This window comes from Bradyrhizobium sp. CIR48 (assembly GCF_014198315.1).
Classification (GTDB): Bacteria; Pseudomonadota; Alphaproteobacteria; order Rhizobiales; family Xanthobacteraceae; genus Bradyrhizobium.
In genome coordinates this window covers 57,046-114,716 of sequence record NZ_JACIHG010000002.1, presented here as the reverse complement: position 1 = coordinate 114,716, position 57,671 = coordinate 57,046, and the positions used below count along the sequence as shown (strand labels likewise).

Here is a 57,671-nt window from a genome sequence, read left to right as displayed (position 1 = left end):
CGCAGGATGTAGCCGATGCCCCGCATGCTGCGGATCTCGACGTCGCCGCCGAGTTCGGTCAGTTTCTTTCTCAGGCGCGAGACCTGCGCTTCGAGCGTGTTGGACTCGATCTCGTCGTCGAAGCCGTAGATCTCTTCGATCAGGGCGGCGCGGGTGATGACGCGGTCCCGCCGCATCAGCAGCGCTCCGAGAATCAGCGCCTCGCGCCGCCGCAGCAGGATCCTGGTATCGGCGACCACCGCCTCGTTGCTGCCGAGATGCAGTTCGACATTGCCGAGCGACAGCACCGAGGGGGCGAGCAGCCGCGGTCGCCGCAGCACCGCGCGCACCCGTGCAAGCAGCTCCTGCGGCTCGAACGGCTTGCCGAGATAGTCGTCGGCGCCGCCGTTGAGGCCGTCGACGACGTCCTCCTTGGCATCCCTGGACGTCAGCATGATGATCGCAGGGCGGTCGGGCAATTGGCTCAGCGCCGTGACGACCTGGAGCGCATCTCCGTCGGGCAGCATCCGGTCGACGATCGCGAGATCATATTTGAAATTGTCGAGCGCTTGGCGGGCATCGGCGATCGAGCCGACGATGTCGACGATTCCGTGTAATTGTCCGAGCAGACGGCTGACATAGGCGCCGATCTGCGGTTCGTCTTCGATCACGAGGGAACGCACGCGGGTCGTCCTTGACTCTGCTGGGCAACACAGCCCCGAGCGTGTCGCTCCCTGGCCGAAATCTGGCGTTTCGGCTCGTTGCAGGGTTCCCATAAAGGCAGCGAGCTTGGCGAATAAAAGGCAGATGCGAGTGGGGTGAGCGGCAGTGCCGGCCAAAGTTTGGGCGCGTGAGCGCCTCCCGGCAATGTTCGGGCAATGTTGGTTCGGCGATGCCGTGCCCGGCGGATACCGGCAACGGATTGGCCGGCGGTTTTCGCCTTGCAATCTTGGGGCAATTTTGCCGGACCACATGCTGGAGCTCCAACCACACGAGTCGACCAGGCCAGGACGGCCGGTCCGGGGCCCTGTAATGAAGCATTTTGACGACGCCGCTCTTCGCCTCACGGTGAATGTGCGGCTCACGACCACCTTGCTCGCCGGCGCGATCATGGCGATCCCTCAATCCGCATCGGCGCAGACCGCGTTCACGCTGCCGGCGCCGCCGTTCGAGCTGCCGATGCTGCCTTCGCCCTCCGGCAACTGGACGGTCATGGTCGGCATCGGTGGTGAGTACACACCGAATTTCGTCGGATCGAAGAACGGCAAGCTCATGCCGATCCCGATCTTCTCCATCCGCCGCGCCGGATCGATCGACCAGTTTCGGGGCCCGCGCGACAGCGCCAGCATCGCGCTGCTCGACGTCGGCAATTTTCGCGCAGGGCCTGCGTTCAAATACGTCACCTCGCGCAAGGCCGACAAATATGCCGAGCTGACAGGCCTTGGCGACGTCAAGGCCGCCTACGAGCTTGGCGGCTTCGTCGAATATTATCCGGTCGACTGGCTGCGCCTGCGCAGCGAATTGCGCCAGGGCGTGGGTGGCCATACCGGCACCGTCGCCGACATCTCCGCGGACGTCATCGTGCCGCTGATTCAAAGGCTGACGATCTCGGCCGGCCCGCGCTTCACCTGGAAGAGCACCAACGCGACCGCGCCGTATTTCGGCGTCGATGCCGCGCAGGCACTGGTGTCGGGATTGCCGACGTACAATCCCAAAGGCGGTGCGCACTCGGTCGGGTTCGGCAGCCAGGTCTCCTATCGCATCAATCCGCAATGGGAGGTCCACGCCTATGTCGAATACGAGAAGCTGCTCGGCGACGCCGCGGACAGTCCGCTGGTGAAGCTGCGGGGGTCGTCGAACCAGACCACCGTCGGCCTCGGCGCATCCTATTCGTTCGATTTCAGGATTCGATGAGCCGGCATGCGACGCATTGCTTTTCTATGGATTGGCCTCGCAGCCGCTTGCATCGCCCTCGGCGCCGCCGCGGCGTTCGAGACCCGCGCGAGCCGGCTCCAGGCGATCAAGACGGTCGGCATCGTCTCCGCCATCGGCGAGGAGATGAGCCTTTCACAGACAGGCCTTACCAAGCTCGGCTCCACCGGGCAAAGCGCCTCGATCAGTGCATGGGGACTGGACGAGCTGATCGTCCAGCAGGCGACCAGGCTGCTGGGCGCACGCTATCGCGTTCAGGCCGTCAACTACACCCGCGCCGCGTTCGCCGAGATCCGGGATTCGGCGGTTACGCCCGTCAATCTGCTGCGGAGCGATCCGTTCAAGGAGCTGGTTCGCACCGATGTCACGCCCCAGGGACTCGATGCGTACATCGTCATCACCCGCGCGAGATCGAAACTCGGAAATGGCCGCAACATCGAGGGTGTCGGGATCGCCGAATACCGGACGCTGCTTGCAGACTACGGCCTGATCCACGCGCTGTATGAGGTCCGCGTCATCGACGGCAAGACGTTCGATGTGATCGAAAAGCGGGCGGCCGCGCCGCTCGACAACACCGGGACCCTGAGGATCGCAGGCCCCAGCGGGCCGATCGACGGGACATTTGACGGTCCGGCTTCGAGCGAACGGCTCCGCGCGGCGATTGCGGATCTCATCACGCGCAGCCTGCCTGTCACGCTCGATGACATGCACCTGATCGGTGGTCAGTGAAGCCGGCTGGCGGCCTCAGGTCACCGGCGCGGGATTGAACAGCGTCAGATCGTTGTGGATGCCCCAGCGGTCCGACCACGGCTTCGTCCGGCCGCTGGCAACATCGAGGATCAGGCGAAACAGGTCCCAACCGGTCTCCTCGATGGTCTTCTCGCCGGTGGCGATGCGGCCTGCGTCGAAGTCGATCAGGTCCTTCCAGCGGCGGGCAAGCTCGCTGCGGGTCGCGACCTTGATCACGGGTGCGGCCGCAAGGCCGTAGGGCGTGCCGCGGCCGGTGGTGAACACCTGCAGCGTCATGCCGGAGGCGAGCTGGAGCGTGCCGCAGATGAAGTCGGAGGCCGGCGTTGCCGCGAACAGCATGCCCTTCTGCGTCGCCTTCTCGCCGGGCGAGAGCACGCCGGTGATGGCGCTTGATCCGGACTTGACGATCGAGCCGAGTGACTTCTCGACGATGTTGGCGAGGCCGCCCTTCTTGTTGCCGGGCGTGGTGTTGGCGCTGCGATCGGCGCCGCCGCGCGCGAGATAGGAATCGTACCAGGCCATCTCCCGCACCAGCGCGCGGCCGACGTCCGCGTTGATGGCACGGCGGGTGAGCAGCTGGATGGCATCGCGCACCTCGGTCACTTCCGAGAACATCACGGTGGCGCCGGCGCGCACCAGGAGGTCCGCGGCGAATCCGACGGCGGGGTTCGCGGTGACGCCGGAGAAGGCGTCGCTGCCGCCGCATTGCAGGCCGATCACCAGATCCGACGCCGGGCACGTCTCGCGGGTGCGCGTGTTGAGGATTTTCAGCCGCGCCTCCGCCTGGGTCATGATCGCGTCGACGATCGCACCGAAACCGTCGAAGGCTTCGTCCTGCATGCGCACGATGGCATCGCTGACGCCTTCCGGCACCAGCCGCTCCGGTGCGAGCTTCTCGCAACCAAGGCCGACGACCAGGATCTCGCCGCCGAAATTCGGGTTCAGCGCGATGTTCTGCAGCGTGCGGATCGGCACCACCGCGTCGGGTGCGGTGATCGCGACGCCGCAGCCATAGGCGTGCGTCAGCGGCACGACGTCGTCGACGTTGGGGTATTTCGGCAGCAGCTCGGCGCGGATGCGCTTCACCGCGTATTCCATCGTGCCCTTGACGCATTGCACGGAGGAGGAGATGCCGAGGATGTTCTTGGTGCCGACCGATCCGTCCGGATTGCGATAACCTTCGAACGTAAAGCCTTCGAGCGGCGGCAGCGGCGCGGGGACGGCGGTCGAGATTTCGAGCTTGTCGAGGTCGGGGGCATCCGGCATGCGAATGCGCGCCTCGTCGACCCATTCGCCGGCCAGGATCGGCGAGAGCGCGTAGCCGATCACCTCGCCATAGCGGACGATCGGCTGATCTTGCGCGATGTCGACCAGCGCCGTCTTGTGCCCCTGCGGCACGAAGGCGCGCAGCGTCAGGCCGCTGGCAAAGCGGGAGCCGGCGGGAAGCCCGAAATCATTGACCACGATCGCGACATTGTCGCGCTCGTTGAGCTTGATGTAGCGGGGCTGCTCTTTCGCTGCGACGTCCTGGTCCATGGGAGGACTCCGTCTTGTAGGGCGGGTTAGCCGAAGGCGTAACCCGCCACTTCTTTCGATGCTGAAGATAGGAGGCGGGTTACGCTTTGCTAACCCGCCCTACGATCGTGCATCAACCCGGGAACGTATAAGCCGTCTTCACCGTGGTGTAGAACTCGCGCGCGTAGGAGCCCTGCTCGCGGGCGCCGTAGCTCGAGCCCTTCCGGCCGCCGAACGGCACGTGATAGTCGACGCCGGCGGTCGGCAGATTGACCATCACCATGCCGGACTCGCTGTTGCGCTTGTAGTGCGAGGCGTATTTCAGGCTGGTGGTGCAGATGCCCGAAGCAAGGCCGAACTCGGTGTCGTTGGAGATCGCCAGCGCTTCCTCGTAGTTCTTGGCGCGGATGACGGCGGCGACCGGGCCAAAAATCTCCTCACGCGCGATGCGCATGTTGTTGTTGGCTTCGGTGAACAGCGCCGGCTGCAGGTAGTGGCCGGGCGTCTCGCGCTTGAGCAGCTCGCCGCCGAACGACAGCTTGGCGCCCTCGTCCTGGCCGATCTTGATGTAGCGCAGGTCCTGGTCGAGCTGGCTCTGGTCCACGACAGGGCCGATATGCACGCCGGCCTTGAGCGCGTCGTCGACCGACAGCCCGTTCAGGCGCTCGGCCACCGCCGCGACGAAGCGGTCGTGGATGCCTTCGGTGACGATCAGGCGGGAGGAGGCGGTGCAGCGCTGGCCGGTGGAGAAATAGGCGCCGTTGACGGCGACTTCGACGGCAGTCTTGAGGTCGGCGTCGTCGAGCACGACCAGCGGATTCTTGCCGCCCATCTCGAGCTGGAATTTCTTCATCGGGTTCGAGAGCACGCAGGCCTGCGCGATCTTGCGTCCGGTCTGCACCGAACCGGTGAAGGAGATCGCGGCCACATCGGGGTGGTCGAGCAGGGTCTGGCCGACGACGGAGCCGGAGCCGACCACGAGGTTGAACACGCCGGCGGGAATGCCGGAGCGGGTGATGATTTCCGCCAGCGCGTGACCCGAGCCCGGCACCAGCTCGGCCGGCTTGAACACCACCGTGTTGCCGTAGCAGAGCGCAGGCGCGATCTTCCAGGCCGGGATCGCGATCGGGAAATTCCAGGGCGTGATCATGCCGACGACGCCGACCGGCTCACGGGTGAGCTCGACGTCGAGGCCGGGACGCACGGAGGCGCCCTTTTCGCCGATCAGGCGCAGCGCCTCGCCGGCGAAGAACGCAAAGATCTGGCCGGCACGCGCGACCTCGCCGATGCCCTCAGGCAGCGTCTTGCCTTCCTCGCGCGCGAGCAGGCGGCCGAGCTCTTCCTTGCGGGCGAGGATCTCGAGGGAAATCTTGTTCAGCGCGTCATAGCGAACCTGCGGCGTCGACTGCGCCCAGGCGGGGAAGGCGGCCTTGGCGGCGGCGATCGCCTTCTCGGTCTGCGCCTTATCGGCCTTGGCGTATTCGCCGACGACGTCGTTGGTGTTGGAGGGGTTGATGTTCTTGGTGACGCCGGAGCCATCGACCCATTCGCCGCCGATGAAGTTCTTCAGGATCGCAGTCATCTTTTCCTCCGAGGAAGTATTTTAACGCACGAGGCACGGACGCTTGTCGTCAAAGGTCCAGCCGGGGATCAGGTCCTGCATGGCAATAGCGTCATCGCGGGCACCGAGTCCATGCTGCTTGTAGAGGTCATGCGCCGCGTCGATAGCGGCCCTGTCGATTTCGATACCCAGGCCCGGGCTATCAGGGACGGCAATCTCGCCGCCCTTGATCTGGAGCGGCTCCCTGGTGAGCGCTTGGCCGTCCTGCCAGATCCAATGGGTATCGATCGCGGTGACCTTGCCGGGGGCGGCGGCGCCGACATGGGTGAACATGGCCAGCGAAATGTCAAAATGGTTGTTGGAATGCGAGCCCCAGGTCAGGCCGTTGTCGCGACAGGTCTGGGCCACCCGCACCGAGCCCTGCATGGTCCAGAAATGGGGATCGGCGAGCGGAATGTCCACCGCGCCCAGACGCAGCGCGTGGGAGAGCTGCCGCCAGTCGGTGGCGATCATGTTGGTCGCGGTCGGCAGGCCGGTGGCGCGGCGGAACTCGGCCATGATCTCGCGGCCGGAAAAGCCGGCCTCGGCGCCGCAGGGGTCCTCGGCATAGGCGAGGATGCCGTGCATGTCCTTGCAGAGCCTGATCGCCTCGTCGAGCGACCAGGCGCCGTTGGGATCGAGCGTCACGCGCGCGTTCGGAAAACGCTTTGCGATGGCGGTGACGGCCTCGATCTCCTGCTCGCCGCGCAGCACGCCACCTTTCAACTTGAAGTCGGCGAAGCCGTAATGGTCGTGGGTGGCTTCCGCGAGCCGCACCACGGTCTCCGGCGTCATCGCTTCCTGATGGCGAAGGTCGAACCATTCCGCCTTGCCGGTTCCGCCGCTGACGTAGTCGAGCCTGGACTTGCGGCGATCGCCGACGAAGAAGAGATAGCCGAGCGTCTCGACGCTGTTGCGTTGCTGGCCTTCGCCGAGCAGCGCGGCGACCGGCAGGTTGAGATGCTGGCCAAGCAGATCGAGCAGCGCGGATTCGATCGCGGTGACCGCATGGATCATGACGCGAAGATCGAAAGTCTGCTTGCCGCGGCCGCCGGCGTCGCGGTCGGCGAAGGCGGTGCGGACGTCGGCGAGGATGTTGTTGAGCGCGCCGACGGTCTTGCCGATCACGAGATCGCGGGCATCCTGGAGCGTCTGCCAGATCTTCTGCCCGCCCGGCACCTCGCCGACGCCGGTGTGGCCGGCATTGTCGGTGAGGATGACGATGTTGCGGGTAAAGAACGGCGCATGTGCGCCGCTCAGGTTGAGGAGCATGCTGTCGCGGCCCGCGACCGGGATCACCTGCATCGCCGTGACGACAGGCGCACCGGAGATTTCAATCTGGGCCATCGCACGCTCCTCGCTGTTGTCGTCCTATTCTGCCGCCTGTTGTGTCGATCGGATGGCGGGCAGATTCTTCACCAGCGCGGTCACTTCGGCGATCTCCTGCTCGGTGAGGTCGGTGAGCGGCGGGCGGACCGGGCCGGAGTCGCGGCCGATCACCTTCATGCCGGCCTTGATGATCGAGACGGCATAGCCCTTCTTGCGGTTGCGGATCGCGATCAGCGGCAGGATGAAGTCCTTCAGCCCGGCCTGGATCGTGGCATGGTCGCGCTTGCGTACCGCGGCGTAGAAGTTGGTGGCGAATTCCGGCACAAAATTGAACACGGCCGAGGAATAGGTCGTCACGCCCATGTCGAGATAGGGCAGCGCGAAGGTCTCGGCGGTCGGCAGGCCGCCGACATAGGTGAGACGATCGCCGAGCTTGGTGTAGACGCGGGTCATCAGCTCGATGTCGCCGATGCCGTCCTTGTAGCCGACGAGGTTCGGGCAGCGCTCGGCGAGGCGCGCCAGCGTGTCGGGCTGCAGGATCGCGTTGTCGCGGTTGTAGACGATGACGCCGATCTTCACGGCGGCGCAGACTGCCTCGACATGGGCGGCAAGGCCCTCCTGCTCGGAGTGGGTGAGGTAGGGCGGCAGCAGCAGCAGGCCGTCCGCGCCGGCCTTCTCCGCGCCGATTGCGATCTCGCGGGCGATCGCGGTGCCATAGCCGGTGCCGGCGAGCACGGGCACGCGGCCCTTGGTCTCGTCGACGGCGACCTTGACGACTTCAGGGACCTCGGTCGGCGTCAGCGAGAAGAATTCGCCGGTGCCGCCGGCGGCGAACAGGCCTGCGACATCATAGCCGCACAGCCAGTCCATGTTGGCGCGATAGGTCGCCTCGTCGAAGGAGTAGTCAGCCTTGAAGGGCGTGACGGGGAAAGACAGGAGGCCAGATCCGATCTTCTGGGCCATTTCCTGCGGGGTCATCTTGCTCATGGGCGCGGCTCCCTCATTGCGTGTTGTGGAGGACGCAAGCAGAAGGCTGCGCGTCCATGCGCCGTGGTTTAGGAGACCGTTCGATGCGGGTCCAAGCCAAAGCCTATATCGACCGATGCGAAATCAGCATCAATCTTCCACGGGCTCCGCAGAGGCCAGTTCGCCGGCGATTTTGACCAGCGCCGACAGCAGCGGATTCTCGTCGTCGCGGCGCCAGACCATGAACAGCTCGACGGGGACGCGCGTGCGCAGCTTCAGCGGGCGCAGGCGCACGTCGGAAATCTTCAGGCTGGCCGCCGCCGCCGGCACGATGGCAAGGCCGAGGCCGGCGCGCACCATGGCGAGGATCGAGTGGATCTGGCTGAGATGCTGGACGTAGCGCGGCAGCACGTCGGCACGGGTGAACAGCGCCACCAGGAGATCGTGGAAGTAGCGGCTCTCATAGGGCGAATACATCACGAAGGGCTGGTCGTCGAAATCCTTGATGGTGATGCTGTCGGCATTCGCCAGCGGATGCTTCTTCGGGATCGCGGCGAGCAGGGGCTCGGCGACGACGCGGCGGCTGGTGAGCTCGGGCCGCGCGATCGGCGGCCTCAGCAGGCCGGCGTCGATCTGGCCCGACGTCAGCGCCTCGAACTGGTCGCCCGACACCATCTCCTTCAGCGAGAAGTCGACCTCGGGCAGTTTTGCGCGGCAGGCCGCGACCAGTTCCGGCAGGAAGCCATAGGCCGCGGCCGCGGTGAAGCCGATCTTCAGCGAGCCGGTCTTGCCGAGCGCGATGCGGCGGGCGACTTGCGAGGCGCTTTCGGCGAGCTTGAGGATGCGCCGCGCCTCCGGCAGGAAGCTACGCCCGGCCGGCGTCAGGCGCACCGAGCGGCTGGTGCGCTCGAGCAGCGGCGCATCGATGATGTGCTCGAGCACCTGGATCTGCCGGGACAGCGGCGGCTGGGTCATGTTCAGCCGCGTCGCGGCGCGGCCGAAATGCAGTTCCTCCGCCACCGTGACGAAACAGCGGAGCTGGTTGAGGTCGAACATCGATACATGCCTTAGATGGATAAGGCGTTTCCCCGGTACTTCTAGCATCGATCATCCCCAAAACAAAGACGGCGGCTTTTTGGGCCGCCGTTGAGTTGCCTGGTCAAGCTCCCATCGGGAGCCCTCAGGAGGAACGTTTGAGCGTCACCCGCTCGATCTTGCCGACGATGACGAGATAGGCGAACGCCGCCACCAACGCGTTGAGGCCCACGAACACCAGCGCGCCGTTGAACGAGCCGGTCGCGGCGAGGATGTAGCCGATCACGATCGGCGTGGTGATCGAGGACAAATTGCCGAAGGTGTTGAACAGGCCGCCGGAGACGCCGCCGGCTTCCCTCGGCGAGGTGTCGGAGACGACCGCCCAGCCGAGCGCACCGATGCCCTTGCCGAAGAAGGCGAGCGCCATGAAGCCGACCACCAGCGCCTGTCCGTCGACATAGTTGCAGGCGATGATCGACATCGACAGCAGCATGCCGCCGACGATCGGGATCTTGCGCGCCATGGTCAGCGAGCCGGTCCGGCGCAGGATCGCATCGGAAATGATGCCGCCGAGCACGCCGCCGATGAAGCCGCACAGCGCCGGCAGCGTCGCGACGAAGCCGGCTTGCAGGATCGACAGGCCGCGCTCCTTGACCAGGTAGACCGGGAACCAGGTTAGGAAGAAATAGGTCAGCGTGTTGATGCAATACTGGCCGAGATAGACGCCGAGCATCATGCGGTTGGAGAGCAGCTGGCGGATGTGGTCCCAGCCGGAGCCGGCCTCTTGCGCACGCGCGCGCAGCTGATCGTTCTTGGGTGCGTCGAGATCGACCAGCGCGCCGCCTTCCTTGATGTAGTCGAACTCGGCATCGTTGATCGAAGGATGCTCCTTCGGGCCGTAAATGGTCTTGAGCCAGACGAAGCCCATGACGATGCCGAGCGCGCCCATCACGAAGAACACGAAGCGCCAGCCATAGGCATGCGCGATCCAGCCCATCAGCGGCGCGAAGATCACGGTGGCGAAATACTGTCCCGAGTTGAAGAAGGCCGACGCGGTGCCGCGCTCGTTGCCCGGAAACCACGCCGCGACGATGCGGGCGTTGGCGGGGAAGGAGGGCGCTTCCGCGACGCCGACAAGGAGGCGGAGCGCGAACAGCACGACAACAGCCGTGCCGGCGCTGAGGAAGCCAACCCAGCCCTGCATCAGCGTGAACAGCGACCAGACGATGATGCTGAAGGCATAGACGAGGCGCGAGCCATAGCGGTCGAGCAGCCAGCCGCCCGGGACCTGCGCCGCGACATAGGACCAGCCGAACGCCGAGAAGATCCAGCCCATGGCGACGGGATCGAGATGCAGCTCCTTGGACAGCGCGGGGCCTGCGATCGACAGCGTGGCGCGGTCGGCATAATTGACGGTGGTGACCAGGAACAACATGGTCACGATGAACAGCCTGACGCGGGACCTTCTCACGTCCGCTGCGGACACCACTGCGCTCATCAGGCGCCTCCTCAAGTCGAAATGTTTCCTCGATCCGACTCCTAGAGGCGCGCGCGGCAAAGTGTCCAAGCTCAAGGGGGTATCGATCGATACCGTTTTTGGATTGATGAAACGGCAAGTAGCGGGGAACGATGCTGGCGCGGAGTGAATGTGCGAGCGATGGCGATGTGCGAGCACCAAGCACTCCGCTGTCGTTCCGCGCGAAGGCGGGGAATCCAGTACGCCGCAGCCTCGATTCAAGACTGCCGTCGCGGCGTACTGGATCGCCCGGTCAAGCCGGGCTGCGACACCGAGGTGCGAGGACGTTGCGCGTAGCCCGCATGAGCGAAGCGATATGCGGGGAGATGGCTCCGGATGTCGCTGCGCTCATCCGGGCTACGACTCGCAAAAGGAGTCTTCGCGCGCGCTACTGCTTTGCGCTCGGCAACAGCTGCGGCAGAAATCCCCGCGTCACGCCCGGCGGCACCGCGTCCAGTCCAAGCACCGCGCTCGCGGCCGGCAGCGCCGCATCCGCCATCGCCGCATGCCCTTCTGCGCTCGGATGCACCGCGCCGCCATAGACGGCGGAGAGCACGCCCCAGGTGGCGTCGTGAATGTCGGTCGGCTGGCTCGCCGCCGGCAATCCCTGCGGATAGGTCATCGCGGCAAAATAGCTGTCATTGGCATCGCGGATCCAGCGCGCGCGGGGTAAATAGGCGCGGTATTCCGAGGCGCCGCGGCCGCACAGCATCGGCTGGCTCGCCGCGCTCACGATGTCTGGATTGAAGCTCTGGCCGTTCTCGGCAAAGCAGCTGCGGTCGAATTCGGGGTCGTTGCCGGAATGGGCGCAGAAGCCGTGATCGGCGAACGCCGCCTGATGCGCATCGACGAAGGTCATGCGGTCGGCTTCGGGATCGCGGCACAGCGCGCCGCGGGTGCAGGTGGCGAGCCCCTTCAGCTGCGGCAAGAACTCGGTGTCGACGAAGGTCGAGACGCGGGCAAGGCGCTGCGGATCGGCGTTGAAGGCCGGATGGATGTCGAAGCCGGCCCGGCCGCCGCGGCAGGGCACGCCGCCGTCGGCGAGCGCGGGGTTGGCGTAGGAGACATAGACGACATGCGAGAGGTCGCCGCCGACCAGCGGCTTGAGCGCCTCGCGCAGCTTGACGAAATTCTGCGGCAGTTCGCGCGCCAACGCATCGCGGGAATCGTCGACGCTCGCCATCACGCCGGAGCGGCGGAACAGCGCGCGCTCGGTCGCGGTCTCGACGATCACGTCGGCAACGAGACCGGAGAAATAGACGTCGTTGGCGCCGACCGAGAGCAGCACGAGGTCGAGCGTGCGGTCGGGCTGGCGCTTCTTCGCCGCGGTGAGCGCCTCGCGCAATTCGGCGACTTGCGCGTTCACGCTGGTGTTGCAGACACCGGTCTTGCCGGGCGGGCATTCGCGGGCGCGCTGCGAGCCGAGCAGCCCATCGCCGATGCTGGCACCGGTGCAGGCGAGCGGCAGGTAGGTCACTGCGATGTGGGTGTAGCGCACCGCGAGTGCGAGGGCGGTGCGCGTCTGGTAGCTGTAGAGCGAGCGGTGGCAGGGCGAGTTGAACCAGAGCGCGCTGTAGCGCTGCCAGTTGGCGAGCGTGTCCGGCGCCTCGCAGGCGCGGCCGCCTTTGAAGCCGTGGCGGCTCGGCCGGTAGTACTGCGCGCCGGCGGTGCCCAGATAGGAGCGGAAGCAAAACCCTTCGTCCGACAGCGCCAGCGGCCGGTCCGGATTGCCTTCGCCGGAGGCGATGCTGTCCCCGAGGCCGGCGACGAAGATGTCGCGGACCTGGATCTCGGTCTGGACGCGCTGGGTCGGATCGGAGCCGGACGAGACGTCGACGGTCGCGACCGTCTGCTTGCCGTAGCGGACGCGCAAATTGATCGGCTCGGCGCAGTCGAAGGTCGATTGTTGCGGCCCGTCGCCGTCGTCGAACGACCAGGCGCAGGTGGCGCCGACCGGCACCGCGCCAACGAGGCGGACGGTGACGGGGTGATCGATCGGGGTGAGGTAGTTTTCCTTGGTGTTGTCGCGGGTGCAGGGCTGGTTGACCCGGCCCTGGAGGTCGATGCAGAGCCGGTTGACCATGTTGCGGGCCCAGCCGCGGCCCTCGCTCTGGAGCTCCAGCGATTGCTCGGCGGCCAGGATGCTGCGGTTGCGGGCGTTCTCGACATGGAGCAGGAAGTCGCGCTCCTCGCGGAACAGCCGGAAGCGGTTACGCACCTCCCAATTGATCTGCAGGGCGCCGGTGTCCTGAGCGCTAGCGCGCTCGGGCGGCATGGCCGTCAGAATCCCGGCAAGCAACAGGGCGCCTGCGGAAAGGGTACGAAGGAATACAGGGATCATGGCCCGCGTCTTCAACGGCAAAGTTGAGGCGGAAATAAGAGAGCATTGCTCCGCCGCCCGCAACCCCGCCGGGTCCAGATCGTGGCCTACCGCTTGTTGGCCTGGCGCAGTATCCGCTCGCGCTCCATCGGCGTCACCTGCTTGGGCAGATTGGCCTGCGCGCAGGCCTCCGCCAGCCGCCGCCGCTCCTGCCAGGGCTCGACCACGTTCATCCAGAGCTCGCGCGTGCCCATGATCGAGATGGCGAGGCCGAACGGGATCACGAAATAGAGAAGGCGGAACACCAGCAGCGTCGCCAGAAGTTGCTCGCGGCCGAATTCGGGTAGCGCCAGCAGCATGGCGGCATCGAACACGCCGATCGAGCCGGGGGCATGGCTGGCGAAGCCGAGCAGCGTCGCCAGGATGAACACCACCGCCAGCGACATGAAGTCGATCGGCGGATTGGCCGGCATCAGCAGGTACATCGCCGTGGCGCAGAAGCCGAGATCGACCACCCCGATCAGGATCTGGACCAGCGTCAGCGGCGCCGACGGCAGCACCACCTTCCAGCCCTTCTGGCCGAGCTCGCGCCGCTTCTCGCCCATGCAGAGCCAGACCAGATAGGCACCGATCGAGGCGAGGCCGCCGAGCGCGATCAGCCGATTGATCGAGGAGGGGAGCTGATCCATCGAGGACGCCGCATCCGGATGGATCGCCATGCCGATCGAGAGCACGAAGATGTTACCGAGCCAGAAGGTCAGGCCCGACAGGAAGCAGATCTTGGCGACGTCGATCGCGTTCAGCCCGTAGTCCGAATAGATCCGGAAGCGGATCGCGCCGCCGGTGAAGACCGTGGCGCCGATGTTGTGGCCGATCGAATAGGACGTGAAGCTGGAGAGCGCCGCAATGCGGTACGGCACGTGCTTCTTGCCGATCGTTCGCAGTGCAAAAAAATCGTAGAAGGTCAGCGTACAGAACGCAAAGAACACGCAGATCGCCGCCAGCCCGATGCTCCCGCGGGGAATCTCGGTTAACGCGGTCAGGATGACCCCGGTATCGATGCCCTTGAGGGTCCGCACCAGCGAGGTGATCGCGAAGGCGATGATGAAGACGCTCGCGGCTACTCCGAGCCGTCGCCAGCCGATCCATCTCTTGAAGCCGCGTTGCAGCGCGGGCAGCAGTCCGTGCATTCATCCTCCCGGCGGGGGGCAAGACCGACCAGGCCAGACATTGGCCAGTCGGGTACGATCACGGCCAAAAGCAGGCATCGATCGCGGGGCATGATCCAGCTCATTTAAGGCAAAAACACCGGCTTGTGCAGCCCTTGACAACAATTGGTTCTGCGTCGGACCGGTCACTTTTGTCATACGCGGTTCACATCGGCGGCGCGTTAAGCATATGAGTCGTGAAACCGACTCGGCCCGCGCGTTTCGTATGCCGACACCATTTCAGATGCCGCTGCCGTCCGCATTGTTCCAGCGCAAGCCATCCGGGTCTTTTTGGAACGTCGATGCCGCGTGTCCGTTGGGCCCCATCAGCAACCGAACATGGCGGAATAAGCGGCTTTTCGTGCAAGCCGCTGCCTTCGTGTTCCACAAAACCGAAGAGGACGGAACGATGGGACTGTTCACAAAAGACATCAAGACCATGAACGACCTGTTCGTGCACCAGCTCCAGGACATCTATTACGCCGAGCAGCAGCTGACCAAGGCGCTGCCGAAGATGGCCAGTAAGGCCACCGATCCGCAGCTGAAGCAGGGCTTTTTGACGCACCTTGAAGAAACCAAGCAGCACGTCGCGCGGCTCGAAGAAGTGTTCAAGATGCACGGCGTCCCCGTGAAGGCGGTCGATTGTCCGGCGATCGACGGCATCATCGAGGAGGCCGACGAGACCGCCGGCGAGGTCGCCGACAAGGCGGTGCTCGATGCCGCCCTGATCAACGCGGCGCAGGCCGCCGAACATTACGAGATCGTACGCTACGGCAGCTTGATCGCCTGGGCCAAGCAGCTCGGCCGCAATGACTGCGCGACCGTGCTCGCCAAGACGCTTGAGGAGGAGAAGGCGACCGACAAAAAGCTGACCACGCTCGCCGAGAGCAAGGTCAATCTGCGCGCGGCGAGCTGATGAAGGTAAAGCGACGGGCGCGCCGCGCGGCTATCCGTGCGGCGCTCTCGCCACATATGCTCTGTCATCGCCCGCCTAGTGCGCGATTGCGCACAGGGGCGGGCGATCCAGTATTCCAGAGACAATAATGGGATACGGAGAAGCCGCGGCGTACTGGAATCCCCGCATGCGCCGGGCACGACACCGCTTGTAAGGCGAGTGCCCGCAGCATCCATCCTTCGTCCATTATCGAAACATGACTGCGCAATGAGAGCGTATATTTCGCATGGGGCTGCAATCGAGGTGCAGCATGCGAGCCACCACCATCAAACATGAAATCTTTCAGGACAGGACCGGCGCGTCGCGCGCCGGTTCGCCTCTTGCGACCTCGCTCACGCTGGCCGCGATGAGCCTTGGCTACGGCGTGGTGCAGCTCGACGTCACCATCGTCAACACCGCGCTCGATGCGATGGGCCGGACGCTCGGCGGCGGTGTCGCCGAACTGCAATGGGTGGTCAGCGCCTACACCATCGCGTTTGCCGCCTTCATCCTGACGGCAGGCGCGCTCGGCGACCGCATCGGCGCCAAGCGCGTCTTCATGGCGGGGTTCGCCATCTTCACCGCGGCTTCGTTCGCCTGCGCGCTGTCTCCCAATGCGACCGTGCTGATCGTAGCGCGGTTGGTGCAGGGGCTGGCGGCGGCGATTCTGGTGCCGAATTCCCTCGCGCTGCTCAATCATGCCTATCCGGACGAGCGAGCGCGCGGCCGTGCCGTCGCGGTCTGGGCTGCTGGCGCGAGCCTCGCGCTCACCGCGGGCCCCTTCGTCGGCGGCGCGCTGATCACGCTGGTCGGCTGGCGCGCGATTTTCCTGGTCAATCTGCCGATCGGGCTCGCCGGCCTGTGGCTGAGCTGGCGCTACGCCAGCGAAACCACGCGGGCCCGCTCGCGCGAGATCGATCTGCCCGGCCAGCTTGCCGCGATCGGCGCATTGGGGGCACTGGCGGGCGCCATCATCGAAGGCGGTGCGCTCGGGTGGGATCATCCGGCCGTGATCGCAGCCTTCGTCGGTGCCGCAGGTCTCGCCGCGCTCTTCATCTGGCGCGAGAGCCGCGCGGCGCAGCCGATGCTGCCGCTGTCGCTGTTCGGCCAGAGGCTGTTCGCGCTGACCTCGCTGGTCGGCCTGCTCGTCAATATCGCGATCTACGGCCTCATCTTCGTGCTCAGCCTGTACTTCCAGCGGATCAACGGGCTGTCGGCGTGGTGGACCGGGCTCGCCTTCATGCCGATGATGGCGGCGGTGCTGCCGGTCAATCTGCTGGCGCCGCACCTCGCCGAGCGCATCGGCCCGTGCCCGACCATCGTGGTCGGTGCCAGCGTGTCGGCGCTCGGCTGTCTCGGTTTGCTGTGGATCGCGGCTGATACGAGCTATTGGGCGATCTTCGCGCAGATGATCGCGATCAGCGGCGGACTTGGGCTGCTGGTTCCGCCGCTGACCTCGACCTTGCTGGGCAGTGTCGACAAGGCGCGCTCCGGCATCGCGGCCGGCGTCCTGAACGCGACGCGGCAAACCGGCAGCGTCCTCGGCGTCGCGCTGTTCGGCTCGCTGGTGGCCGCGGAGGGGGCGTTCATGGCGGGGCTGCATCTGTCGCTGGTCGTGTCCGCATCCGTCCTGCTGCTCGCTGCCGTCGCGATCGGCCTCGGTGCGCCGGCGCGAGGATGAACAATCCGAGCGAATGGGCACATCTTCCGTTCACCATTGCCGCAACAGGCGCGTAGCCAGTTACCACCTGTCCACCTCTGTTGGTTCAACTGCGGGTCCATAGGGGCTCGCGATGTATCAAGTTCTCTACTGTCTCACCGAAGAGCACGATTGGCGGCTCGTCGCGCTAGGCGGCGCGGTGTGTCTGCTCGCCAGCGCGGCGGCGATCAGCCTGTTCCACCGGGCGCGCGCGACCAACGGTGTCGGACGCCTGGCCTGGCTCGGCCTCGACGCCGCCGTCAGCGGCTGCGGCATCTGGGCGACGCATTTCATCGCAATGCTCGCCTACGGGCCGGGCGGCGCCGGCGCCTACAACATCCCGGTGACGATCCTGTCGTTGATCTTTGCGATCTCCGTGACCTTCGTGGGGCTGAGCATCGCCGTATCGTCCTCGCGGGCGGTGTGGATCGCCCTCGGCGGCGCCATCGTCGGCACCGGGGTCGCGGCGATGCATTACACCGGCATGGCGGCGCTGGAGCTACCGGCGCGGGTCAATTGGATCGGAAGCACGGTCGCCGTTTCGGTGCTATCAGGAATCGTCTTTGCGGCACTTGCACTGTTCGTGGCCGCGCGGCGCGACGACCTCTTCCATGCGCTGACCGCGACGGTCCTGCTGACCGTCGCCATCGTCGCGCATCATTTCACCGCTATGGGCGCGGTGCTGCTGACGCCTGATCCGACGCTCGCGATCGGCGGCCTGTCGATCCCGCCGGCCTCGCTGTCCTTCCTCACGGCCAGCGCCGCGGTCGCGATCATCGCGATCGCGCTGGTGGCTGCGCTGCTCGACCGCCGCGCCAAGGGCGAACTGGGCGCCCAGCAAATGGTGCTGGATACGGCGCTCGAGAACATGTCGCAGGGTCTGTGCATGTTCGATGCAGACGGCAAGATCATGCTGTTCAACGAGCGCTATGCCGCCATGCTCCGTCGCACCGACATCGCGCTGACCGGCCGCCTGCTGGTCGACGTGCTCAGGGAGGAGCAGGCCAAGGGCCAGTGGCAGGGCGATGCGGATCAATTCTTCGCCCGCCTCGTCGCCGACGCGCGCGAGGGGCGCACCACGACCGACATCGTCAGCCGGTTCGGCCGCTCCATCCGGGTGGTCAACCAGCCGATGCAGGGCGGCGGCTGGGTCGCGACCTTCGAGGACATCACCGAATGGCTCGAGGCGCAGGCCAAGATCTCGCACATGGCGCGCCATGATGCGCTAACCAGCCTGCCGAACCGCGTGCTGTTCCACGAGCAGCTCGAGCAGGGACTGCGGCGGACCAGGTCGGGCGATCAGCTCGCGGTGCTTTGTCTCGATCTCGATCACTTCAAGGACATCAACGACTCGCTCGGTCATCCCATCGGTGATGCGCTGCTGAAGGAGGTCGGCCGCAGGCTGACGGCCGCCGTCGGCGAGAGCGACACGGTGGCGCGACTGGGCGGCGACGAGTTCGCCGTGGTCCAGATCGGTCGTTCCGAGGAAACCGCTGCGAGATCGCTTGCCGGCCGCCTCGTCGAGGTCATCTCGGCGCCCTACGAGATCGACGACCATCAGATCGTGATCGGCGTCTCGATCGGCATCTCGCTGTCGCCGCAGGACGGCAGCGATCCGAGCGAATTGTTGAAGAACGCCGACCTCGCGCTCTACCGCGCCAAGGCGGACGGCCGCGGCACCTACCGCTTCTTCGAGACCGGCATGGATGCACGCGCGCAGGCGCGGCGCCTCCTGGAAATGGACCTGCGCGCGGCGGTGCAGCGCGACGAGTTCGAGGTGTATTATCAGCCGATCCGTGACGTCGCCAGCGGTCGCGTCGTCGCCTTCGAGGCGCTGCTGCGCTGGAACCATCCGCAGCGTGGCCTGATCGCACCCATCGACTTCATCCCGCTGGCCGAGGAGACCGGTCTGATCGTCCAGCTCGGTGAATTCGTGCTGCGCTCGGCCTGCATCGATGCGGCGAGCTGGCCTGATGATGTCGACCTCGCCGTCAACCTGTCGCCGGTGCAGTTCAAGAATCCGAACCTGATCGCATCCGTGATCGCGGCCCTGGCTGCCTCGGGACTCGACGCGCGCCGTCTCGAGCTCGAGATCACCGAATCCGTGCTGCTGCAGAACAGCGAGGCGACGCTGACCACGCTGCATGAGCTGCGCGCCATGGGCGTGCGCATCTCGCTGGACGATTTCGGCACCGGCTATTCGTCGCTGAGCTATCTGCGCAGCTTTCCGTTCGACAAGATCAAGATCGACCGCTCCTTCGTGTCGGAGCTGGCGACGCGCGAGGATTCCATGGCGATCATCCGCGCCGTGACCGGGCTCGGCCGCAGCCTCGGGATCGTCACCACCGCGGAAGGCGTCGAGAACGACACGCAGCTCGAGCTGCTCAGGCGCGAGGGCTGCACCCAGGCGCAGGGCTATCTGTTCAGCAAGCCGCGGCCCGCCTCCGACGTGGCGGTGATGCTCAACCGCCCGCGGCTGCTGGCCTCGGCTTGAGGGAGACTATTGTTTGAGCATGATCTATTCGGAAAACCGCTTCGCACTTTTCCGGATCATGCTCTAGCCTCGGCGCAATGCGAAATGCGCGCCGCAAAATGCCATGACGGCGCCGAGGCACAGCGCGGCGAGTCCGGCCAGCACGCCCGCGACGGTCGGGATCGGGCTCGGCGCCGAGGCCACCTGGCCCGCACCCGCGAGCAGCAGGACGCCGACCGCGATCAGGAACTGCCGCATCCGTTGCGGGATCTGGCCGGAGACGGCGCTCTGCATCAACGTTGCCGTGAAATAGCCGCCGGAGAAGCCGACGGTCGCGATCAGCCACCACGCGATCGCCGCGCCCGCCGGGATGAACTCATGCGTGTTGGAGCGCCAGAGACCGCCGAGGTCGAGCCCATAGCGCGCCCCCAGCATGTGCACCGCGAGCGCGAGCAGCACGCCTGATATCACGGCGGCGCCGAGAATCAGGCGGCGCGGAAAAAAGGTCGTCTCAGCCATGCCTCGCTTGTAGGATGGGCGAGGGCGATCGCGCAAGCGGATCGCGGCCGGGATGGGGCGGATAGGATTGATTGAGGGGATGCAGGGGTCGGAAGCTGAGGCCACGCCGGTCACGAGCTATGCCTACAAGGCGTCGCTGATCGGCTCGGCGCATCGCTTCGAGCTGACGGAGCAGGGGCTGTCCTGGCACATCGGCGGCCGCTCCTCGCTGTGGCCTTATGACGAGATCAGCGCGATCCGGCTGTCGTTCCGCCCGGTGTCGATGCAGCAGCACCGCTTTCGCGCCGACGTCACTCACAGCAGCGGCCGCCGCATCGCGATCCTGTCGACGAGCTGGCAGACCGCGGCGCTGATGGCGCCGCAGGACAACGGCTTTCGCGCGTTCATCCTCGCGCTGCACGCGCGGATGGCGAAGGCGGGCAGCCGCGCGGTGCTGACGGCAGGGCTCGGCCGCACCGCCTATGCCGCGGTGCTGGCATTCCTGGCGGTGCTGACGGTGGCGATGGCGGGCCTGTTGATCCGCGCCCTCGTGAGCGGCGAGTTCGCCGGCGCGCTGTTCATCCTCGGCTTTGCCACGCTGTTCGCCTGGCAGGTCGGCGGCTTCGTGCGGCGCAACCAGCCGCAGCGATACAGCTTCGATCAGGTGCCGAAGGCCCTGCTGCCCTAGACCGAGGGCTACGACCAATCGCTACTCAGTCGAGTCGAAATCCTCTTCCTTGGTGCCGAGCAGCGAGACGATCGTGCGCAGGCCGGAATCGAGCTGCTCGAAGGTGGGCGGCGCGAGCGCGAGGCGCACCGCGTTCGGTGCATGGCCGTGGGCGATCGCGAAGGTGGAGGAGGGCGTCAGCGCGATGCCGCGCCGGGCCGCGGCGGCGACGAAGGTCTGCGAGCGCCAGTGCGACGGCAGCGTCAGCCAGAGATGGTAGGAGCGCGGATCGGCGGCGTGCTGGTAGCCGGCGAGCAGCCTTGCCGCGGTCTGCTGCCGGCGCGCCGCGTCGATGCGTTTCAGCCGCGTCAATTCCGCGACGGTGCCGTCAGCCATCAGCCGCTGGCCGGCCGCCAGCGCATGGCCCGAGGCGATCCAGCCGCCGGTGCGGACCGCACTCATCACGCTTTCGCGCAAGTGCGGCGGCGCCACCAGGATGCCGAGCGCAAGGCCCGGCGCGACCTTCTTGGACAGGCTGTCGAGCACGATGCAGCGGTCCGGCCCGAGCGCGGCGAGCGGCGTGTCGTCGGCGAGGAAGCCGTAGACGGCGTCCTCGATGATGGTGAGGTCGAGCTTCTCGGCGACGCGCATGATGTCGGCGCGTCGCGTCGCGTTCATGGTGACGCCGAGCGGGTTCTGGATGATCGGCTGGAGATACAGCGCCGACAGGTGCGCTTCGCGATGCGCTTTCTGGATCGCATCGGGACGTACGCCGAATTCGTCCATGGGAATCGGTACCAGCGTGATGCCGAGCCGCGCCGCGATGCTCTTGACGTAAGGGTAGGTCAGCGCCTCGACGCCGCAGCGGCCGCCGGTGGGCACCAGCGCCGCGAGCGCGGCTGCGAGCGATTGCTTGCCGTTGGCGGTGAAGACGATCTGCTCGGCCTGCGGCGCGAAATCCTTGCGCGCGAGATAGGCGGCGGCAGCATTGCGCGCGCTCTTGGTGCCGGTGCTGGTCGAGACGCGCAGCGCGGATTCGAGCGCGTCGACGCGCTCCAGCCCCGCAAGGCTCTTGGCGATCATCGCCCATTGCTGCGGCAATAGCGGATAATTGACCTCGAAATCGATCCGCGCATCGCGCGGCTCGCTCAATGCCTCGACCTCGCGCCTGATGTCGCCGGAGATGAAGGTGCCGCGGCCGACCTCGCCGACGACGAGCCCGCGGCGGAGCAACTCCGTATAAACCCGGCTCGCGGTCGAGACCGCAATGCCGCGGTCATAGGCAAAATTGCGCTGGGGCGGCAGCCGATCGCCGGGCCTTAACGTGCCGTTAGAGATATCCGAGGCAATGGCATCGGCAAGCTTCACGTACTCGAACTTGGACATTATTGCACCGAGAGCAATGTTTTACTTGCTCCGAGCAGTGTACTGGAGCATTTAAGTTCCATCAAGTTCCACGATTGAGCCGAGGAGAGCGAGAGCAATCCGACGGCAAATGAGGTGCAGGCGCCCACAAGCGTCGGCGCCAACGGCACCTGCTTCGCCGCGCGGGACACCAGGCCGGAGAAGAAAAATGACCACGATCTCGCAAACTGCCGGGCAGAGTTTACGCCCATCCTCCTCGAGCGGATTTTTTGCAACGCTCGCCCAAGGCGCCTATGCGCTGTTCAACCGCCTGGAGCGACGCTCGGCGGTCAAGACCTTGAACGAGCTCGACGACCGCGCCCTGCGCGACATCGGGATCACGCGCAGCCAGATCGAGGACGCCGTCTACGGGCAGGTCAAGGCCGAGCTGACGCGGTATCTGTAAGCCTCTCGTGTCCCGGCCGCGCCGCAACGCGCAAGCGTTGCTGCGCGGAGCCGGGACCCAGGAAGCCGCGCAGTCGCTGATACATGGGCCCCGGCTCTGCAGCGCACCGTCGAAGCTGCGCTGCGCTGCGTCCGGGGCACGAGAGCGGTGTTTGGCGAACAGTTCTAACTCAAGCCATCCCGACTCTTTCCGCATCGACACTATCTGTCCCGTCATCCTGAGGTGCGAGGCATGCGATGCGAACGCATCGCATGCTGAGCCTCGAAGGATGAGTGGCCGAGATGCAGCCGGGCCGTCGCCCTTCGAGGCTTGCACTGCGACGCTGTCGCGCCGCAGTGCGCGCACCTCCAGCGACAACGGCTTCGCCGTTGCGCGGGGGTGACGGGGATGGCTTGGTGCTCGCGGCATGTATCGATTCATTTTCGAACAACAGACACAGCTTCGCATCCTCGCGGCTCATTTCGCCCGAGCTTTGCTTCGTCGCTTCACCCTCGATTGAAAGAGGGCGCAGGGAAGACCGGGCGCCGGCTGGCACCCGCGGTCCACTGTGCGAAACCTGCGTAACAAGAAGCTGCACAGCGGCATACAGGTGTAGCCAGGACATCCCGGCCTTCCCTGCGCAGTGGTTTTACGGCTTATGTCGTGCTCTCCCCGGGGAGCGTTGCACTATTGCCCCCGTCGCCTTGCGGCTGGCTGACGGATGCGTCCGGTTGGACGACACCCATCACCGCAACACTTGACGCACAGACCCCGGGCGTCAGGACCACACGATTTTGCCGTACGCGGATCACATCGGTCGTGTGCGCGAGGTCTTCGCTCACGGTTACCCGCCCTGCGAAGGCTCTTCGCGCCGATGTCACCTGCGTCCACCGCCGCCCGGCCCGCGTTCGTGACGATCGCGATACGCCCCTCTTCCTTGGGCCGGGTTGTCGCGACACATACGTTATTTCCGAATTTCGGTAAAGTGGAATATTTTCGACGGCGCGGATTGACCGACCAATTGGGTGTTTTGCCCGTCGGGCAACGCAAGGGATTGTAGAAACGCAAGGGATTGTAGACGAGTAGGTGGGTTAGCCCCGGGCTGCGCGTAGCGCAGTCCCCAAATGTAACCCACCTCTCTGCCGCCGCGGATATTAAAGTGGTGGGTTACGCCGAGCGGTCAGCGCTTCGCGCAGTCCGCACGGCTAACCCACCCTACGAGACCGGGCTATGACGATCCTCAATGCCTCACCACCAGCACCGAGCACTTCGCGTAGCGCACGACGTGGCCGGCGTTGGAGCCGAGGAAATAGGTGCGCATCGCCGGCCGGTGCGAGGTCATTACGATCAGATCGGCCTTCATGTGCACGGCTTCCTCCAGGATCTCGTGGTAGATGCCGCCCTGGCGCACCACGCTGGAGATGCGGGAAGCCTCGATGCCGGATTCGCGTGCGACGATGGCGAGGGCTTCTTCCGAGGTCTGGCGCTGCTGCTCGTCGAAATCGGCCGGCACGTATTCGGCCAGCATCACCGGCGTCATCGGCAGCACGTTGAGCAGGCGCACCTGGCCGCTCCAGGTCTGCGACAGCGTTGCCGCGGTCGCGATCGCCGGCTTGGCGAGGTCGGTGTCGGCGAGGTCGATGGGCACGAGGATGGACTTGAACATCTGCGCCTCCAAATCTTCCAGTCAGCACGTTTTGCCGGCCGTCGCGATCATCCCGATCGAAGCAGCTTGGGGCTGGTGAACCGCACCAGCTTGCCGCGGCGGTAGGCCACGTCACCCCAATCCTTGACGGCAAAATCGAAGATCGCAAGCCCCGCGGTGGGCAGGTTGTCGGCGAGCGCCCTGGCGCCATCAGGATCGCCGCCGCCCATCAGCATCAAGGCGGCCTCGTGCATGCCGGGATTATGGGCGACCAGCAGCAATTGCTTCGGGTCGGCGGGGGCGGTTGCGGTGCGAATGGAGTCCAGGATCTGCGCGGGATCGGCGCCGTAGAGTTCGGGCAGGATCTCGACCTGCGGCGTCGGGACGCGGTGCTTCATCGCCTCCCAGGCGATGTCCCAGGTCTGCCGGGCCCGGACGGCGTGCGACACCAGCACGGTCTCGGGGAAGGGCGGGTGGGCGGCGATCCAGTCGCCGATCCGGGCGGCATCCTTGTGGCCGCGATCGTCGAGCCGTCGGTCCTGGTCACGGCCGCTCGGCGCGTCGGTCTCGGTCTTGGCGTGACGCAGCAGCATCAAACGGCGCATGGCATTCTCGAATCGTTACGGTCGCGGATAATGTACAGACGCGGGTGAGGACAAGGTGACAAGCGCCCGCTCAGTCCTCTAAGAAAACGACATGAGCGAGACTTTCACAAGCGTGTCCCAGGAAGAAGCCGGCTTTCGCGACCGTGTGCGGCTGTCGTTCGATCTCGACGCCGACATCTGCGTCATCGGTGCCGGGCTCGCCGGGCTCTCCATCGCGCTGGAGGCAGCCCGGCTCGGGGCCAGTGTCGCGGTGCTCGAGGGCCGTCATATCGGCTGGAACGCCTCCGGCAACCAGCTCGGCACCGTGATGCCGGGCTTTGCGCTGCCGCTCACCGACCTGATCGAGCGCATCGGCTTCGAGGACGCGCGTGAATTGTGGACGCTGTCGAAGGAGGGGGCCGAGTTCGTCCGGGCCAACGCCACGGAAGAGAACATGCCGGGGATTGCCCCGAGCAACGGCGTGCTCGAGGTCTCCAACGTCGATGCCGGCGACCGTCTGATTAGCCGGTTGCAGATGCTGAACGAGGATTTCGACACCGAGGCCGAGGGCTGGCAGGTCGATTGCGTCCGCGAGGTGCTCAAGACCGATCGCTATTTCCACGGCGTGTATTATCCCAAAGCATTCCAGGTCGACGGCCGCAAATATGTGCACGGCCTTGCGGCGCTGGCGCGGCGGGCCGGCGCCCGCATCTTCGAGGACACGCCGGTCGTCAGCATCGATCATTCCGGCATCCGCAAGCGCATCGTCACGCCGTCGGCGCGGCTGCGCGCCACCCACATCGTGCTCGCGGGCAACATCCATCTCGGCGCGCCCCTGCGGCGGCTGTCAGAGACGCTGCTGCCGGTCTGGCGCTACGCCGGCATCACCGCGCCGCTCGGCGAGCGCGTGCACGAGGTCATCGCCTTCAAGGGAGCGGTGATGGATTCCGACGGGGTCGACCATTTCCGCATCGTCGATGGCGACCGGCTGATGTGGGAGAGCCCGGAGACCACCTGGGCCGCGCGTCCGCAGCGCTTTGCAGGCAGCGTCAGGCGGCGGATCCGCACGATCTTTCCGGAGCTCGGCAATGTCGAGATCAGCGAAATGTTCGGCGGCGCCACCGGCCAGACCGTGCACGGCATGCCGCAGATCGGCCAGTTGCGCAAAGGCCTCTGGGTGGCGAGCGGGTTCGGCCGCCAGGGCATGAACATTTCGGCCATGGCCGGGCAGATGATCGCGCGCAGCATCCTGTGGGGCGATGAGCGGTGGAAGCTGTTCTCGCCGTTCGAACTGGTCTGGGCGGGCGGCGCCACGGGGCGGGTCGCGGGCCAGTTGGTCGGGATCTGGGGCAGGGCGAGTTCTGCCGCCGCGGGCTCGCTCGCCCGCTACCGCGAACGCGCCAGGGTCAAGGACAGGGAGCGCGAGGCGCGCCTTGCCGAAGCCAACCGGGCCGCCGGCACCGGTCCGCGCCGTCCAGCGCCCGGCGTCAGGCAGCGACCGGCCCCGCCGCCGATACGCGCGGTCCGGGAGGCAGAGCATGCCGTGGAACCGGCCTCGCATGATGGCGCCGCCTCCCAATAAGTTGAGAGAAATTCCGCCCGGACGCGTAACTTCGGCCGACAGAAGCCCGTATCTCAGGGCGTGGATTGCCCGCGCACGGAGAATGAGATGTTTGATCGACGCATCCTGTTGACGACTGCCGCCGGCCTGTTCGGCCTCGGGGCCTTCCGCTGGCTGAGAGGAACGCCCGCCGAGGCTGGCGAGAAAGCCGTGGAAAAGTTCGAGATCACGAAGACGGAGGCTGAATGGCGCGCCCAGCTCACGCCGCAGCAATATGAGATCCTGCGCAACCATGGCACCGAGCGGCCCGGCTCGAGCCCGCTGCTGAAGGAGCACCGCAAAGGCATCTTCGCCTGCGCCGGCTGCGACCTGCCGCTGTTCGCCTCCGAGACCAAGTTCGAGAGCGGCACCGGTTGGCCGAGCTTCTACCAGCCGATCGAGGGCAATGTCGGCAAGACCGAGGACCGCGCCTACGGCATGGTGCGCACCGAGGTGCATTGCCGGCGCTGCGGCGGCCATCTCGGCCACGTCTTCGACGACGGTCCGAAGCCGACCGGATTGCGCTATTGCATCGACGGTTTCGGGCTGGTGTTCCATCCGGCGGCGGCCTCGGCGACGTAGGTTTCGCGGGGATCATTCCGGAGCGATGCGTGAGCATCGAGTCCGGAATCTTGAGGTTCTCAGGTGCGCAATGCGCACCAGGGCTCGATGCTTCGCATCGCCCCGGAACGACGATGTGTCCCGGCAATTGTTGCCGGTCCCGGCAAATGTGCCCCGGTCGTCAGGCCGGGGCTTTTTCATTAAGTCATTGATTTCCTGAGAATACCTGCATTGGCATAGCCCTTGCGACTGTCTCCTCCGACTGCGGCCATGTCGACCCGCCGCCGAGATCGGATTTGGAGACAAAGTTATGGGTATCTTCGATGCAATGAACACCTCGGTGGGTGGCCTGCAGGCGCAGTCCTACGCGCTGCAGAACATCTCCGGCAACATCGCGAACTCATCCACCACCGGTTACAAGGGCATCGGCACCAGCTTCGTCGATCTCATCCCCGACTCCTCGGTCCCGAGCAAGCAGGTCGCGGGCGGCGTGACGGCCAACGCCAAGGCCACCATCACCACGCAGGGCACGATCTCGGGCTCCACCGTCGCCACGAACATGGCGATCACCGGCGACGGCTTCTTCTCGATCCAGAAGGCGAGCGGCGTCGTCGACAACGTGCCTGTCTTCACCGGGGTCACCTACTACACGCGGCGCGGCGACTTCCAGCTCAATGCCAACGGCAATCTGGTCAACGGCGCCGGTTATTACCTGATGGGCGTCACGGTCGATCCGAAGACCGGTAACCCGACCGGCAGCGTGGCCAACGTGCTGCAATTCCAGAACAACTTCATTCCGGCGCAGGCGACCACCTCGATCCAGTACGCTGCGAACCTGCCGACCCAGCCGAACACGGTGGCGAAAACGACCGCGTCGAGCGGCACGCTGCTGGCGGCCGGCGGGCTGAACCCGTCCGATTTCGCCGCCAACCCGCTGCCGGTCGGCACACCTCCCGCGCCCTACGCCAACGCAATGGTGTCCGGCGCGGCTGCAACCGGCAACATCCGTTCGGCCTATTCGTCGACGACGGGCACGGGCACGGTCGCACTCCAGAACAATTCGGCGGCGGTGGCCTCGACCACCACATCGCTCGACAACACGGTCGGCACGCATCTCGCCTCCAGCATCCTCACCGCCTTGAGCGGCCAGACGCTGACGATCAATGGCAACACCATCACGTTCAACGGCGGCACGACGGTCTCGACCGTCGGCAACAACACCACCATCGGTCTCGGCGCGGGCACGACGGCGACGGTCGCGGACATCCTGAACGGGATCCAGACCGCGGGCGGCGCCGGCGTCACGGCCTCGCTCTCCGCCAGCGGCAACATCGTGATCTCCACCGGCACCGGCACCGATGTGGCGGTCGGCAGCGGCACCGCCGCCACCGCCCTCGGCATCAGCAGCGTGACCCGCGGCGGCAACGTGCTGTCCTCGCCCGCGATCTCGGGGGCAACGGTGCTGAGCGGCAGCGCGACCGCCGGTGGCGCCCAGGTGCTCTCGTCCGGCTTCGCCGCCGGCGATACCATCACCGTCAACGGCCAGACACTGACCTTCGTCTCGCCGCCTACGGTTCCCAGCGCCAGTCAGATCCTCACCACCGACAATGTCACGACTCTGCTCGGCAAGATCGATGCGCTCTCCGGCGCCTCCGGATCGACGGTCAGCAGCGGCGGCGTCATCACACTGAACACCGGCACCGTCTCCAACCTCTCGGTGTCCAGCTCCAACAGCGCTGCCTTCTCGGCGCTCGGCTTCACCTCGACCATCACCAAGAACCGCGACGGCGGCGGCACCGCTGGCACCGGCGGTGTGATCGGCAACGACATCGCGACCTTCACCAAGGAATCGATCAGCGGCGGCGCGGTGACCGCCTACAACGCCGCCGGCACGCCGGTGAACCTGCAATTGCGTTGGGCCAAGACCGACAGCGCTTCGCTGGGCGCGGGTCATTCGGATAGCTGGAACCTGTTCTATCAGACCGACCCGAACGCGACCGGCACGACCGTCGGCTGGGTCAATACCGGCCAGACTTTCACCTTTGCCAGCGACGGCTCGCTGACCTCGCCGAGCGGCTCGGGCATCACCATCAACAACGTCAGCGTCAGCGGTCAGTCGCTCGGCTCGGTCGCCTTCAACATCTCCTCGGGCGGACTGACGCAATATGCCAGCACCAGCGGCGCGGTGACCATCAACACCATCACGCAGAACGGCTATGCCGCCGGTCAGCTTCGCTCGGTTGCCGTCAACAACAACGGCATCGTGGTCGGCACCTTCTCCAACGGCCAGAACCTCAACCTCGCTCAGGTTCAGCTGTCGCACTTCAACGGCACCAACTATCTGAAGGCGATGGATGGCGGCGCCTATGCCGCGACCGAGCAGTCGGGTGACGCGATCGACGGTGCTTCAGGCACCATCAGCGGCTCGTCGCTGGAGGGATCCAACACCGACATCGCCGACGAATTCACCAAGCTGATCGTGACCCAGCAGGCCTATTCGGCCAACACCAAGGTGATCACGACCGCGAATTCGATGGTGCAGGACCTCTTGAACGTGTTGCGCTGATCGGCGCGTAACGTAACCAAAGGCGGCAAGTAACATGGGTTTGAGTTCAGCCCTCGCCAGTGCGATGAGCGGTCTGCGTGCCAACCAGGCCGCGCTCTCGATCGTCTCCTCGAACGTCGCCAATGCGCAGACGCCGGGTTACGTCGTCCAGACCCCGAACCAGATCGAGGTCACCACCGGCGATTTCGGCTCGACGGCGATGACGACCGGCGTCAGCCGGGAGCTCGACACCTATGTGCTGAATCAGCTGCGCACCGAGACCGGCGGCAGCGGCTACGCCGATCAGATGGCCAACATCCTGAAGCAGCTTCAGAATGTCTATGGCACGCCCGGCAACAGCGGCACGCTCGAAACCGCGCTGAACAAGTTCACCACGGCGCTGCAAGCGCTGTCGACCAGCTCGGGCGCCTCATCGGCGCAAACCGTTGCGCTCGGCGCGGCGCAGGCGCTGGCCACGCAGCTCAACGTCACCACCAAGGGCATCCAGTCGCTGCGCTCCAACGTCGAGCAGGATCTCGGCAATTCGGCGCAAGCGGCCAACGTCGCTATGCAGCAGATCGCCGACATCAACACCAAGCTGCAGGGCCTGTCGGCCAACGACCCCTCGGCCGCGACGCTGATGGACCAGCGCGACCAGGCCATCAACACGCTGTCGAAATATGTCGACGTGCGCGTCACCACCGACGGTTCGAACCAGGCCAACATCTACACCACGACGGGCATCCAGCTCGTCGGGGCCGGGCTCGCCTCGCAATTCACCTTTGCTTCCGCCGGCGCGCTGTCGGCGACCTCGCTCTACAACATCGATCCGGCCAAGTCCGGCGTCGGCGCGCTCAACATCGTGCTGCCGAACGGCTCGAAGGTCGACGTCGTCGCCAACAACGTGGTCTCCTCGGGCCAGATCGCGGCCGATCTGAAGCTGCGCGACGAGACGCTGGTGCAGGCGCAGAACCAGATCGACCAGCTCGCCGCCACGATGTCGAGCGCGCTGTCGGACAAGACCACCGCCGGCACCACGGTGTCGGGCCCACCGGTCGGTTTCGACATCGACCTTGCCGGTGCGCTGCCGGGCAACACCGCCACCTTCACCTACACCGACACGGCGACCAACACGAAGCGCCAGGTCACCCTTGTCAACGTCACCGACCCGGCGGCGCTGCCGCTGCAGAACGCGGCCAACGCCAACCCGATGCAGATCGGCGTGAACTTCTCCGGCGGCATGGGCGCGATCGCTTCGGCACTCAACACGGCGCTTTCCACCTCGCATTTGACGTTCTCCGCCGCGCCGTCGCCGGCGACCGCCACGACGCTGCGGATCACGGACGACAACAGCGGCCTCGCCAAGGTCAATTCATCCTCGATCACCAAGACGATCTCGTCGCTGACCTCGGGCAATCCGCAACTGCCGCTGTTCACCGACGGCGGACAGGCGCTCTACACCGGCGCGATCACCGCCTCGGGCTCGCAGATGACCGGCCTTGCCGGACGCATCGCCGTGAACACGCAGCTGGTCTCCGACCCGACCCGGATGTCGGTGTACAACACCTCGCCGCTGACGCCGTCGGGTGACACCGCGCGTTCGGACTATCTCTACTCGCAGCTCACCTCGGCGGTGTTCTCCTATTCGCCAGCGAGCGGTCTCGGCTCGGCGAGCCAGCCCTTCACCGGCAGCGTTTCGAATTATCTGCAGCAGTTCCTGAGCGTCCAGGCCAATTCCGCGACCCAGGCCACCCAGCTGCAGCAGGGCCAGAGCGTCGTGGTCTCGACGCTCCAGGCCAAGTTCGACTCGACCTCCAAGGTCAATCTGGACTCGGAGATGTCGAACCTGATCCAGCTCCAGAATGCCTATGCCGCCAACGCCCACGTCATGTCGGTGGTGCAGAGCATGATGAATACGTTGCTCCAGGCTCAAGTGTAACAAGTAACAGGGCTCTGAAACATGTCGATCAGCAGCATCAACTACTCTTCGTCGATTCTCGGCTCGCAGATCCGCAACATCAATCAGCAGCTCACCGACCTGTCGACGCAGCTCTCGACCGGCAAGCTGTCGCAGAACTATTCCGGGATGGGCACCAACGAGGGCTTTGCGATCGCCGGGCGCGCGCAGCTCTCCAACATCGCCGCCTATACCGACACGATCACCAACGTCAATGTCAGCATCAACCTCGCCAACACGGCGTTGCAGTCGCTGACCAAGATCCGCAGCACGGTGCAGACCGGCGCGGCCAACACCGCGCAGGATCTCAACGTCAACGGCCAGACCATCGCGCAGAACACCGCCGCCGCCCAGTTCGGCTCGATGGTCGGCGTGCTCAACACGCAGACGGGCAACCGCTATCTGTTTTCCGGAACCGCCGTCAACACGCAGTCGGTTGCGGATGCCGGCGACATCATCAACGGCACCACGACGCAGGCGGGGTTCAAGACCGTGATGGCGGAGCGCCAGGCCGCCGACCTCGGCGCCAACGGCATGGGCCGCCTGGTGCAGACGCAGCCGACGCCGAGCTCGATCCAGGTGTCGGAAGACGCCGCCGGATCGCCGTTCGGGCTGAAGCTCAAGGCGGTATCCTCGACCCTGACGGGCGCGACCATCACCGGCCCGAGTGGCTCGCCGGTGTCGTTCTCGGTCGATCTCAACGGCGTCAACCCGAACAATGGCGACAAGCTGAGCGTGCAGTTTACGCTGCCGGACGGCTCGACCGAGCAGATCGATCTGACCGCGTCGACGGCGACGCCAACGCCGCTCGGCAGCTTCGCGATCGACGCCAGCACCCCCGTCAACCCGACCAACACCGCGAACAACCTCAACGCCGCGCTGAACACCGCGATCACGAAGCTCGCCAACACCTCGCTGGTGGCGGCATCCGCGATCGTCGCCGGCGACAATTTCTTCAACACCGCAAGCTCGGCGATCGGCACGCCCGTCAACAACCAGGCGGCGCCGCCGGCGCCCGTGACCGGCGCGACCGCGCTGTCCGGGGTGAGCCCCTCGGATTCGATCTCGCCGGGCTTCGTCGCCGGCGACACCATCACCGTCAACGGCACCACGCTGACCTTCGTCAGTTCGGGCGCGACCGGCAACCAGCTCAACGTCACCGACAGCATCCAGAATCTGCTCGGCAAGATCGACCAGATCACGGGGACGTCGAAGCCCTCGACGGTCCATGGCGGTTCGATCACGATCAACACCGACGATGCGGCGAGCCTGAACATCACGAGCTCGAATACCGGCGCGCTGGGCTCGCTCGGTTTCAGCGCGACGCCCGTGACCGCCACCCAGCCGCCACTGCGGGTCGGATCCTCGCCCGCGAGCTCGGCGACGACGCTGGTCAACGGCTCGGCCGCCACCGTGGAATGGTATCTTGGCAATGACGGGCCCGGCTCGGCGCGCTCGACCGCGATGGCGCGCGTCGACGATTCCGTCACGGTGCAGTACGGGGCCCAGGCGAACGAGGACGCGATCCGCCGGCAGTTGCAGGCGATCGCGGTGTTCGGAACCTTCTCGACCTCGCCGACCGGGCAGTATTCGGGCGGGCAGGTCGCTGCGCTGAGCCTGCGCACGACCCAGGCGCTGACCCAGCAGCCCGGCCAGCAGCGCATCGAGGACATCCAGACCGACATCGCGATGGCCCAGAACACGATGAAGGACGCGAGCACGCGCCAGACCCAGGCCAAGGCGCAGCTCCAGACCATCATCGACCAGGCGGAATCGGCCTCGCCGGACGAGGTCGCGAGCCAGCTGCTGGCGCTGCAGAACGCGCTCCAGGCGTCCTATCAGGTGACCTCGAACCTGGCGCAGCTCTCGCTCGTCAAGTTCCTGTAAGGACGCGTTAAGGCGCCGTTAACCATGCCTCTTTACCTCTTGGTGAGGATTGGAGCGGGGCGGAGCTGCCGATGTCGGACAGGATGCAACTGGTGGTGGCAACGCCGTGCTTCGGCGGGCAGGTGTCGAGCATCTATGCGAGCTCGATCTTCGCGCTGCAGCGCGCTGTGCACGGCATGTCCAATCTCGAGCTCAAGGTGCTGCTGCGCGACGGCGATGCGCTGATCACCCGCGCGCGGGCCAATCTGGTCGCGATGTTCCTGGACGATCCCAGGGCGACGCATTTCCTGTTCATCGACGCCGATATCGGCTTCAAGCCGGAGCAGGTGTTTCGGCTGATCGAATGCGGCGCGGATGTCGTCGCCGGCTGCTATCCGATCAAGCGGGTCAATTGGGACAAGGCCGCGCGGGCGATCCAGTCGGGCCGCACCGACGTGCCGGCCGCCTCGCTCGACTACGTGCTCGAGATCGAGGATCCCGACCGCATCGTCGTGGTCAACGGTTTCACCCGGGTGCGCTATGCCGGCACCGGCTTCCTGATGATCCGGCGCCAGGCGCTGGAGGCGATGTGCCGCCATCCGGACTATGCGGCGTTGCAGTTCTTCCGTGAGCATTCGCACGACACGCTGGCGGCAAGCCAGAACCGGTTTGCGCTGTTCGAATGCATGATCGATGCGGCGACCGGCACGTATCTGTCCGAGGACTTCGCCTTCTGCAAGCGCTGGACCGATATCGGCGGCGAGATCTGGGCCGACATCCAGAGTTCGCTCGATCACGTCGGGCCGTCGGTGTTCCACGGCGATATCGCCTCGCAATTCGCGCCGGCGGCTGCGGCCGATGCGGCGTGAGCCTTCCGGGATGAGCGCCGGCGCATCCCGTCTGTCAGGTCAGGAGCGCGCCCCCGACGGCGGCTCACGTTATCTCCTGCGCGATCTCTTCACGCCACTGGACACGCTGCTGGTCTCCGGCGGTGATCCGCGGCTGGCGCTCGACGCCAGGGATCGCGTCAACGGCTATGGCTGCGCGGCTTCGCCGGAGCCGGAGATCTGGAATTTCGCCTCCTCGACCGCATCGACGATCTCGCAAGTGGCTTACGACCGTGCCGCGCTGGCGCGCGAAGAGCTGATGCACAAGTGCCTGTTCGACGAGGTCGAGATCGCCTTCGATGCGCGCTGCGAGGACATGCGGGACGAGCTGCGCGGCCATCTCCAGCTCTCGCCGCGTGTCGACGTCGTGTTCTCGCCCTCCGGCACCGACTCCCAGCTCCATGCCCTGTTCCTGGCGCGCGCGGTGCTCGGGGCGCCGCCGGTGACGATCGTGGTCGGCGCCGACCAGACCGGAAGCGGGACGATCCACACCGCCCGCGGGCACCATTTCAGCTCCATGACGGCGAGCGGCCTTGCGGTTCGCAAGGACGGTGCGGTTGCGGGGCTCGCCGGCGCCAGTCTCGCATTGCCGCTGCTCGCGACCGAGCCCGGGATTGCGATGCGCGCGGACACGGATGCCGCGGTGCTGCGTACGGTCGAGGCCACGATCGCGCAAGGTGCGCCGGTGCTGCTCCAGATCATGGATGCATCCAAGCTCGGCTGGCGTGCACCGAGCGCGGCCTGTCTCGACGAGATCGCGCGGCGCTGGCCGCGCAAGGTCCAGATCGTCGTCGATGCCTGCCAGGCCCGGTTCGGTCGCCGCCGGCTGCGCTCCTATCTCGACCGCGGCTATATGGTGCTGATGACAGGCTCCAAATTCTTCGGCGGGCCGGCCTTCAGCGGCGCGGTGCTGGTGCCGAAGGGCCTTTCGCGGTCGCTCGACCGGGTCGAGGGGATCGCGCCTGGTATCTTCGACTATGCCGGCCGTTGCGATTGGCCGGTGGCCTGGACGGCGCTGCGTTCGCGCTTCGAGCGCCGTCCGAATTTCGGTCAATGGTTGCGCTGGGAAGCGGCGCTGGCCGAGATCGGCCGCTACTACACGGTGCCCGGGGCTTTCCGCGCGGAGATACTCGCCGAGCTCGCCGCCGGCATCGACAGCATGATCGCGCTGTCGCCGTCGCTTCGCCCCGTTCCATCCGCGATCGGGACTGCCGGCGCGGATGATGAGGAATTTGCACAAACCACGATCTTTCCGTTCATCCTGCTGCGCGACGGCAAGCCGGTCTCGATCGCCGAGACCGCCGCCGTTCATCGGGCATTGGCGCGCGACATGAACGAGGCGATCGGCGGCAGTGCGGCGGACCGGCAGGTCGCCGTGCAGCGCTGCCTGATCGGCCAGCCGGTCCGGCTGGAGCGGCAGGACGAGGCACCGCAGGCCGTGCTGCGCCTCTGCGTCGGCGCACGGCTCGTGACCGAGGCCTGGTCGCCCGACATAGCGCAGGCGCAACGCAACGTGCAGCAAATTCTCGATCGCATCGCCCATGTCCTGGTAAAGATCGAGCTGCTGCTTGACCGTGGCGCGGTCGCGGCCGCGCCGGTAAACTCCGCGTTCGAGGTGTGAGATGCAGCATCCGGTTTCCGCGCCGCTTCGCATGACCACGGCGAACTATGCCGATCGCATCGGCTTTTCGCAGCTGACGCGCCAGGCCTTCGAAGGTGTCGACCTGCATCCGTTGCGCGACCAGCTGCTGGCGCGGATCGCGGCGGGGACCGCACTGGCAGGCGAAGGACTGGATCTGTCGTTGATCACCCAGCTACTCGGCGACAAGGATCAGGGGCTTGCGATCCAGTCGGAGGTGCTGAGCTTCCACCAATTGTTTCGCACGCCGAGCGCTGCTCCGAAGCCGGGCTTGCGCGTGCTCGCGCTAGCAGCCGACATCGACATGGGCGGCAACACGCCGATCGATTTCCTGCTCGAAGGCTCCGACATCGAGCTGTTGACGCTCTACGTTGTCAAGGGCGTCGGTCTGCCGGAGAACTTGCCCGAGCACGACGTTGCCATCGTGGTCGCCTCCGATTCCGAGGAATGCCGCGAGGCGCTCGCTTCGATCGAGCAGGCCGCGCCGCACTGGCCGCGGCCGCTGCTCAATCGTCCCGATCGCATCGGCAACCTCGATCGCGACAAGCTGCATCGGCTACTGGCCGGCGTGCCGGGTCTCGATATTCCCGCGACCATTCACGCGACGCGCGCGCAATTGTCAGATCTTTCGCGAGGGCAGATCGCCTGCCGGGACATCGCGGGTGAATTGCGCTTTCCGATGATCGCGCGGCCGCGCGGCTCGCATGCCGGCGTCGGACTCGCGAAGCTCGACGATGCGGCCGCGCTGGCAGCCTATCTTACCGAGCGTGATGAGCAGGATTTTTTCGTCGCGCGCTTCGTCGACTATGTGAATCCCGACGGGCTCTACCGCAAATATCGTCTCGCGATGGTCGACGGCAAACCTTACGCCTGCCACATGGCGATCGCCGACCGCTGGGACATCTGGTATCTCAACGCCTACATGGCGTTCAGCGAGGAGAAGCGGGCAGAAGAAGCGATCTTCATGCGCGACTTCGATCACGCCTTCGCCGCGCGCCACAAAAGCGCGCTCGACGAGATGAGCAGGCGCGTCGGCCTCGATTATTTCATCGTCGATTGCGCCGAGAACCAGGGCGGCGAGCTCCTGGTGTTCGAGGCCGACAACACCGCTGTCGTGCACAACATGGATTCGCCGGCCGTGTTTCCCTACAAGCCGCCACAGATGCGCAAGATCTTTGCGGCGTTCTCGGCGATGTTGTCGCGGCATGCAAGAGCAGGCGAGGGGAGTGCAGCATGAACGAGATCATCCGCAACGCGCAAAGCTCCGTCGCGCACGCCTCGCTCGACCCGCAGGACTGGAGCGAATTTCGCGCGCTCGCCCATCGCATGCTCGACGATGCGATCGACGGCATCGCCAACGTTCGGGCGCGCCCGGTCTGGCAGCCGATCCCTGATAGCGCCCGCGCGGCCTTCAGGGCCGACGTGCCGCGCGAGGCGAGCGACCTCGCCGAGGTCTATCGCGAATTCGCCGAGCACGTCGCGCCGTATGCGACCGGCAACGTCCATCCCGGCTTCATGGGCTGGGTGCATGGCGGCGGCACCGCGGTCGGCATGGTCGCGGACATGCTCGCGGCCAGCCTCAACGCCAATCTCGGCGGACGCGACCACATGCCGATCGAGGTCGAACGCCAGATCGTCGACTGGATGCGCCACCTGTTCGCGTTTCCGGACAGTGCGAGCGGCATCTTCGTCACGGGCACGTCGATGGCCAATCTGATGGCGGTGCTGGTGGCGCGGACGGCTGCGCTCGGCACGCTGGCGCGACAATACGGCATCGGCAATGACGGTGCGGTGCTGACGGCCTATACGTCGCAGGCCGCGCATGGCTGCGTCTCCAGGGCGATGGACATCGCCGGGCTCGGCACCGATGCGCTGCGCAAGGTCGGCGTCGATGCCGATCATCGCATCGACGTAGCCGCGCTGCGTGCGCAAATCACTGTTGATCGCGAGGTCGGCTTCAAGCCGTTCCTGGTCGTGGCGTCTGCCGGCACGGTCGACATTGGTGCGATCGACGACCTCAAGGCGATCGCGGAGCTGTGCCGCGAGGAGGGCATCTGGTTTCACGTCGACGGCGCTTTCGGCGCGCTTGCGATCTTCTCGCCCGAGCTCGCGCCGCTGCTCGGCGGCATGGAGCTCGCAGATTCCATTGCGCTCGACTTCCACAAATGGGGGCAAGTGCCTTACGACGCCGGATTCCTCCTGGTGCGCGATGGCGAGCAGCATCGGCAGGCCTTCGCACAGCCCGCGGCCTATCTGCGCCGCGAGGCGAGGGGGCTTGCGGCGGGCGCGATCTGGCCCTGCGATCTCGGTCCCGATCTGTCGCGCGGCTTCCGTGCGCTGAAGACGTGGTTCACGCTGAAGACATTCGGTACCGATCGGCTCGGTGCGACGATCACGAGAAGCTGCGCGCTGGCAAGATATCTGGAGGCCCGCGTAATGGCCGAACCGCGGCTGGAATTGCTGGCGCCGGTCAACCTCAACATCGTCTGCTTCCGCTATCGTGCCGATGATGCGGTCAATCGCGAGATTGTCGCCGACATCCAGGAGTCCGGAATAGCAGCTCCCTCGAGCACGACGCTGGACGGCAGGTTTGCGATCCGCGCCGCGATCGTCAATCACCGCACCGAGGAGGCGGACATCGACGCGCTGGTCGCGGCCGTGCTGGAGTTCGGCAGCCGGCGGTTCGCCGACGGAATGATCGAGGTCGAGGCACCGCCGCTCGCGGCGCAATAGCACTGGTGCATGGCTGAAACGACAACGGCCCCGGAGACGATCCGGGGCCGTTGTCGTTTGCGTCGATGGTCAGGCGGCGGAGCTCACGTCCTTGGCCGCTTCCGTCTGGGGATGGGTGGCCTCGAATTGGCTCCGCAGCTTCTCTTCATAGGCGATCAGCTTGCGGGCATCCTTCAGCGCCCGGTAGAGGTCGCCGTTCAGGATGTTGTTGTTGATGCCCTCGATGATCGGCCAGGCGCTCGGCACCGCGGTGACGATATCGCGCACCAGGTTGAAATAGGTGCCGTGCTGGCTCTGCGGATCCGGCGAGATGTACATGAGCTGGACCGCCAGATAGACGAGCTTCGCCGGCGAATCCGCGGTCTCGGGCGTGAGGATGTCGCGCTCGCGCAGGATCGGCACGTTGTCGCCGTCGATCAGGAGGCGCGCACGCTGGTCCGTATTGGTAATCACGCAGTTGCCGACGATGATGCGTTCGTGCGGTCTGAGCTCGACCTTGAGGGCCATTGCCTGTTCTCCATCAACGCTTTCGTAACCGAGCGCTCGTTGCGGCCTATTAAGACGTGATTCTCGCTCGGAATTAGTTAACGAGCTGTAAATTCCAGCCGTTCACGCGGGAAACCGCAATATTTTCAAGGTCGTACCCTTGCGGCTGCGCGGCGATCTTGCGCGGCGTCCCCGGCCGAATCACGCGAAACCCGGCAAAGGCACGGATTTCATTTCATGTTTCGTTAGAGGTCTCGGCGCCACGGTCCGCCGGTCGCTGGGTCACTCTCGATCCAAGCAGACGAGTAACAGTTGCGTCGTTTACCAGAAAGGTAACAGAGTTATGTCAGGCATCGTCCTCTCCGCGTCGGTTCGCCAGAACCTCCTCTCCCTCCAGTCCACTGCTGATCTTCTCGCCACCACGCAGAACCGTCTGTCGACCGGCAAGAGCGTCAATTCGGCCCTGGACAATCCCACCAACTTCTTCACGGCACAGTCGCTCGACAACCGCGCCAGCGACATCAACAACCTGCTCGATGGCATCGCCAACGGCGTGCAGGTGCTGCAGGCTGCCAACACCGGCATCACCTCGCTGCAGAAGCTGATCGACTCTGCGAAGTCGATCGCCAACCAGGCGCTGCAGACCACGGTGGGTTACTCCACCAAGTCGAACGTCTCCGCCACCATCTCCGGTGCGACCGCGGCCGACCTCCGCGGCACGACCTCGTTCGCCAGCGCCACCGCATCCAGCAACGTGCTCTATAGCGGCGCGGCGGGCGGCACCACGGCGGCGACCGGCACCACGACGCTCGGCGCCAGCATCGGCGTCTTCGCGAGCACTGGCGCAACGACCGGCGCCGGCGGTACCACGACCCTGGAAGGCACCATCACCCTGATCGCCACCAACGGCACGAGCGCCAGCGGCCTGGCCGGCAACGCCCAGCCCGCCGACGGCGACACCCTGACCGTGAACGGCAAGACCATCACCTTCCGCGCCGGCGTCGCGCCGGCGGCGAGCGGTGTCCCCTCCGGTTCGGGCGTCAGCGGCCATCTCGTCACCGACGGCAGCGGCAATACCACCGTCTATCTCGGTAGCACCGGCACGCCTGCGACGCTTGCGACCGTCGACGATCTGTTGAGCGCGATCGATCTGGCCAGCGGCGTCAAGACAGTTGCCATCAGCTCGGGTGCTGCGACGATCGCCACCAGCGTCGGCCAGACCGCCTCGACCGTTGCCGGCGGTGCCGTCACGCTGAGGAGCTCGACAGGCGCGGATCTGAGCGTCACCGGCAAGGCCGACCTGCTCAAGGCCCTCGCCCTGACGACGTCCGTGGGCGGCGGCAACGCCACGGTCAACGTCAACCGGACCACGAGCTCGGCCTCGCTCGGTGCGACCATCGCTGACGGTTCGACGCTGAACGTCGACGGCCACGTCATCACCTTCAAGAACGCGCCGGTTCCGGGCTCGACCGGGGCTCCGAGCGTTCCGAGCGGTTATGGTGCGAGCGGCAACGTCCTCACCGACGGCAATGGCAACTCGACGGTCTACCTGCAGGCCGGCACGGTCAACGACGTCTTGAAGGCGATCGACCTTGCCACCGGCGTGCAGACCGCGACGATCAATGCCAACGGCACCGCGACGCTTGGGACCGCCACCGGTCAGTCGAATTCGACGATCAATACGTCCGGTCAGCTCAAGATCTCGACCGGCGTCAACGCCGACCTCTCGATCACCGGCACCGGCAACGCGTTGAACGTGCTTGGTCTTGCCGGCAACACCGGCACCTCGACCGCGTTCACCGCGGCTCGTACCTCCGGCATCGGCGGCATCAGCGGCAAGACCTTGACCTTCTCCTCCTTCAACGGCGGCACGGCGGTTGACGTCACCTTCGGCGACGGCACCAACGGCACGGTCAAGACGCTCGATCAGCTCAACACCAAGCTTCAGGCCAACAACCTGACGGCGACGATCGACGCCAACGGCCTGCTGACGGTCTCCACCACCAACGACTACGCGTCCTCGACCATCGGTTCGAGCGCCGCAGGTGGTGCGATCGGCGGCACGCTGACCTCGTCGCTGACGTTCTCGACGGCTTCCAGCCCCGTCCAGGACACGGTTGCCCAGACCTCGCGTGCGAACCTGGTCTCTCAGTACAACAACATCCTGAACCAGATCGACACGACGGCGCAGGACTCCTCGTTCAACGGCGTCAACCTCTTGAACGGCGACCAGCTCAAGCTGGTGTTCGACGAGACCGGCAAGTCGAACCTGAGCATCACCGGCGTGACCTACAACTCCAAGGGTCTGGGCCTCGCTGCCCTGACCAGCGGCGTCGACTTCATCGACAACTCCGCGACCAACAAGGTGCTGGCTAACCTGAACGCGGCGTCGAGCACGCTGCGCTCGGAAGCCTCGAGCCTCGGTTCGAACCTCTCGGTGGTGCAGGTTCGTCAGGACTTCAACAAGAGCCTGATCAACGTGCTGCAGACCGGTTCGTCCAACCTGACCCTGGCCGACACCAACACCGAAGCGGCCAACAGCCAGGCGCTGTCGACCCGCCAGTCGATCGCGGTCTCCGCGCTGTCGCTGGCCAACCAGTCGCAGCAGAGCGTGCTGCAGCTGCTCCGCTAAGTCGCGGACGACATCGCAAGCAAGATCCGGCGGCGGGGCTTCGGCCCCGCCGCTTTCTTTTTTGCGCCGGCATCAGGTGCCGCATGACGAACCGGGAATGATGCATTCGAATGCAGCCAATTGCTCACTCTGAGTTATGGTTGACAAGTGGCAAATGGCTCGTCGCTGCACCAAAAAGCGTCATCCTATCATGACGATATGGGAGGAGCGGATCAGGCTCCGAACGCGCGTATGGTGAATCCGCGCAAGGACTGGTGCGACACGCTTCATGCTTTGTTAGCCGTCTGCGTTCACCGTCCCGGCATCGATTAATCCTAATCGAAGTTTGTTTGTTGCGTTGCGTACCAGAAGGGTAACACTCAATGTCCGGTATCGTCCTCTCTTCGTCGGTTCGTCAGAACCTGCTCTCCCTCCAGTCCACCGCTGATCTTCTCGCCACCACACAGAGCCGTCTGTCGACCGGCAAGAGCGTCAATTCGGCCCTGGACAATCCCACCAACTTCTTCACGGCACAGTCGCTCGACAACCGCGCCAGCGACATCAACAACCTGCTCGACGGCATCGCCAACGGCGTGCAGGTGCTGCAGGCTGCCAACACCGGCATCACCTCGCTGCAGAAGCTGATCGACTCTGCGAAGTCGATCGCCAACCAGGCGCTGCAGACCACGGTGGGTTACTCCACCAAGTCGAACGTCTCGACCACCATCTCCGGTGCGACCGCGGCCGACCTGCGCGGCACGACCTCGTTCGCCAGCGCCACCGCATCCAGCAACGTGCTGTATAGCGGCGCGGCGGGCGGCACCACGGCGGCGACCGGCACCACGACGCTCGGCGCCAGCATCGGCGTCTTCGCGAGCACTGGCGCAACGACCGGCGCCGGCGGTACCACGACCCTGGAAGGTACCATCACCCTGATCGCCACCAACGGCACGAGCGCCAGCGGCCTGGCCGGCAACGCCCAGCCCGCCGACGGCGACACCCTGACCGTGAACGGCAAGACCATCACCTTCCGCAGCGGCGTCGCGCCGGCGGCGACCGGTGTCCCCTCCGGTTCGGGCGTCAGCGGCCATCTCGTCACCGACGGCAGCGGCAATACCACCGTCTATCTCGGTAGCACCGGCACGCCTGCGACGCTTGCGACCGTCGACGATCTGTTGAGCGCGATCGATCTCGCCAGCGGCGTCAAGACAGTTGCCATCAGCTCGGGTGCTGCGACGCTCGCCACAAGCGTCGGCCAGACCGCCTCTACCGTTGCCGGCGGTGCCGTCACGCTGAGGAGTTCGACAGGCGCGGATCTGAGCGTCACCGGCAAGGCCGACCTGCTCAAGGCGCTCGCCCTGACGACGGCCGTGGGCGGCGGCAACGCCACGGTCAACGTCAACCGCACCACGAGCTCGGCCTCGCTGGGTGCGGAGATCGCGGACGGCTCGACGCTGAACGTCGACGGTCACGTCATCACCTTCAAGAACGCGCCGATCCCGGGCTCGACCGGTGCTCCGAGCGTTCCGAGCGGTTATGGTGCGAGCGGCAACGTCCTCACCGACGGCAACGGCAACTCGACGGTCTACCTGCAGGCCGGCACGGTCAACGATGTCTTGAAGGCGATCGACCTTGCCACCGGCGTGCAGACCGCGACGATCAACGCCAACGGCACCGCGACGCTTGCGACCGCCACCGGCCAGACCAACTCGTCGATCAACGCCTCCGGCCAGCTCAAGATCTCGACTGGCGTCAACGCCGACCTCTCGATCACCGGCACCGGCAATGCGTTGAACGTGCTCGGCTTCGCCGGTAACACGGGGACCTCGACCGCGTTCACCGCGGCTCGTACCTCCGGCGTTGGCGGCCTCACGGGCAAGACCTTGACCTTCTCCTCCTTCAACGGCGGCACCGCGGTCAACGTCACCTTCGGCGACGGCACCAACGGCACGGTCAAGACGCTCGATCAGCTCAACACCAAGCTGCAGGCCAACAACCTGACGGCGACGATCGACGCCAATGGCCTGCTGACGGTCTCGACCACCAACGACTACGCGTCCTCGACCATCGGATCGACGGCGGCGGGTGGTGCGATCGGCGGTACGCTGACATCGGCACTGACGTTCTCGACGGCTTCCACCCCCGTCCAGGACACGGTTGCCCAGACCTCGCGTGCGAACCTGGTGTCTCAGTACAACAACATCCTGAACCAGATCGACTCGACGGCGCAGGACTCCTCGTTCAACGGCGTCAACCTGTTGAACGGCGACCAGCTCAAGCTGGTGTTCGACGAGACCGGCAAGTCGAACCTCAGCATCACCGGCGTGACCTACAACTCCAAGGGTCTCGGCCTTGCTGCGCTGACCGGCGGCGTCGACTTCATCGACAACGCCGCCACCAACAAGGTGCTGACCAACCTGAACGCCGCCTCGAGCACGCTGCGCTCGGAAGCTTCGAGCCTCGGTTCGAACCTGACGATCGTGCAGGTTCGTCAGGACTTCAACAAGAACCTGATCAACGTGCTGCAGACCGGCTCGTCCAACCTGACCCTGGCCGACACCAACGTCGAGGCGGCCAACAGCCAGGCGCTGTCGACCCGTCAGTCGATCGCGGTCTCCGCGCTGTCGCTGGCCAACCAGTCGCAGCAGAGCGTGCTCCAGCTGCTCCGCTAAATCGCGGACGACATCGCGAGCAAGATCCGGCGGCGGGGCTTCGGCCCCGCCGCTTTTCGTTTATCGCTCGAGGTTTTGAGAGGGCAGGCGACACTCCGAAAAGTAACCAGCGGTTATGGTTAATGGAGCGTAAGCGCAAAGAATTGCCAATGATTTCAGGCTGATTGCCATCTCGCTCCGCGTTTCCCACCCGCTTATGGTGAACCGGCGCTTATGCGGGCGATGTTCGTTTCACCCTTTGTTAGCCATGTCGCGGCACGCTGGCCCCGTCACTCGATCCGAAGCGATCGAACGAAGACGCGTAAGCCAGAAGGGTAAGAGTCATGTCAGGTATTGTTCTCTCTGCGTCGGTTCGCCAGAACCTCCTCTCTCTCCAGTCCACCGCTGATCTTCTCGCCACCACACAGAACCGTCTGTCGACCGGCAAGAGCGTCAACTCGGCCCTGGACAATCCCACCAACTTCTTCACGGCACAGTCGCTCGACAACCGCGCCAGCGACATCAACAACCTGCTCGACAGCATCGCCAACGGCGTGCAGGTGCTGCAGGCTGCCAATACCGGCCTGACCTCGCTGCAGAAGCTGATCGACAGCGCCAAGTCGATCGCCAACCAGGCGCTGCAGACCACGGTCGGTTACTCCACCAAGTCGAACGTCTCCACCACCATCTCCGGTGCGACCGCGGCCGACCTGCGCGGCACGACCTCGTTCGCGAGCGCCACCGCATCCAGCAACGTGCTCTATAGCGGCGCGGCGGGCGGCACCACGGCGGCGACCGGCACCACGACGCTCGGCGCCAGCATCGGCGTCTTCGCGAGCACTGGCGCAACGACCGGCGCCGGCGGTACCACGACCCTGGAAGGCACCATCACCCTGATCGCCACCAACGGCACGAGCGCCAGCGGCCTGGCCGGCAACGCCCAGCCCGCCGACGGCGACACCCTGACCGTGAACGGCAAGACCATCACCTTCCGCGCCGGCGTCGCGCCGGCGGCGACCGGTGTTCCCGCCGGTTCGGGCGTCAGCGGCCATCTCGTCACCGACGGCAGCGGCAATACCACCGTCTATCTCGGTAGCACCGGCACGCCTGCGACGCTTGCGACCGTCGACGATCTGTTGAGCGCGATCGATCTCGCCAGCGGCGTCAAGACAGTTGCCATCAGCGCGGGTGCTGCGACGATCGCCACGAGTGTCGGCCAGACCGCCTCGACCGTTGCCGGCGGCGCTGTCACGCTGAGGAGCTCGACTGGTGCGGATCTGAGCGTCACCGGCAAGGCCGACCTGCTCAAGGCCCTCGCCCTGACGACCTCAACAGGTGCAGGCAATGCCACCGTGAACGTCAACCGCACCACGAGCGCGGCCTCGCTGGGTGCGGAGATCGCGGACGGCTCGACGCTGAACGTCGATGGTCACGTCATCACCTTCAAGAACGCGCCGGTTCCGGGCTCGACCGGGGCTCCGAGCGTTCCGAGCGGCTTCGGTGTCAGCGGCAACGTCGTCACCGACGGCAACGGCAACTCGACGGTCTACCTGCAGGCCGGCACGGTCAACGACGTCTTGAAGGCGATCGACCTTGCCACCGGCGTGCAGACCGCGACGATCAACGCCAACGGCACCGCGACGCTTGGGACCGCCACCGGTCAGTCGAATTCGACGATCAATACGTCCGGTCAGCTCAAGATCTCGACCGGCGTCAACGCCGACCTCTCGATCACCGGCACCGGCAATGCGCTGAACGTGTTCGGCCTCGCCGGCAATACCGGCAACGCGACCGCTTTCACCGCGGCCCGCACCTCCGGCATCGGCGGCATCGCCGGCAAGACCTTGACCTTCTCCTCCTTCAACGGCGGCACGGCGGTCAACGTCACCTTCGGCGACGGCACCAACGGCACGGTCAAGACGCTCGACCAGCTCAACACCAAGCTGCAGGCCAACAACCTGTCTGCGACGATCGACGCCAACGGCCTGCTGACCATCACCGCGTCCAACGACTACGCGTCCTCGACGCTGGGCTCGACGGCTGCCGGCGGCGCGATCGGCGGAACGCTCACCTCGGCGCTGACCTTCTCGACGGCCTCCAACCCCGTCCAGGATGGCGTTGCCCAGACGGCGCGTGCCAATCTGGTGTCCCAGTACAACAACATCCTGAACCAGATCGACACGACCTCGCAGGACTCCTCGTTCAACGGCGTCAACCTGTTGAACGGCGACCAGCTCAAGCTGGTGTTCGACGAGACCGGCAAGTCGAGCCTGAACATCACCGGCGTGACCTACAACTCCAAGGGTCTTGGTCTTGCTGCCCTGACCGTCGGCGTCGACTTCATCGACAACGCCGCCGCCAACAGGGTGCTGACCAATCTGAACGCCGCGTCGAGCACGCTGCGCTCGGAAGCCTCGAGCCTCGGTTCGAACCTCTCGGTCGTGCAGATCCGTCAGGACTTCAACAAGAACCTGATCAACGTGCTGCAGACCGGCTCGTCCAACCTGACCCTGGCCGACACCAACGTCGAGGCGGCCAACAGCCAGGCGCTGTCGACCCGCCAGTCGATCGCGGTCTCCGCGCTGTCGCTGGCCAACACCTCGCAGCAGAGCGTGCTCCAGCTGCTCCGCTAATAAGCGACTGAATTTACTAAATAAAATCGGGCGGCGGGGTCATTTGCCCCGCCGCTCTTTTTTGCGTCCGGAGGCGGGCAGGGGCGTTCACCGGCGGTTAACCCTATCGATTAAACCGGCGTTAACCATACTTTAAAGGACACCTCCTAAAACTGGACAAAAGCCCGCTTTCGAGACCGCGCGGCCGATTCGTATCCGGTTCAAGAGGAAGACTCGCCAATGTCCAACATCGTTCTCTCGGCGTCCGTTCGCCAGAACCTGTTGTCGCTGCAGTCGACGGCCGACTTGCTGGCCACGACGCAGGAGCGGCTGTCGACCGGCAAGAAGGTCAATACCGCGCTCGACAATCCCACCAACTTCTTCACGGCGCAGGGGTTGGACAACCGGGCGAGCGACATCAGCAACCTGCTCGATGGCATCAATAATGGTGTCCAGGTGCTGCAAGCCGCAAACACCGGCATCACCTCGCTGCAGAAGCTGATCGACAGCGCGAAATCGATCGCCAACCAGGCGCTGCAGACCACGGTCGGTTATTCCACCAAGTCGAACGTCTCCACCACCATTCCCGGTGCGACGCCGGCCGACTTGCGCGGGACGACCTCCTATGCAAGCGCGACCGCCAAGAGCAACGTGCTCTATACCGGTGCTGCCGGTGGCACGACCCCGGTCACCGGAACCGCCGCACTTGGCGCCTCGCTGGGCTCGAGCGCCGGCACATTGGTCGGATTTGCGGCGACCGCGGCCGACGGCACCACCGTGCTCAGTGGCACCGCCACGCTGGTCGGCACCACCGCTTCCACCACCTTCGGCGCCGCGCCCGCGGATGGCGACACCATCACGGTGAACGGCAAGTCCATCACCTTCCGCACCGGCGTCGCTCCGGCCACGCAGCCGACGGGCTGGGGCCTCGACGCCAGCGGGCACATCGCCACCGACGGCAACGGCAATTCGATCGTCTATGAGGGAACGGCGGCGGCGCCCGCGGCGACCATCAACGACGTCCTCACCGCGATCGACCTCGCCAGCGGCGTCAAGACCGCTACAATCAGTGCGGGTGCGGCGACCATCGCGGTCAGCGGTTCGGCGGGTCCCGTCGGCACGCTTCAAGTCGCATCGTCCATCACCGGCGGCCAGGTCACGCTGAAGAGCTCGACCGGCGCCGATCTGAGCGTGACGGGCAAGGCCGACTTCCTCAACAAGCTCGGTCTGACCGCGGCGACCGGCGCAGGCAATGCAAGCGTGACCGCGAACCGGTCGACAACCGCCGGCTCGCTCGGCTCTCTCGTTCAGGACGGCTCGACGCTGAACATCGACGGCCACACCATCACGTTCAAGAACGCGCAGACGCCGCAATCGGCGGCGAGCGTCACGTCGGGTGGCGTCAGCGGCAACATCGTCACCGACGGCAACGGCAACTCGACGGTCTATATCCAGAGCGCGACGTTGACCGACCTGCTCAACGCGGTCGACCTTGCCACCGGCGTCAAGACCGCGAGCCTCTTTAACGGCGCGGCGACCCTGTCGACCACTGCGGGCCAGATCCCGTCGTCCGTCAACAGCAGCGGTCAGCTTGCGCTCTCCACCGGCATCAACTCCGATCTTTCGATCACCGGCACCGGCAACGCCCTCAGCGCGTTCGGCCTCAGCGGCAACACGGGAACGGCGACCGCCTTTACCGCGGCGCGAACCTCCGGTGTTGGCGGTGTCAGCGGCAAGACCCTGACCTTCTCCTCCTTCAACGGCGGTACGCCGGTGAACGTCACCTTCGGCGACGGCACCAACGGCACCGTCAAGACGCTCGATCAGCTCAATGTGCAGCTTCAGGCCAACCACCTGACGGCGACGATCGACGCCAACGGCGTGCTGACGGTCACCACCGTCAACGAATACGCCTCCTCGACCCTTGGCTCGACGGCGGCGGGCGGCGCGGTCGGTGGTACGCTCACCGGCGTGCTCGCCTTTACCACTGCACAGCCGCCGGTTCAGGATCCCGTCGCGCAGACGGCGCGTTCGAGCCTGGTCAGCCAGTTCAACAACATCCTGGCGCAGATCGATACGACGTCGCAGGACTCGTCCTTCAACGGCATCAACCTGCTCAACGGCGACACGCTGAAGCTGGTCTTCAACGAAACCGGCAGCTCCACGCTCGGCATCAACGGCGTCGTGTTCAACGCGGCCGGCCTCGGCCTCAGCAATCTCGTTCCCGGCACGGACTTCATCGACAACGGCGCCACCAACAAGGTGCTGGCCAGCCTGAATGCCGCCTCGAGCAGACTGCGCTCGGAAGGCTCCTCGCTCGGTTCGAACCTCTCGATCGTGCAGGTGCGCCAGGACTTCTCCAAGAACCTGATCAACGTGCTGCAGACCGGCTCGTCCAACCTGACGCTCGCCGATACCAACGAGGAAGCGGCCAACAGCCAGGCGCTGTCGACCCGCCAGTCGATCGCGGTGTCCGCACTGTCGCTGGCCAACCAGTCGCAGCAGAGCGTGTTGCAGCTGCTCCGCTAATTTCGAGGCGCAAGATCGCCACACGATATATCGCGGCGGGGCTAACGCTCCGCCGTTCTTTTGAGGGAGATCGCTAAGACAAGATTAGCTGAGATCGACACGCATCACGCGAAGCGAATTTACATCGTGCGTGCGTGGATCTAGCGTTGCGCCGACGAAGAGCTCCGTGACCCGTAATTATCCGGAGGGCTTCCAAGCACAACACGTAAGCAAATCTTAAGCGGTGCTGCCTAGGGTTGGGAAAGAAATCCTTAAGCGCGTCCAACGCGCTAGGTAACCTCCAGGGTGTGATTGATGTCGAATTCCGCTGCCTCGGCTTATGCGCGTGTTGCAACAACCACCGCATCTCCTCGCGACATCGAGGCGCAGACCCTGCTCAAGGCCGCGAACAAACTCCAGGATGCGGTGAACAACGCCGATCCGCTCAGCGAGCAGACCATGCAGGCCCTGATGTTCAACCGCAAGCTCTGGACCATCTTCCTGAGCGAGGCGATGCGCGACAACAATCCGCAGCCGATCGACGTCCGGCAGAAGATCGCCAACATCAGCGTGTTCGTGCTGAGCCAGACCGCCGCGCTGCAGATGAGCCCGCAGTTCGATCACTTCCGTCCGCTGATCGAGATCAACCGCAATATCGCTGCGGGCCTGTCCGGACGGCCGTGACGAGGACACGTGATGGTCGGCATCGCGAGCATTTGCCAGCGATTGCCGGCCAGCTCAATGCGCAATCGTCAGGCGCTGACGTCGGTGCTGAGTGGACGCGAGGGCTCGGACTTCATATCCATTGCATGGAAATAGGCCCGCCGGCGCAGCATCGCTTCGTCGGGGAACTGGTTGACCACCGCGTCGGTCCTCTCGTTGACGACCTGGAAGACGAACGATGCGGCCGCCTGGTCGAACACGACCTGGCGCGAGACGTTCTCGTGGTTCGGCAGATCGTTGCGCACGGGCGCGCCCGTATCCGCCGCGGCGACCGTCTGGCGCACCGGAAGATCAGTCTGCACAGCCTCGTTCGCCGCCGCATTGGACGTCGTGACGATCTGCACGGGGGCCGGGATCCCCACCGGCCTGATGCTGAAATCTGTACTCATGGCAGCCTCCTGGTTGCCTAATGTGAGTCAAATCCCAACCCCTCTAATAACGCAACCATGGAACACCAGGACTGAAGACCCGGTAAGGAAACGTGACTAACCGCGCGACGATTTCGCCGCGCGGTTTTTCGTAAAATTGTCGCTTGTTCTTGTGGCGCTCAGCTCAGAGCGAGCGGCTGACCGCCAACGGCGTGATGTGGCGCGGACCTGGAGCTGCGCGGCGACCAGCGGCCGTATAGGTGTTCGGCACGTTGCGCTTCTGGAGCTCGGCATTGACGCCGCGCACGACGCTTTCGGAGACCGCGTGCGCGGTCGCGAGCACGGTGAGATTGACCTGGAGCATCGCGCGGAACGCATCGTGGTGGCGGTGCAGCGTCGAGAGCAGCTCCGGCGCGGATTTCGCAAGCTGCGCCTGGTTTGCCCTCAACTGGCTGACGGCGCCGACATAGTTTCGCGACAGCTCCTGCTTCTTGCTCTCGAGCGTCATCGCCTCGCGGACCTTGCCGGCACGAACGAGCTCGGTCTCGCGCTCGATCAGTCCGAGCAGCGCGCTCATCGCGTCCATCAGGTCTTCGGCGAGCTTGCGCGCCTCGGCGCTGCCGGGCGCGGTGTTCGGGCGCTGTTGCATCGGCTGACGTGAGGCGTTGAAATGGTTCATCTCGTTTGACCTTATGCCGTGCGGATCGTTTTCGCCTGCTGCATGATGAGGGTGCGGTAGACTTCGGTGGCGATGCCGACGCCGCCGGCCTTGGCGAAGTTCTTGGAATATTGCTCGGTCAGCATCGAGCGCCACACGCCGGTGCCGGGCGTGTCGCCGAACGGACCTTCGCCTTTCAGGCCCGATGTCATCTGCGAGAACATGCTGTTGAGGAACATCGCCTCGAAGTCGGTGGCGGTCTTCTGCGCCCTGGCCTGCTGCTTCGGCGAGACCTTTTGTAGGGCGGCGGCGAGCTCGAAATCGGGCCGGCCGTTGCGGCTCTCGACCGAGAAAGCCGAGGAGGTGGCGAGGCGCGGTGTGCTGATCGTGCTCGCCTGCATCACATCACCTCGATGTCGGCTTCGATCGCACCGGCGGCCTTGATTGCCTGGAGGATGCTGATCATGTCGCGCGGACCGATGCCGAGGCCGTTGAGGCCGTCGACGAGCTGCTGGAGCGAGACGCCGTCCTTGACGACGGCCAGCTTCTTGCCGTCCTCGGTGACGGTGACGCTGCTGCGCGGCGCGACCACCGTGCGGCCGCGCGACAGTGGGTTGGGCTGACTCACCTGTGGGCTCTCGGAGATGGTGACGGTGAGGTTGCCCTGCGCCACCGCGACGGTGGCGACGCGGACGTCGCGCCCCATCACGATGATGCCGCTGCGTTCGTCGATGATGATCTTGGCGGCAAGATCCGGGTCGACCTGGAGTTGCTCGATCTCGGTGAGAAAGGCGACGACGTTGCCCTTGAACTCGGGCGGGACCGAAAGCTGGACCGTGGAGGGATCGATCGGTTCGGCGGTCTTGACGCCGAGATAGTCGTTGACCGCGGCCGCGATCCGTTTGGCCGTGGTGAAGTCGGCGTTGCGCAGCGCCAGGCGCACGTTCGGCAGCCGATTGAGCGCGAACTCGATCTCGCGCTCGATGATGGCGCCGTTGGCGATGCGTCCCACGGTCGGAACGCCGCGCACGATCTTGGCCGCCTCGCCCTCGGCCTGGAAGCCGGAGATCGCGAGCGAGCCCTGCGCCACCGCGTAGACATTGCCATCGGCACCTAACAGGGGGGTGACGAGCAGGGTGCCGCCCTGGAGGTTCTTGGCATCGCCGAGCGCGGAGACGGTGACGTCCATGCGCGTGCCTTGCGTGGCGAAGGCCGGCAGATTGCCGGTCACCATCACGGCGGCGACGTTGCCGGTACGGATGGTGGCGCCGCGGATGTTGACGCCCATGCGCTCGAGCATCGCCTGCAGCGATTGCTTGGTGAAGGGGATGTTGTTGAGCGTGTCGCCGGTGCCGTTAAGGCCGACGACAAGACCGTAACCGATGAGCTGGTTCTGCCGCACGCCTTCGATATTGGCGAGGTCCTTGATGCGCGAGGTCGCAGCCGCCGGCGCGAGCGACAGCACCAGCGCCGACAGCGCGGCGCAGGCCACCCCAACAATCCTCACCCAACGAACGCTTGGCATCCTCTGCTCCCCAAGGATCCTCAAAGGGCTCCTCAAATCGGAAGGACCTGCACGACACTCCCATGACGAGCTGGTCCGGCGCTGTCCTTGCGAGGGCTGTGCCAACCCGGGGCGGAAGGGATAGGCCGCTGAATAGGTTGAATAAATCTGTTTCGACCGGTGTCAGCGAGCGTTGTCCCTGAGGAGCGAAACTGCCGCCCGTCGGCAGATTTTGCCGGGCCGTTTACGCGCCGTTAACCATAAGACGGCGAAGGTGACCGCATCGATCACCCGGATTCCCTCCGATGCGCATCTACGGACCGAACGGCACGACGCTTGGAACGCCGGCCAACCAGGCCAGGCGGACCGGCTCCGGCACTTTCGTGTTGCCCGACACCTCGTCGGCGCAGGAGACCCGGAGCGCTGCCGCACCGAAGGCCGCCACCAACATCGACGGGCTGCTCGCGCTGCAAGGCGTCGAGGAGGATCCGGTCGAGCGCCGCAAGCGCTCGGTCACCCGCGGCAGGACCGCGCTCGACGTGCTCGACGATCTCAAGATGGGCCTCTTGGCCGGCAATCTCGACGCCTCGACCGTGATGCGCCTGCGCGATGCCGCGGCGAACCTGAAATCGTCCTCGGGCGATCCCGGTCTCGATGCAGTGCTCTCCGAGATCGAGCTGCGCGTCGAGGTTGAACTCGCCAAGGCCGGACGGGCTTAATCGTCATCCGTCACCCTGAGGTGCGCGCCCTGCAATGCAATTGCAGGGCAAGCCTCGAAGGGCGACGGGCCCGCTGAAGCATCTCGGCCGTGCATCCTTCGAGGCTCCCCATGGGACGCGTTGCGTCCCATGCCTCGCGCCTCAGGATGACGGGACTGCTATTGCATCTTCGCCGCACCCCTTACGCCGCTTCCTCCTTCTGCTGCGCGTCGTAGCGGCGCTGGGCGGCGAGAACGTCTTTCAGATTCTGCTCGGCCCAATCGCGCAGCGGATCGACTGCGCCGGCGAGCGTCAGCCCGAGTTGCGTGATCGAATATTCCACCGTGACCGGCACGGTCGCGATGGCATGGCGCTTGATCAGCCCGTCGCGTTCGAGCGATTTGAGAACCTGGCTCAGCATCTTCTGCGAAATGCCTTCGATCGTGCGGCGCAAATGATTGAAGCGCATCGGCTCCTCGCGCAGCAGCAGCAGGATCAGCACCGCCCATTTGTCGCCGATGCGATCAAGGATCTGGCGCGTGGGGCAGTTCGCTGCATAGACGTCGGGTTTCATCGTCGGTCCTCGGAATCCATGTTCGTCGCTTGCTCCACGCGTGGCGGTTACCCTTGCGTAATCAGGTAAGCACAAAGTGCCCTCTTAACACCAGCATTCTTTGCGATATCTAGTCACTTCTAGTTACCATAGAAGCAAAGGAGCCTTCCATGAAAATCGCAGTTGCCGGCGCCTCGGGTCGGGCCGGGTCGGAGATCACCAAGGAACTGTCCCGCCGCGGCCATGCCGTCACGGCCATCGCCCGGAACCCCGAGAAGATCGCGGCCCTGCCGAACGTCACGCCGACCAAGGGGGACGTGCTCGACCAGGCGGGTCTTGCCAAGCTGTGGGCTGGGCACGACGTCGCCGTGAGTTCCGTGCACTTCCTGGCCAGCGACGCGCGGAAGTTGATCGGTGCGGCGAAGGACGCCGGGGTTGGTCGTTACCTCGTCGTCGGCGGCGCCGGCAGCCTCGAGGTCGCGCCGGGCGTGAAACTAGTCACGACTCCCAATTTCCCGGCCCAATATAAGGCGGAAGCGGAGGCAGGCTCGGCCTTCCTCGACCTGCTGCGGCAGGAAAAGGATCTGAACTGGACCTTCATTTCGCCGTCGGCCCTGTTCGTCGAAGGGGAACGCACGGCCAAGTTCCGCCTCGGCACCGATCAGCTTCTCGCAGATGCGAACGGAAAAAGCTGGATCACCTTCGCCGACTACGCCATTGCGCTCGCCGATGAGATCGAGCGGCCAGCCCATCTGCGGCAGCGTTTCACGGTCGGTTACTAGGCTTTCGGCGGTCCCCGGGCCCTCCAGGATAAACCTTCCTGTGCAAGGGCTTGGGGGGCGCCAGCCGGGGCTTCAGGGAAATATTGTCTGTCACAGGAGGCCACTATATAAGGCCCGGCTCAACGGACCCTGTTTCCGTTGCGAGTCGTTGATTAGACAGATAGGCCGCCCTTGGAAAAGTTGAAAAACTACCGACCGACCGAAAAAGAGCCTTTCATGAACGACCGGCAGAAGGAGTACTTCCGTTTGAAGCTCCTCGCCTGGAAGGATGAGATCCTCAAAGAGTCCAAGCTCACCCTGCAAGCCCTGCAGGAGGAGAACGTGAACCACCCCGATCTCGCCGATCGGGCATCGTCCGAAACCGACCGTGCCATCGAGCTCCGTGCCCGCGACCGCCAGCGCAAGCTGATCGCCAAGATCGACGCCGCGCTCCAGCGTATCGAGGACAACACCTACGGCTATTGCGAGGACACCGGCGAGCCGATCTCGTTGAAGCGGCTCGAGGCCCGGCCCATCGCGACGCTCTCGGTGGAGGCGCAGGAGCGCCACGAGAAGCGCGAGAAGGTCTATCGCGACGAATAGAGCCCGAGCCGCCGCGTGCGGCTCTTTTGTTTTTGGCTCACGGCGTCGCTTGAACGCCGCTGGTACGGCGCGTAGATTCGCGCCGTCATGATGATTTGCACTCTCAACATCGCATCGGTCTTCTTCCTGGGCTGAGCGCAGGCGCCTCCGTCGCGGAGGCATTGCGTCCCGCGAGTTCGACTTGCGGTTTCCCAACCGATTGAGCCAGCCGGTTCCGCAGCGAGCGGACGATGAGGGCTGGCGAGCAATTGAGAGATCATCATGACTGCCAATCCACGCGCGTTGGACGACGCGCAAATAGCCCAATTCATCCGCGACGGCTTTGTCCGGATCGACAATGCTTTCGCAAGTGAGCTCGCCGAGGCCGCCCGCGCCATCATCTGGCGCGATCTGCCATGCAGCGAGCACGACCCAGCGAGCTGGACCCGGCCCGTGGTGCGGCTGCCCTATTATGGCGGCCCGCCGTTCCGGGATGCCATCAACACCGCCGTGCTCCATGCCGCCTTCGACCAGATCGTCGGGCAGGGGCGGTGGCGGCCGCGACGCGACATCGGCACCTTTCTGGTGCGTTTTCCGCACCCGGACGATCCGGGCGACGACGGCTGGCATGTCGATCTCAGCTTTCCCGGCGAGGCCAGCAACGCGAACGAGACGCAGGATTTCTCGGCCTGGCGCGTCAACATCACCTCGCGGGGGCGGGCGCTGCTGCTGCTGTTCCTGTTCTCCGATGTCGGTGACGACGATGCGCCGACGCGGATCCGGGTCGGCTCGCATTTGCCGATGGCGCGCTACCTGGCGCCAGCCGGCGATGCGGGGCGGGCGCACATGATGCTGGAGCAGATGGGGGCCGATTGTCCGGTGGCGCTCGCGACCGGTGCGGCCGGCACGGTCTATCTCTGTCATCCCTTCCTGGTTCATGCCGCGCAGAAGCATCGGGGAACGCGACCGCGCTTCCTGGCGCAACCACCGCTGCATCTCGCCGAACCGTACCGGCTGGAGCGGAGCGAGGGCGACTACTCGCCGGTCGAGGTGGCTATCCGCCTCGCGCTTGGACGCATTTGACGGAAGCGATGGCATTGCACGCGGCGTTGTGGCGGGTTCCTGCGCCACAGCGCCGCTGTCGTCCGATGCGGAATCGCGAAAAATGAATCTCGATCAATGGGCTAGAGTCGAATCCTGCATGCTCACGTGAGTTCGCATGAGAAAAAGCCTTCACTTCAGGTGCGGGAAGTTTTGCGAGTCGCATCAAGGAGATCGACCGGCATCTTGAGACGGCGGCGCAGCGGCTTCACGCATCGCTGCAATCAGCGTCTCGTTCCGCGCGGGGCGGGTGGGCCTGGCGCGTGGCTCCATAAAGACCGGACCAGCTCAATATTTCCTTAAGCGGCGGGAGCCCCCCCGTATTCGGCCCGGCTGAGCGCCGACCAGCGCTTGTCAGGCGCGGACGGGGATGCTGAACTGAGCCGCAATGTTGCGTAGCGTGGGAGGCGGCGCCGATGGATAAGATTCTCGAAGCCGCAAAGGCGATCGCGCTGGCGCGTCGCAATCATGCGCCGCTCGCGGCGCTGGAGCGTCCCCCCATTGATGAGGCCGAGGGCTACCAGGTCCAGCGTGCGGTGCACGATCTGCTGCTGCCGCATCTCGGGCCGCTGGTCGGCTACAAGATCGGCTGCACCAGCCAGGTGATGCAGGACTATATCGGCATCCCGCATCCCTGCGGCGGCGGCGTGTTCCAAAAGGGCGTGCACGACACCGGCGCCAAGCTCGCCGCCTCCAACTATGTCCGGGTCGGGGTCGAATGCGAGATTGCGGTGCGGCTGAAGCGCGACCTTGCCGCCGGCGAGGCGCCGTTCACGGCCGAATGGGTCGGCGAGGCGGTCGAGGCCTATCATCCCGCCATCGAGATCGTCGATGACCGCTACGTGAAGTGGGAGGCGATGGGCGCCCCGACGCTGATCGCCGACGACTTCTTCGCGGCCGGCTGCGTGCTGGCGCCGGCGGTTCCGCGCTCGTCGGTGCCGGACCTGAAGGCGGTCAAGGGCCGCGCCATCCTCAACGGCGAGGAGGTCAGCCACGGTACCGGCGCCGACGTGCTCGGCCATCCCCACAACGCGCTCGCCTGGCTCGCCAACCATCTCGCCGCCGAGGGCAAGGGTCTTCACGCGGGACAGCTCGTGCTGACGGGCAGCCTGGTCAAGACGCTGTGGCTGAAGGCCGGCGACAAGGTGCGGATGGAACTGGACGGGCTGGGAGCGGTGGACGTGAAGTTTACCTGAGGGGCACCGGTAGTCCCCGCAGTCATTCCCCGCGAAGGCGGGGAATCCAGTACGCCGCGCTGCACCAGTACAATCACGAATATCTCGGAGTACTGGATCGTCCACCTTCGCGGACGATGACAGAGGGCTGGCTTGAATGCTGTACCCTCATCCACGTCATTGCGAGCAAAGCGAAGCAATCCAGAACCCCTTGGCGGAGCAATTCTGGATTGCTTCGCTTCCGCCTTCGCTCTTTGAGCTTCGGCGGAGGAGCCGCTGGCAAAGACCGCGTGCGGCGACAGCGTTGCCAAAATGTCGCGAGCCTCTCTCGTGATGTGCAGTTTCTGTCTCCATCCGACAGAGACATCTTGCGCCCGCCGGCGATCGGGTCTATGAGCCCCGTCCCATTCAACCTGCGCGTTCAACAATGAGGAGACCAGCCGTGAACAGTCT

The 57,671-nt window shown here is 65.4% G+C and carries 45 protein-coding genes (1 of these 45 running past the window's edge); 26 read left to right on the top strand and 19 right to left on the bottom strand.

Going from position 1 to position 57,671, the window contains the following annotated elements; genetic code table 11:
* A protein-coding gene (locus tag GGD66_RS06965) for a response regulator transcription factor (RefSeq protein WP_183257207.1) crosses the window boundary here: on the bottom strand, positions 1–662 show its 5' portion. Its footprint begins 19 nt before the window's first position; 662 of the gene's 681 nt are visible here — the first part of the coding sequence; it begins with the start codon at positions 660–662; the stop codon falls past the left edge of the window.
* Between the two features lie 349 nt (positions 663–1,011).
* Between GGD66_RS06965 and GGD66_RS06960 the strand changes: the two genes are divergently transcribed.
* Both GGD66_RS06960 and GGD66_RS06955 read left to right on the top strand, forming a co-directional pair.
* Entirely contained in the window at positions 1,012–1,893 is an 882-nt protein-coding gene (locus GGD66_RS06960; RefSeq protein ID WP_183257206.1) for a MipA/OmpV family protein, read from the top strand.
* Positions 1,894–1,899: 6 nt separating this feature from the next.
* Positions 1,900–2,640, top strand: a complete 741-nt coding sequence (locus GGD66_RS06955) for a hypothetical protein (RefSeq protein ID WP_183257205.1) — start codon at positions 1,900–1,902, stop codon at positions 2,638–2,640.
* A gap of 15 nt (positions 2,641–2,655) precedes the next feature.
* Here the strand turns inward: GGD66_RS06955 and garD are convergent, their stop codons facing one another.
* The 8 genes from garD to GGD66_RS06915 form a co-directional block, all read right to left on the bottom strand.
* Positions 2,656–4,197: a galactarate dehydratase gene (gene garD, locus GGD66_RS06950; protein WP_018317338.1), complete on the bottom strand. Its 1,542-nt coding sequence runs from the start codon at positions 4,195–4,197 to the stop codon at positions 2,656–2,658.
* A 112-nt stretch (positions 4,198–4,309) separates the two neighbouring features.
* On the bottom strand, positions 4,310–5,758 hold the full coding sequence (locus GGD66_RS06945; RefSeq protein ID WP_183257204.1) for an aldehyde dehydrogenase family protein: 1,449 nt from the start codon (positions 5,756–5,758) through the stop codon (positions 4,310–4,312).
* Between the two features lie 21 nt (positions 5,759–5,779).
* Positions 5,780–7,123 carry a glucarate dehydratase gene (gene gudD, locus GGD66_RS06940; RefSeq protein WP_183257203.1) on the bottom strand — a complete coding sequence of 448 codons (1,344 nt, stop codon included), beginning with the start codon at positions 7,121–7,123 and terminating at the stop codon, positions 5,780–5,782.
* Positions 7,124–7,147: 24 nt separating this feature from the next.
* Positions 7,148–8,092: a 5-dehydro-4-deoxyglucarate dehydratase gene (gene kdgD, locus GGD66_RS06935; RefSeq protein ID WP_018317335.1), complete on the bottom strand. Its 945-nt coding sequence runs from the start codon at positions 8,090–8,092 to the stop codon at positions 7,148–7,150.
* A gap of 129 nt (positions 8,093–8,221) precedes the next feature.
* Positions 8,222–9,127, bottom strand: a complete 906-nt coding sequence (locus tag GGD66_RS06930) for a LysR substrate-binding domain-containing protein (protein WP_183257202.1) — start codon at positions 9,125–9,127, stop codon at positions 8,222–8,224.
* 124 nt (positions 9,128–9,251) lie between these two features.
* The gene (locus GGD66_RS06925) at positions 9,252–10,604 is read right to left on the bottom strand and encodes an MFS transporter (RefSeq protein ID WP_183257201.1); all 1,353 of its coding nucleotides are present in this window, start codon (positions 10,602–10,604) and stop codon (positions 9,252–9,254) included.
* Between the two features lie 406 nt (positions 10,605–11,010).
* Positions 11,011–12,963, bottom strand: coding sequence for a hypothetical protein (locus tag GGD66_RS06920; protein WP_018317332.1), 1,953 nt, complete (start codon positions 12,961–12,963; stop codon positions 11,011–11,013).
* Positions 12,964–13,049: 86 nt separating this feature from the next.
* Positions 13,050–14,132 carry a YbhN family protein gene (locus GGD66_RS06915; protein ID WP_018317331.1) on the bottom strand — a complete coding sequence of 361 codons (1,083 nt, stop codon included), beginning with the start codon at positions 14,130–14,132 and terminating at the stop codon, positions 13,050–13,052.
* A 427-nt stretch (positions 14,133–14,559) separates the two neighbouring features.
* Between GGD66_RS06915 and GGD66_RS06910 the strand changes: the two genes are divergently transcribed.
* The 3 genes from GGD66_RS06910 to GGD66_RS06900 all read left to right on the top strand — a co-directional run bounded on the left by GGD66_RS06910 (position 14,560) and on the right by GGD66_RS06900 (position 19,277).
* Positions 14,560–15,066: a ferritin-like domain-containing protein gene (locus GGD66_RS06910; RefSeq protein ID WP_091958911.1), complete on the top strand. Its 507-nt coding sequence runs from the start codon at positions 14,560–14,562 to the stop codon at positions 15,064–15,066.
* A gap of 289 nt (positions 15,067–15,355) precedes the next feature.
* Entirely contained in the window at positions 15,356–16,765 is a 1,410-nt protein-coding gene (locus GGD66_RS06905) for an MFS transporter (RefSeq protein ID WP_183257200.1), read from the top strand.
* A 112-nt stretch (positions 16,766–16,877) separates the two neighbouring features.
* Entirely contained in the window at positions 16,878–19,277 is a 2,400-nt protein-coding gene (locus GGD66_RS06900; RefSeq protein WP_092261183.1) for an EAL domain-containing protein, read from the top strand.
* A 63-nt stretch (positions 19,278–19,340) separates the two neighbouring features.
* On the opposite strand, the gene GGD66_RS06895 is transcribed toward GGD66_RS06900, so the two are convergent.
* Positions 19,341–19,775, bottom strand: a complete 435-nt coding sequence (locus GGD66_RS06895) for a hypothetical protein (RefSeq protein ID WP_183230152.1) — start codon at positions 19,773–19,775, stop codon at positions 19,341–19,343.
* A 79-nt stretch (positions 19,776–19,854) separates the two neighbouring features.
* On the opposite strand from GGD66_RS06895, the gene GGD66_RS06890 reads away from it, so the two are divergent.
* On the top strand, positions 19,855–20,442 hold the full coding sequence (locus GGD66_RS06890) for a hypothetical protein (protein ID WP_183257199.1): 588 nt from the start codon (positions 19,855–19,857) through the stop codon (positions 20,440–20,442).
* A 21-nt stretch (positions 20,443–20,463) separates the two neighbouring features.
* On the opposite strand, the gene GGD66_RS06885 is transcribed toward GGD66_RS06890, so the two are convergent.
* Entirely contained in the window at positions 20,464–21,807 is a 1,344-nt protein-coding gene (locus GGD66_RS06885; protein WP_092261194.1) for a PLP-dependent aminotransferase family protein, read from the bottom strand.
* A 187-nt stretch (positions 21,808–21,994) separates the two neighbouring features.
* Between GGD66_RS06885 and GGD66_RS06880 the strand changes: the two genes are divergently transcribed.
* Positions 21,995–22,231 (top strand): DUF1127 domain-containing protein, encoded by a 237-nt coding sequence (locus GGD66_RS06880; RefSeq protein WP_183230148.1) that lies wholly within the window; start codon positions 21,995–21,997, stop codon positions 22,229–22,231.
* Positions 22,232–23,450: 1,219 nt separating this feature from the next.
* Here the strand turns inward: GGD66_RS06880 and GGD66_RS06875 are convergent.
* Together GGD66_RS06875 and GGD66_RS06870 are read right to left on the bottom strand one after the other, a co-directional pair.
* Positions 23,451–23,876: a universal stress protein gene (locus GGD66_RS06875; protein ID WP_026201824.1), complete on the bottom strand. Its 426-nt coding sequence runs from the start codon at positions 23,874–23,876 to the stop codon at positions 23,451–23,453.
* A 47-nt stretch (positions 23,877–23,923) separates the two neighbouring features.
* A complete protein-coding gene (locus tag GGD66_RS06870) occupies positions 23,924–24,460 on the bottom strand; it encodes a histidine phosphatase family protein (RefSeq protein WP_183257198.1) in 537 nt (178 codons plus the stop codon).
* 91 nt (positions 24,461–24,551) lie between these two features.
* Between GGD66_RS06870 and GGD66_RS06865 the strand changes: the two genes are divergently transcribed.
* The 9 genes from GGD66_RS06865 (at position 24,552) to GGD66_RS06825 (ending at position 38,227) form a co-directional block, all read left to right on the top strand.
* A complete protein-coding gene (locus GGD66_RS06865; protein ID WP_183257197.1) occupies positions 24,552–26,021 on the top strand; it encodes an FAD-binding oxidoreductase in 1,470 nt (489 codons plus the stop codon).
* A gap of 87 nt (positions 26,022–26,108) precedes the next feature.
* The gene (gene msrB / locus GGD66_RS06860; RefSeq protein ID WP_177237542.1) at positions 26,109–26,621 is read left to right on the top strand and encodes a peptide-methionine (R)-S-oxide reductase MsrB; all 513 of its coding nucleotides are present in this window, start codon (positions 26,109–26,111) and stop codon (positions 26,619–26,621) included.
* 289 nt (positions 26,622–26,910) lie between these two features.
* Positions 26,911–29,166, top strand: a complete 2,256-nt coding sequence (locus tag GGD66_RS06855) for a flagellar hook-basal body complex protein (RefSeq protein ID WP_018317300.1) — start codon at positions 26,911–26,913, stop codon at positions 29,164–29,166.
* A 34-nt stretch (positions 29,167–29,200) separates the two neighbouring features.
* Positions 29,201–31,084, top strand: coding sequence for a flagellar hook-associated protein FlgK (gene flgK, locus GGD66_RS06850; RefSeq protein WP_183257196.1), 1,884 nt, complete (start codon positions 29,201–29,203; stop codon positions 31,082–31,084).
* A gap of 21 nt (positions 31,085–31,105) precedes the next feature.
* Entirely contained in the window at positions 31,106–32,989 is a 1,884-nt protein-coding gene (locus GGD66_RS06845; RefSeq protein WP_183257195.1) for a flagellar protein, read from the top strand.
* A gap of 71 nt (positions 32,990–33,060) precedes the next feature.
* Positions 33,061–33,837: a hypothetical protein gene (locus GGD66_RS06840; protein WP_183230137.1), complete on the top strand. Its 777-nt coding sequence runs from the start codon at positions 33,061–33,063 to the stop codon at positions 33,835–33,837.
* A complete protein-coding gene (locus GGD66_RS06835) occupies positions 33,827–35,476 on the top strand; it encodes a hypothetical protein (RefSeq protein WP_183257194.1) in 1,650 nt (549 codons plus the stop codon). Before GGD66_RS06840 ends, GGD66_RS06835 begins: the two co-directional genes overlap by 11 nt.
* Before the next feature lies 1 nt (position 35,477).
* Positions 35,478–36,731, top strand: coding sequence for a RimK family alpha-L-glutamate ligase (locus tag GGD66_RS06830; protein WP_183257193.1), 1,254 nt, complete (start codon positions 35,478–35,480; stop codon positions 36,729–36,731).
* Entirely contained in the window at positions 36,728–38,227 is a 1,500-nt protein-coding gene (locus GGD66_RS06825) for an aspartate aminotransferase family protein (protein WP_183257192.1), read from the top strand. Before GGD66_RS06830 ends, GGD66_RS06825 begins: the two co-directional genes overlap by 4 nt.
* A gap of 69 nt (positions 38,228–38,296) precedes the next feature.
* Here the strand turns inward: GGD66_RS06825 and flbT are convergent, their stop codons facing one another.
* Positions 38,297–38,734: a flagellar biosynthesis repressor FlbT gene (flbT, locus tag GGD66_RS06820; protein WP_028144338.1), complete on the bottom strand. Its 438-nt coding sequence runs from the start codon at positions 38,732–38,734 to the stop codon at positions 38,297–38,299.
* 322 nt (positions 38,735–39,056) lie between these two features.
* Between flbT and GGD66_RS06815 the strand changes: the two genes are divergently transcribed.
* The 5 genes from GGD66_RS06815 (at position 39,057) to flaF (ending at position 49,779) form a co-directional block, all read left to right on the top strand.
* Entirely contained in the window at positions 39,057–41,345 is a 2,289-nt protein-coding gene (locus GGD66_RS06815; protein ID WP_183257191.1) for a DUF1522 domain-containing protein, read from the top strand.
* Positions 41,346–41,707: 362 nt separating this feature from the next.
* Positions 41,708–43,996: a DUF1522 domain-containing protein gene (locus GGD66_RS06810; RefSeq protein ID WP_183230129.1), complete on the top strand. Its 2,289-nt coding sequence runs from the start codon at positions 41,708–41,710 to the stop codon at positions 43,994–43,996.
* Between the two features lie 323 nt (positions 43,997–44,319).
* Positions 44,320–46,608 carry a DUF1522 domain-containing protein gene (locus GGD66_RS06805; protein WP_179737805.1) on the top strand — a complete coding sequence of 763 codons (2,289 nt, stop codon included), beginning with the start codon at positions 44,320–44,322 and terminating at the stop codon, positions 46,606–46,608.
* Positions 46,609–46,827: 219 nt separating this feature from the next.
* On the top strand, positions 46,828–49,116 hold the full coding sequence (locus tag GGD66_RS06800) for a DUF1522 domain-containing protein (RefSeq protein WP_018321836.1): 2,289 nt from the start codon (positions 46,828–46,830) through the stop codon (positions 49,114–49,116).
* Positions 49,117–49,410: 294 nt separating this feature from the next.
* Positions 49,411–49,779, top strand: a complete 369-nt coding sequence (gene flaF, locus GGD66_RS06795) for a flagellar biosynthesis regulator FlaF (protein ID WP_008554779.1) — start codon at positions 49,411–49,413, stop codon at positions 49,777–49,779.
* A 68-nt stretch (positions 49,780–49,847) separates the two neighbouring features.
* On the opposite strand, the gene GGD66_RS06790 is transcribed toward flaF, so the two are convergent.
* The 4 genes from GGD66_RS06790 to GGD66_RS06775 all read right to left on the bottom strand — a co-directional run bounded on the left by GGD66_RS06790 (position 49,848) and on the right by GGD66_RS06775 (position 52,369).
* Positions 49,848–50,207 (bottom strand): hypothetical protein, encoded by a 360-nt coding sequence (locus GGD66_RS06790; RefSeq protein WP_018321837.1) that lies wholly within the window; start codon positions 50,205–50,207, stop codon positions 49,848–49,850.
* 163 nt (positions 50,208–50,370) lie between these two features.
* Positions 50,371–50,865 (bottom strand): hypothetical protein, encoded by a 495-nt coding sequence (locus tag GGD66_RS06785; RefSeq protein ID WP_183257190.1) that lies wholly within the window; start codon positions 50,863–50,865, stop codon positions 50,371–50,373.
* An 11-nt stretch (positions 50,866–50,876) separates the two neighbouring features.
* Positions 50,877–51,245 carry a flagellar assembly peptidoglycan hydrolase FlgJ gene (gene flgJ / locus GGD66_RS06780; RefSeq protein ID WP_018321839.1) on the bottom strand — a complete coding sequence of 123 codons (369 nt, stop codon included), beginning with the start codon at positions 51,243–51,245 and terminating at the stop codon, positions 50,877–50,879.
* Complete coding sequence (locus GGD66_RS06775; protein ID WP_026202627.1) at positions 51,245–52,369, bottom strand: flagellar basal body P-ring protein FlgI; 1,125 nt, start codon at positions 52,367–52,369, stop codon at positions 51,245–51,247. Before GGD66_RS06775 ends, flgJ begins: the two co-directional genes overlap by 1 nt.
* A gap of 284 nt (positions 52,370–52,653) precedes the next feature.
* Between GGD66_RS06775 and GGD66_RS06770 the strand changes: the two genes are divergently transcribed.
* The gene (locus tag GGD66_RS06770) at positions 52,654–53,067 is read left to right on the top strand and encodes a flagellar assembly protein FliX (RefSeq protein WP_018321841.1); all 414 of its coding nucleotides are present in this window, start codon (positions 52,654–52,656) and stop codon (positions 53,065–53,067) included.
* Between the two features lie 181 nt (positions 53,068–53,248).
* Here the strand turns inward: GGD66_RS06770 and GGD66_RS06765 are convergent, their stop codons facing one another.
* Positions 53,249–53,620: a helix-turn-helix domain-containing protein gene (locus tag GGD66_RS06765; RefSeq protein WP_018321842.1), complete on the bottom strand. Its 372-nt coding sequence runs from the start codon at positions 53,618–53,620 to the stop codon at positions 53,249–53,251.
* 149 nt (positions 53,621–53,769) lie between these two features.
* On the opposite strand from GGD66_RS06765, the gene GGD66_RS06760 reads away from it, so the two are divergent.
* The 4 genes from GGD66_RS06760 (at position 53,770) to GGD66_RS06745 (ending at position 57,239) form a co-directional block, all read left to right on the top strand.
* Entirely contained in the window at positions 53,770–54,381 is a 612-nt protein-coding gene (locus GGD66_RS06760) for an NAD(P)-dependent oxidoreductase (RefSeq protein WP_183238605.1), read from the top strand.
* A gap of 216 nt (positions 54,382–54,597) precedes the next feature.
* Entirely contained in the window at positions 54,598–54,963 is a 366-nt protein-coding gene (dksA, locus tag GGD66_RS06755; RefSeq protein ID WP_008554760.1) for an RNA polymerase-binding protein DksA, read from the top strand.
* Positions 54,964–55,224: 261 nt separating this feature from the next.
* The gene (locus GGD66_RS06750; protein ID WP_183257189.1) at positions 55,225–56,025 is read left to right on the top strand and encodes a phytanoyl-CoA dioxygenase family protein; all 801 of its coding nucleotides are present in this window, start codon (positions 55,225–55,227) and stop codon (positions 56,023–56,025) included.
* 434 nt (positions 56,026–56,459) lie between these two features.
* Positions 56,460–57,239 (top strand): 2-keto-4-pentenoate hydratase, encoded by a 780-nt coding sequence (locus GGD66_RS06745; protein ID WP_179737824.1) that lies wholly within the window; start codon positions 56,460–56,462, stop codon positions 57,237–57,239.
* Positions 57,240–57,671 lie beyond the last annotated feature (432 nt).

Bases quoted from the DNA above. Each gene is read 5' to 3' on its own strand.
- GGD66_RS06960 (WP_183257206.1), top strand. From the start codon at position 1,012: ATGAAGCATTTTGACGACGCCGCTCTTCGCCTCACGGTGAATGTGCGG.
- GGD66_RS06955 (WP_183257205.1), top strand. From the start codon at position 1,900: ATGCGACGCATTGCTTTTCTATGGATTGGCCTCGCAGCCGCTTGCATC.
- garD (WP_018317338.1), bottom strand. From the start codon at position 4,197: ATGGACCAGGACGTCGCAGCGAAAGAGCAGCCCCGCTACATCAAGCTC.
- GGD66_RS06945 (WP_183257204.1), bottom strand. From the start codon at position 5,758: ATGACTGCGATCCTGAAGAACTTCATCGGCGGCGAATGGGTCGATGGC.
- gudD (WP_183257203.1), bottom strand. From the start codon at position 7,123: ATGGCCCAGATTGAAATCTCCGGTGCGCCTGTCGTCACGGCGATGCAG.
- kdgD (WP_018317335.1), bottom strand. From the start codon at position 8,092: ATGAGCAAGATGACCCCGCAGGAAATGGCCCAGAAGATCGGATCTGGC.
- GGD66_RS06930 (WP_183257202.1), bottom strand. From the start codon at position 9,127: ATGTTCGACCTCAACCAGCTCCGCTGTTTCGTCACGGTGGCGGAGGAA.
- GGD66_RS06925 (WP_183257201.1), bottom strand. From the start codon at position 10,604: ATGAGCGCAGTGGTGTCCGCAGCGGACGTGAGAAGGTCCCGCGTCAGG.
- GGD66_RS06920 (WP_018317332.1), bottom strand. From the start codon at position 12,963: ATGATCCCTGTATTCCTTCGTACCCTTTCCGCAGGCGCCCTGTTGCTT.
- GGD66_RS06915 (WP_018317331.1), bottom strand. From the start codon at position 14,132: ATGCACGGACTGCTGCCCGCGCTGCAACGCGGCTTCAAGAGATGGATC.
- GGD66_RS06910 (WP_091958911.1), top strand. From the start codon at position 14,560: ATGGGACTGTTCACAAAAGACATCAAGACCATGAACGACCTGTTCGTG.
- GGD66_RS06905 (WP_183257200.1), top strand. From the start codon at position 15,356: ATGCGAGCCACCACCATCAAACATGAAATCTTTCAGGACAGGACCGGC.
- GGD66_RS06900 (WP_092261183.1), top strand. From the start codon at position 16,878: ATGTATCAAGTTCTCTACTGTCTCACCGAAGAGCACGATTGGCGGCTC.
- GGD66_RS06895 (WP_183230152.1), bottom strand. From the start codon at position 19,775: ATGGCTGAGACGACCTTTTTTCCGCGCCGCCTGATTCTCGGCGCCGCC.
- GGD66_RS06890 (WP_183257199.1), top strand. From the start codon at position 19,855: ATGCAGGGGTCGGAAGCTGAGGCCACGCCGGTCACGAGCTATGCCTAC.
- GGD66_RS06885 (WP_092261194.1), bottom strand. From the start codon at position 21,807: ATGTCCAAGTTCGAGTACGTGAAGCTTGCCGATGCCATTGCCTCGGAT.
- GGD66_RS06880 (WP_183230148.1), top strand. From the start codon at position 21,995: ATGACCACGATCTCGCAAACTGCCGGGCAGAGTTTACGCCCATCCTCC.
- GGD66_RS06875 (WP_026201824.1), bottom strand. From the start codon at position 23,876: ATGTTCAAGTCCATCCTCGTGCCCATCGACCTCGCCGACACCGACCTC.
- GGD66_RS06870 (WP_183257198.1), bottom strand. From the start codon at position 24,460: ATGCGCCGTTTGATGCTGCTGCGTCACGCCAAGACCGAGACCGACGCG.
- GGD66_RS06865 (WP_183257197.1), top strand. From the start codon at position 24,552: ATGAGCGAGACTTTCACAAGCGTGTCCCAGGAAGAAGCCGGCTTTCGC.
- msrB (WP_177237542.1), top strand. From the start codon at position 26,109: ATGTTTGATCGACGCATCCTGTTGACGACTGCCGCCGGCCTGTTCGGC.
- GGD66_RS06855 (WP_018317300.1), top strand. From the start codon at position 26,911: ATGGGTATCTTCGATGCAATGAACACCTCGGTGGGTGGCCTGCAGGCG.
- flgK (WP_183257196.1), top strand. From the start codon at position 29,201: ATGGGTTTGAGTTCAGCCCTCGCCAGTGCGATGAGCGGTCTGCGTGCC.
- GGD66_RS06845 (WP_183257195.1), top strand. From the start codon at position 31,106: ATGTCGATCAGCAGCATCAACTACTCTTCGTCGATTCTCGGCTCGCAG.
- GGD66_RS06840 (WP_183230137.1), top strand. From the start codon at position 33,061: ATGTCGGACAGGATGCAACTGGTGGTGGCAACGCCGTGCTTCGGCGGG.
- GGD66_RS06835 (WP_183257194.1), top strand. From the start codon at position 33,827: ATGCGGCGTGAGCCTTCCGGGATGAGCGCCGGCGCATCCCGTCTGTCA.
- GGD66_RS06830 (WP_183257193.1), top strand. From the start codon at position 35,478: ATGCAGCATCCGGTTTCCGCGCCGCTTCGCATGACCACGGCGAACTAT.
- GGD66_RS06825 (WP_183257192.1), top strand. From the start codon at position 36,728: ATGAACGAGATCATCCGCAACGCGCAAAGCTCCGTCGCGCACGCCTCG.
- flbT (WP_028144338.1), bottom strand. From the start codon at position 38,734: ATGGCCCTCAAGGTCGAGCTCAGACCGCACGAACGCATCATCGTCGGC.
- GGD66_RS06815 (WP_183257191.1), top strand. From the start codon at position 39,057: ATGTCAGGCATCGTCCTCTCCGCGTCGGTTCGCCAGAACCTCCTCTCC.
- GGD66_RS06810 (WP_183230129.1), top strand. From the start codon at position 41,708: ATGTCCGGTATCGTCCTCTCTTCGTCGGTTCGTCAGAACCTGCTCTCC.
- GGD66_RS06805 (WP_179737805.1), top strand. From the start codon at position 44,320: ATGTCAGGTATTGTTCTCTCTGCGTCGGTTCGCCAGAACCTCCTCTCT.
- GGD66_RS06800 (WP_018321836.1), top strand. From the start codon at position 46,828: ATGTCCAACATCGTTCTCTCGGCGTCCGTTCGCCAGAACCTGTTGTCG.
- flaF (WP_008554779.1), top strand. From the start codon at position 49,411: ATGTCGAATTCCGCTGCCTCGGCTTATGCGCGTGTTGCAACAACCACC.
- GGD66_RS06790 (WP_018321837.1), bottom strand. From the start codon at position 50,207: ATGAGTACAGATTTCAGCATCAGGCCGGTGGGGATCCCGGCCCCCGTG.
- GGD66_RS06785 (WP_183257190.1), bottom strand. From the start codon at position 50,865: ATGAACCATTTCAACGCCTCACGTCAGCCGATGCAACAGCGCCCGAAC.
- flgJ (WP_018321839.1), bottom strand. From the start codon at position 51,245: ATGCAGGCGAGCACGATCAGCACACCGCGCCTCGCCACCTCCTCGGCT.
- GGD66_RS06775 (WP_026202627.1), bottom strand. From the start codon at position 52,369: ATGCCAAGCGTTCGTTGGGTGAGGATTGTTGGGGTGGCCTGCGCCGCG.
- GGD66_RS06770 (WP_018321841.1), top strand. From the start codon at position 52,654: ATGCGCATCTACGGACCGAACGGCACGACGCTTGGAACGCCGGCCAAC.
- GGD66_RS06765 (WP_018321842.1), bottom strand. From the start codon at position 53,620: ATGAAACCCGACGTCTATGCAGCGAACTGCCCCACGCGCCAGATCCTT.
- GGD66_RS06760 (WP_183238605.1), top strand. From the start codon at position 53,770: ATGAAAATCGCAGTTGCCGGCGCCTCGGGTCGGGCCGGGTCGGAGATC.
- dksA (WP_008554760.1), top strand. From the start codon at position 54,598: ATGAACGACCGGCAGAAGGAGTACTTCCGTTTGAAGCTCCTCGCCTGG.
- GGD66_RS06750 (WP_183257189.1), top strand. From the start codon at position 55,225: ATGACTGCCAATCCACGCGCGTTGGACGACGCGCAAATAGCCCAATTC.
- GGD66_RS06745 (WP_179737824.1), top strand. From the start codon at position 56,460: ATGGATAAGATTCTCGAAGCCGCAAAGGCGATCGCGCTGGCGCGTCGC.